The 57,242-nt window shown below is 66.0% G+C and carries 52 protein-coding genes and 1 pseudogene (2 of these 53 running past the window's edge); 22 read left to right on the top strand and 31 right to left on the bottom strand.

Going from position 1 to position 57,242, the window contains the following annotated elements:
• The 6 genes from ftsB to FHY18_RS10090 all read right to left on the bottom strand — a co-directional run.
• Positions 1-305 carry the 5' portion of a cell division protein FtsB gene (gene ftsB / locus FHY18_RS10115; RefSeq protein WP_259153859.1) on the bottom strand. The gene continues 61 nt to the left of window position 1, outside the view, so the window shows 305 of its 366 coding nt (coding positions 1-305); it begins with the start codon at positions 303-305; the stop codon falls past the left edge of the window.
• A gap of 3 nt (positions 306-308) precedes the next feature.
• Positions 309-1,601 carry a phosphopyruvate hydratase gene (gene eno / locus FHY18_RS10110; protein WP_016904017.1) on the bottom strand — a complete coding sequence of 431 codons (1,293 nt, stop codon included), beginning with the start codon at positions 1,599-1,601 and terminating at the stop codon, positions 309-311.
• A 123-nt stretch (positions 1,602-1,724) separates the two neighbouring features.
• The gene (locus FHY18_RS10105) at positions 1,725-2,087 is read right to left on the bottom strand and encodes a hypothetical protein (RefSeq protein ID WP_259153857.1); all 363 of its coding nucleotides are present in this window, start codon (positions 2,085-2,087) and stop codon (positions 1,725-1,727) included.
• Positions 2,084-2,914, bottom strand: coding sequence for a 3-deoxy-8-phosphooctulonate synthase (kdsA, locus tag FHY18_RS10100; RefSeq protein ID WP_055828670.1), 831 nt, complete (start codon positions 2,912-2,914; stop codon positions 2,084-2,086). The genes FHY18_RS10105 and kdsA overlap by 4 nt, the downstream gene beginning before the upstream one ends.
• Before the next feature lie 402 nt (positions 2,915-3,316).
• Positions 3,317-4,981 carry a CTP synthase gene (locus FHY18_RS10095; RefSeq protein WP_259153856.1) on the bottom strand — a complete coding sequence of 555 codons (1,665 nt, stop codon included), beginning with the start codon at positions 4,979-4,981 and terminating at the stop codon, positions 3,317-3,319.
• Positions 4,982-5,152: 171 nt separating this feature from the next.
• The gene (locus tag FHY18_RS10090) at positions 5,153-5,395 is read right to left on the bottom strand and encodes a hypothetical protein (RefSeq protein WP_259153855.1); all 243 of its coding nucleotides are present in this window, start codon (positions 5,393-5,395) and stop codon (positions 5,153-5,155) included.
• 162 nt (positions 5,396-5,557) lie between these two features.
• Here FHY18_RS10090 and parE point away from each other — a divergent pair, with 162 nt between their 5' ends.
• Positions 5,558-7,447 carry a DNA topoisomerase IV subunit B gene (gene parE / locus FHY18_RS10085; protein WP_259153854.1) on the top strand — a complete coding sequence of 630 codons (1,890 nt, stop codon included), beginning with the start codon at positions 5,558-5,560 and terminating at the stop codon, positions 7,445-7,447.
• Between the two features lie 233 nt (positions 7,448-7,680).
• Here parE and FHY18_RS10080 read toward each other — a convergent pair whose 3' ends face one another.
• Positions 7,681-8,475, bottom strand: a complete 795-nt coding sequence (locus FHY18_RS10080) for a CDP-diacylglycerol diphosphatase (RefSeq protein WP_259153853.1) — start codon at positions 8,473-8,475, stop codon at positions 7,681-7,683.
• A gap of 139 nt (positions 8,476-8,614) precedes the next feature.
• On the opposite strand from FHY18_RS10080, the gene FHY18_RS10075 reads away from it, so the two are divergent.
• On the top strand, positions 8,615-10,117 hold the full coding sequence (locus FHY18_RS10075; RefSeq protein ID WP_259153851.1) for a S10 family peptidase: 1,503 nt from the start codon (positions 8,615-8,617) through the stop codon (positions 10,115-10,117).
• Between the two features lie 60 nt (positions 10,118-10,177).
• Here FHY18_RS10075 and FHY18_RS10070 read toward each other — a convergent pair whose 3' ends face one another.
• From FHY18_RS10070 to FHY18_RS10060, 3 genes are all read right to left on the bottom strand, one after another.
• Positions 10,178-10,939 (bottom strand): YdcF family protein, encoded by a 762-nt coding sequence (locus FHY18_RS10070; RefSeq protein WP_259153850.1) that lies wholly within the window; start codon positions 10,937-10,939, stop codon positions 10,178-10,180.
• Positions 10,940-11,046: 107 nt separating this feature from the next.
• Positions 11,047-12,174: an inorganic phosphate transporter gene (locus FHY18_RS10065; RefSeq protein ID WP_104611372.1), complete on the bottom strand. Its 1,128-nt coding sequence runs from the start codon at positions 12,172-12,174 to the stop codon at positions 11,047-11,049.
• Between the two features lie 9 nt (positions 12,175-12,183).
• Positions 12,184-12,810 (bottom strand): DUF47 family protein, encoded by a 627-nt coding sequence (locus FHY18_RS10060; protein ID WP_005992439.1) that lies wholly within the window; start codon positions 12,808-12,810, stop codon positions 12,184-12,186.
• A 274-nt stretch (positions 12,811-13,084) separates the two neighbouring features.
• On the opposite strand from FHY18_RS10060, the gene FHY18_RS10055 reads away from it, so the two are divergent.
• Both FHY18_RS10055 and FHY18_RS10050 read left to right on the top strand, forming a co-directional pair.
• Entirely contained in the window at positions 13,085-14,425 is a 1,341-nt protein-coding gene (locus FHY18_RS10055) for a hemolysin family protein (protein ID WP_259153848.1), read from the top strand.
• Entirely contained in the window at positions 14,409-15,080 is a 672-nt protein-coding gene (locus FHY18_RS10050; RefSeq protein WP_259153846.1) for an exopolysaccharide biosynthesis protein, read from the top strand. The genes FHY18_RS10055 and FHY18_RS10050 overlap by 17 nt, the downstream gene beginning before the upstream one ends.
• 398 nt (positions 15,081-15,478) lie before the next feature.
• Here FHY18_RS10050 and FHY18_RS10045 read toward each other — a convergent pair whose 3' ends face one another.
• Both FHY18_RS10045 and FHY18_RS10040 read right to left on the bottom strand, forming a co-directional pair.
• The gene (locus tag FHY18_RS10045) at positions 15,479-15,979 is read right to left on the bottom strand and encodes a pyridoxamine 5'-phosphate oxidase family protein (RefSeq protein WP_259153843.1); all 501 of its coding nucleotides are present in this window, start codon (positions 15,977-15,979) and stop codon (positions 15,479-15,481) included.
• 60 nt (positions 15,980-16,039) lie between these two features.
• Entirely contained in the window at positions 16,040-17,041 is a 1,002-nt protein-coding gene (locus FHY18_RS10040; RefSeq protein ID WP_259153842.1) for an LLM class flavin-dependent oxidoreductase, read from the bottom strand.
• Positions 17,042-17,450: 409 nt separating this feature from the next.
• On the opposite strand from FHY18_RS10040, the gene FHY18_RS10035 reads away from it, so the two are divergent.
• Positions 17,451-18,854, top strand: coding sequence for an MFS transporter (locus FHY18_RS10035; RefSeq protein WP_259153839.1), 1,404 nt, complete (start codon positions 17,451-17,453; stop codon positions 18,852-18,854).
• 40 nt (positions 18,855-18,894) lie between these two features.
• On the opposite strand, the gene FHY18_RS10030 is transcribed toward FHY18_RS10035, so the two are convergent.
• Both FHY18_RS10030 and FHY18_RS10025 read right to left on the bottom strand, forming a co-directional pair.
• Positions 18,895-20,622, bottom strand: a complete 1,728-nt coding sequence (locus FHY18_RS10030) for an ABC transporter ATP-binding protein (protein ID WP_259153838.1) — start codon at positions 20,620-20,622, stop codon at positions 18,895-18,897.
• Between the two features lie 78 nt (positions 20,623-20,700).
• A complete protein-coding gene (locus tag FHY18_RS10025; protein WP_259153835.1) occupies positions 20,701-21,771 on the bottom strand; it encodes a serine kinase in 1,071 nt (356 codons plus the stop codon).
• Between the two features lie 156 nt (positions 21,772-21,927).
• On the opposite strand from FHY18_RS10025, the pseudogene FHY18_RS10020 reads away from it, so the two are divergent.
• Positions 21,928-23,482 (top strand): annotated as a pseudogene (locus FHY18_RS10020) (radical SAM protein).
• A gap of 145 nt (positions 23,483-23,627) precedes the next feature.
• Positions 23,628-24,842 carry a nucleotidyltransferase family protein gene (locus tag FHY18_RS10015; protein WP_259153834.1) on the top strand — a complete coding sequence of 405 codons (1,215 nt, stop codon included), beginning with the start codon at positions 23,628-23,630 and terminating at the stop codon, positions 24,840-24,842.
• 311 nt (positions 24,843-25,153) lie between these two features.
• On the opposite strand, the gene FHY18_RS10010 is transcribed toward FHY18_RS10015, so the two are convergent.
• From FHY18_RS10010 to FHY18_RS09945, 14 genes are all read right to left on the bottom strand, one after another.
• Positions 25,154-26,275, bottom strand: coding sequence for a glycosyltransferase family 4 protein (locus FHY18_RS10010; RefSeq protein WP_259153832.1), 1,122 nt, complete (start codon positions 26,273-26,275; stop codon positions 25,154-25,156).
• Entirely contained in the window at positions 26,272-27,402 is a 1,131-nt protein-coding gene (locus FHY18_RS10005) for a glycosyltransferase family 4 protein (RefSeq protein ID WP_259153830.1), read from the bottom strand. Before FHY18_RS10005 ends, FHY18_RS10010 begins: the two co-directional genes overlap by 4 nt.
• Positions 27,403-27,529: 127 nt before the next feature.
• Positions 27,530-28,228 carry a class I SAM-dependent methyltransferase gene (locus tag FHY18_RS10000; RefSeq protein ID WP_259153829.1) on the bottom strand — a complete coding sequence of 233 codons (699 nt, stop codon included), beginning with the start codon at positions 28,226-28,228 and terminating at the stop codon, positions 27,530-27,532.
• Positions 28,225-29,442 carry an amidohydrolase family protein gene (locus tag FHY18_RS09995; protein ID WP_259153828.1) on the bottom strand — a complete coding sequence of 406 codons (1,218 nt, stop codon included), beginning with the start codon at positions 29,440-29,442 and terminating at the stop codon, positions 28,225-28,227. Before FHY18_RS09995 ends, FHY18_RS10000 begins: the two co-directional genes overlap by 4 nt.
• A gap of 12 nt (positions 29,443-29,454) precedes the next feature.
• Positions 29,455-30,297, bottom strand: a complete 843-nt coding sequence (locus FHY18_RS09990) for a class I SAM-dependent methyltransferase (RefSeq protein ID WP_259153827.1) — start codon at positions 30,295-30,297, stop codon at positions 29,455-29,457.
• A gap of 420 nt (positions 30,298-30,717) precedes the next feature.
• Entirely contained in the window at positions 30,718-31,560 is an 843-nt protein-coding gene (locus FHY18_RS09985) for a Wzz/FepE/Etk N-terminal domain-containing protein (protein WP_259153826.1), read from the bottom strand.
• Positions 31,561-31,599: 39 nt separating this feature from the next.
• On the bottom strand, positions 31,600-32,733 hold the full coding sequence (locus FHY18_RS09980; protein ID WP_259153825.1) for a hypothetical protein: 1,134 nt from the start codon (positions 32,731-32,733) through the stop codon (positions 31,600-31,602).
• Positions 32,730-33,680 carry a glycosyltransferase gene (locus tag FHY18_RS09975; protein ID WP_259153824.1) on the bottom strand — a complete coding sequence of 317 codons (951 nt, stop codon included), beginning with the start codon at positions 33,678-33,680 and terminating at the stop codon, positions 32,730-32,732. The genes FHY18_RS09980 and FHY18_RS09975 overlap by 4 nt, the downstream gene beginning before the upstream one ends.
• Positions 33,677-34,930: an O-antigen translocase gene (locus FHY18_RS09970; RefSeq protein ID WP_259153822.1), complete on the bottom strand. Its 1,254-nt coding sequence runs from the start codon at positions 34,928-34,930 to the stop codon at positions 33,677-33,679. The genes FHY18_RS09975 and FHY18_RS09970 overlap by 4 nt, the downstream gene beginning before the upstream one ends.
• Positions 34,927-36,051: a DegT/DnrJ/EryC1/StrS family aminotransferase gene (locus FHY18_RS09965; RefSeq protein ID WP_259153817.1), complete on the bottom strand. Its 1,125-nt coding sequence runs from the start codon at positions 36,049-36,051 to the stop codon at positions 34,927-34,929. Before FHY18_RS09965 ends, FHY18_RS09970 begins: the two co-directional genes overlap by 4 nt.
• Complete coding sequence (locus tag FHY18_RS09960; protein WP_259153816.1) at positions 36,039-36,971, bottom strand: GNAT family N-acetyltransferase; 933 nt, start codon at positions 36,969-36,971, stop codon at positions 36,039-36,041. Before FHY18_RS09960 ends, FHY18_RS09965 begins: the two co-directional genes overlap by 13 nt.
• Positions 36,958-37,911 (bottom strand): hypothetical protein, encoded by a 954-nt coding sequence (locus FHY18_RS09955; RefSeq protein WP_259153814.1) that lies wholly within the window; start codon positions 37,909-37,911, stop codon positions 36,958-36,960. The genes FHY18_RS09960 and FHY18_RS09955 overlap by 14 nt, the downstream gene beginning before the upstream one ends.
• Positions 37,912-37,915: 4 nt before the next feature.
• The gene (locus tag FHY18_RS09950) at positions 37,916-38,587 is read right to left on the bottom strand and encodes an acetyltransferase (RefSeq protein ID WP_259153812.1); all 672 of its coding nucleotides are present in this window, start codon (positions 38,585-38,587) and stop codon (positions 37,916-37,918) included.
• On the bottom strand, positions 38,584-39,021 hold the full coding sequence (locus FHY18_RS09945) for an FdtA/QdtA family cupin domain-containing protein (RefSeq protein WP_259153807.1): 438 nt from the start codon (positions 39,019-39,021) through the stop codon (positions 38,584-38,586). The genes FHY18_RS09950 and FHY18_RS09945 overlap by 4 nt, the downstream gene beginning before the upstream one ends.
• 300 nt (positions 39,022-39,321) lie before the next feature.
• Here FHY18_RS09945 and FHY18_RS09940 point away from each other — a divergent pair, with 300 nt between their 5' ends.
• The 14 genes from FHY18_RS09940 to FHY18_RS09875 all read left to right on the top strand — a co-directional run bounded on the left by FHY18_RS09940 (position 39,322) and on the right by FHY18_RS09875 (position 50,783).
• Complete coding sequence (locus FHY18_RS09940; RefSeq protein WP_259153806.1) at positions 39,322-39,942, top strand: cytochrome b/b6 domain-containing protein; 621 nt, start codon at positions 39,322-39,324, stop codon at positions 39,940-39,942.
• Between the two features lie 71 nt (positions 39,943-40,013).
• Positions 40,014-41,360, top strand: a complete 1,347-nt coding sequence (locus FHY18_RS09935) for a cytochrome C (RefSeq protein ID WP_259153805.1) — start codon at positions 40,014-40,016, stop codon at positions 41,358-41,360.
• A 22-nt stretch (positions 41,361-41,382) separates the two neighbouring features.
• Positions 41,383-41,772 carry a c-type cytochrome gene (locus FHY18_RS09930; RefSeq protein WP_259153803.1) on the top strand — a complete coding sequence of 130 codons (390 nt, stop codon included), beginning with the start codon at positions 41,383-41,385 and terminating at the stop codon, positions 41,770-41,772.
• 551 nt (positions 41,773-42,323) lie between these two features.
• Positions 42,324-42,986 carry a hypothetical protein gene (locus FHY18_RS09925; RefSeq protein WP_259153801.1) on the top strand — a complete coding sequence of 221 codons (663 nt, stop codon included), beginning with the start codon at positions 42,324-42,326 and terminating at the stop codon, positions 42,984-42,986.
• A 51-nt stretch (positions 42,987-43,037) separates the two neighbouring features.
• Complete coding sequence (locus FHY18_RS09920; protein ID WP_259153798.1) at positions 43,038-43,631, top strand: sigma-70 family RNA polymerase sigma factor; 594 nt, start codon at positions 43,038-43,040, stop codon at positions 43,629-43,631.
• Entirely contained in the window at positions 43,628-44,278 is a 651-nt protein-coding gene (locus FHY18_RS09915; protein WP_259153796.1) for a zf-HC2 domain-containing protein, read from the top strand. Before FHY18_RS09920 ends, FHY18_RS09915 begins: the two co-directional genes overlap by 4 nt.
• The gene (locus FHY18_RS09910; RefSeq protein ID WP_259153795.1) at positions 44,275-45,570 is read left to right on the top strand and encodes a S8 family serine peptidase; all 1,296 of its coding nucleotides are present in this window, start codon (positions 44,275-44,277) and stop codon (positions 45,568-45,570) included. Before FHY18_RS09915 ends, FHY18_RS09910 begins: the two co-directional genes overlap by 4 nt.
• Before the next feature lie 10 nt (positions 45,571-45,580).
• The gene (gene ccmC, locus FHY18_RS09905) at positions 45,581-46,339 is read left to right on the top strand and encodes a heme ABC transporter permease CcmC (protein WP_259153794.1); all 759 of its coding nucleotides are present in this window, start codon (positions 45,581-45,583) and stop codon (positions 46,337-46,339) included.
• Positions 46,336-46,542: a heme exporter protein CcmD gene (gene ccmD, locus FHY18_RS09900; RefSeq protein WP_259153793.1), complete on the top strand. Its 207-nt coding sequence runs from the start codon at positions 46,336-46,338 to the stop codon at positions 46,540-46,542. The genes ccmC and ccmD overlap by 4 nt, the downstream gene beginning before the upstream one ends.
• On the top strand, positions 46,539-47,009 hold the full coding sequence (gene ccmE / locus FHY18_RS09895; protein WP_259153792.1) for a cytochrome c maturation protein CcmE: 471 nt from the start codon (positions 46,539-46,541) through the stop codon (positions 47,007-47,009). The genes ccmD and ccmE overlap by 4 nt, the downstream gene beginning before the upstream one ends.
• A gap of 63 nt (positions 47,010-47,072) precedes the next feature.
• Positions 47,073-49,061: a heme lyase CcmF/NrfE family subunit gene (locus FHY18_RS09890; RefSeq protein ID WP_259153790.1), complete on the top strand. Its 1,989-nt coding sequence runs from the start codon at positions 47,073-47,075 to the stop codon at positions 49,059-49,061.
• On the top strand, positions 49,058-49,600 hold the full coding sequence (locus FHY18_RS09885) for a DsbE family thiol:disulfide interchange protein (RefSeq protein ID WP_259153789.1): 543 nt from the start codon (positions 49,058-49,060) through the stop codon (positions 49,598-49,600). Before FHY18_RS09890 ends, FHY18_RS09885 begins: the two co-directional genes overlap by 4 nt.
• A complete protein-coding gene (locus tag FHY18_RS09880; protein ID WP_259154020.1) occupies positions 49,600-50,082 on the top strand; it encodes a cytochrome c-type biogenesis protein in 483 nt (160 codons plus the stop codon). Before FHY18_RS09885 ends, FHY18_RS09880 begins: the two co-directional genes overlap by 1 nt.
• Complete coding sequence (locus tag FHY18_RS09875; protein ID WP_259153787.1) at positions 50,076-50,783, top strand: C-type cytochrome biogenesis protein; 708 nt, start codon at positions 50,076-50,078, stop codon at positions 50,781-50,783. Before FHY18_RS09880 ends, FHY18_RS09875 begins: the two co-directional genes overlap by 7 nt.
• Positions 50,784-51,008: 225 nt before the next feature.
• On the opposite strand, the gene FHY18_RS09870 is transcribed toward FHY18_RS09875, so the two are convergent.
• The gene (locus FHY18_RS09870) at positions 51,009-53,081 is read right to left on the bottom strand and encodes a PAS domain-containing sensor histidine kinase (RefSeq protein WP_259153786.1); all 2,073 of its coding nucleotides are present in this window, start codon (positions 53,079-53,081) and stop codon (positions 51,009-51,011) included.
• On the bottom strand, positions 53,068-54,582 hold the full coding sequence (locus tag FHY18_RS09865) for an ATPase domain-containing protein (protein ID WP_259153785.1): 1,515 nt from the start codon (positions 54,580-54,582) through the stop codon (positions 53,068-53,070). The genes FHY18_RS09870 and FHY18_RS09865 overlap by 14 nt, the downstream gene beginning before the upstream one ends.
• Positions 54,583-54,872: 290 nt before the next feature.
• Between FHY18_RS09865 and FHY18_RS09860 the strand changes: the two genes are divergently transcribed.
• Positions 54,873-55,217: a response regulator gene (locus tag FHY18_RS09860; RefSeq protein WP_259154017.1), complete on the top strand. Its 345-nt coding sequence runs from the start codon at positions 54,873-54,875 to the stop codon at positions 55,215-55,217.
• Between the two features lie 160 nt (positions 55,218-55,377).
• On the opposite strand, the gene FHY18_RS09855 is transcribed toward FHY18_RS09860, so the two are convergent.
• A protein-coding gene (locus tag FHY18_RS09855; RefSeq protein ID WP_259153784.1) for a PAS domain-containing protein crosses the window boundary here: on the bottom strand, positions 55,378-57,242 show its 3' portion. It continues 994 nt past the right edge of the window; only the last 1,865 of its 2,859 coding nucleotides appear in the window; its start codon lies off the right edge, out of view; it ends in the stop codon at positions 55,378-55,380.

Here is a 57,242-nt window from a genome sequence, read left to right as displayed (position 1 = left end):
GGCGTTGCGGCAGGCAGTGGCGGTGCATCCTCGACCACGCGATAGAACGTCTCGCCCGGTTTGATCATGCCCAGCTCGCTGCGTGCGCGCTCTTCGATTGCCTCCTCGCCGTCCTTCAAATCCTTCACCTCTGCTGCCAACGCCTGGTTGCGTTGGCGCAGACCTTCGTTGTCCTGTGTCTGATGCGCGACCTGGGCTTCCAGCATCATCACTTCACCGGAATTCCCAGGCCCGAACCAGAAGCGGTACTGCAGCCAAGCCAGCAGCACCGCCAGCACCAGCAGTAGCCAGCGCCAGTTGCGCACGGCTTAGCGCTTGAGCGAAACGAACGCGTCGCGACCGGCGTAACGCGCGCCGGAGCCCAGCGCCTGCTCGATGCGCAGCAACTGGTTGTACTTGGCGACGCGGTCGCTGCGGCACAGCGAGCCGGTCTTGATCTGCGTGGCGGTGGTGGCCACGGCGATGTCGGCGATGGTGGTGTCTTCGGTTTCGCCCGAGCGGTGCGAGACGATCGAGGCGTAATTGGCCGCATGCGCCATCGCAATGGCTTCCAGCGTCTCGGTCAGCGTCCCGATCTGGTTGACCTTGATCAGGATCGCGTTGGCGGTGCCCGAGTCGATGCCCTGCTTGAAGATCTTCGGGTTGGTGACGAACAGGTCGTCGCCAACCAGCTGCACCTTCTTGCCGACGCGGTCGGTGAGCAGCTTCCAGCCGGCCCAGTCGTCCTCGGCCAGGCCGTCTTCGATGCTGATGATCGGGTACTGTGCGACCCAGTCGGCCAGGAAGTCGACGAACTGCTCGCTGGTCAGGCGCTTGTTCTCGCCGACCAGGTTGTACTTGCCGTTGTCGTAGAACTCGCTGGAGGCCACGTCCAGGCCCAGCAGCACGTCTTCGCCTGCGGTGTAGCCGGCCTTGCCGATCGCCTCAAGGATGGTGTCCAGCGCTTCGACATTGCTGCGGAAGTCCGGCGCAAAGCCGCCTTCGTCGCCCACCGCCGTGCTCAGGCCGTGGCCCTTGAGCACCGACTTGAGCGCGTGGAAGATTTCGGTGCCGGCACGCAGCGCTTCGGAGAACGAGCTGCAGCCGACCGGCAGCACCATGAACTCCTGGAAGTCGACGTTGTTGTCGGCATGCGCGCCGCCGTTGATGATGTTCATCATCGGCACCGGCAGTGCCACGTCGGACTCGGTGATGGTGGACAGGTACTGCCACAGCGGCTGCTTGCGCGAGGCGGCCACGGCATGCGCGGCGGCCAGAGAAACACCCAGCAGCGCATTCGCGCCCAGGCGGCCCTTGTTCTCGGTGCCGTCCAGGTCGATCAGGCGGCGGTCCAGACCCTGCTGGTCGGCCGCGTCGAAGCCCTTGAGCGTCTCGGCGATGGTGCCGTTGACGTTCTGCACCGCATGCAGCACGCCCTTGCCCAGGTAGCGGGTCTTGTCGCCATCGCGCAGTTCCACCGCTTCCTTGGTGCCGGTCGAGGCGCCCGAGGGCACGGCGGCGCGGCCGAACGAGCCGTCGTCCAGCGTGACTTCGGCCTCCAGCGTGGGATTGCCGCGGGAGTCGAGGATTTCGCGGGCGAGGATCTTGGCGATAGTGGTCATAGGTCGATCGGTTACCAGTAAGGGGGAAGTACACCGGAAACAAGCTGCCGGATTATCGCTGTACACCGCGCCATTGCCAAATCGCACGGGCCCGATGCGCGCCTGACCGGCAAGACCCTGCAGCTAGGCCCTCAGGCCCGGCAGCGAAGCGCAAAACAGCAGTAGCAGGAGCAACAGCAGCGCCAAGCCCGTGGCGGCAGCGCCTGGCTGGCGACGCAGCGAGAACGCGACCGGGCTGGCGACAAGACCGCCCAGCGTCAGCAACGCGCCTGTCAGCAACGTCACGAGCATCGGCGTGCGCGTAGCCTGCATCGCATGGTTGCCGTCGCCCGGCATGCCGATGCTGGCAGTCACCAGGAAGGCCATGACGGCCAGGCAGGCCCATGCAGCGAGCGATAGGCCCAGCGCCATCCAGCCCCAGGGCCAGTGCCGCCAGTGGCGGCGCTGGCGACGCGATGCCGCCAACGCCCACGGATCGGAACTCATGCGAAGCGCGCGAACCCGTGCTTCTTGGTCACTGCATCCAGCTCCATCAGCGTTTCCAGCAGCTCTTCCATGCGATCGAGCGGCCACGCATTGGGACCATCGGACAGCGCCTTGGACGGATCCGGATGGGTTTCGGCGAACAGGCCGGAAATACCCACGGCCACGGCCGCGCGCGCCAGCACCGGCACGAACTCGCGCTGGCCGCCGGAGCTGCTGCCCTGCCCGCCCGGCAACTGCACCGAATGAGTGGCATCGAACACCACCGGGCAGCCGGTATCGCGCATGACGCTGAGCGAACGCATGTCGCTGACCAGGTTGTTGTAGCCGAACGAGGCGCCACGTTCGCAGACCATGATCTGCTCGTTGCCGGTCGACTTGGCCTTGTCCACCACCGGCTTCATGTCCCACGGCGCCAGGAACTGGCCCTTCTTGATGTTCACCGGCTTGCCGGCGGCGCAGACGTTCTTGATGAAGTCGGTCTGCCGCACCAGGAAGGCCGGGGTCTGCAGCACGTCGACGACGGCGGCGACCTCGTTCATCGGGGTGTATTCGTGCACGTCGGTGAGCACCGGCACGCCGATCTGCTGCTTCACCGCAGCCAGCACCTTCAGGCCTTCTTCCAGGCCGGGGCCGCGGAAGCTGGTGCCCGAGGTGCGATTGGCCTTGTCGAAGCTCGACTTGAAGATGAAGTTGATCCCCAGCTTGCCGGTGATCTCCTTGAGCTTGCCGGCTACGTCGAGCTGCAGCTGCATCGACTCGATCACGCAGGGGCCTGCAATCAGGAACAACGGCTGGTCGAGGCCGACTTCAAAGTCACACAGTTTCATCAGGTCACCTATTGAGTAAAGCCCCTCTCCCGTCGGGAGAGGGGTTGGGGTGAGGGGAAGGTTTGAAAGCGCTTAATAAGGCCAGATGGTTTGCCCTGGCTGGCGCGTGGCGGCGCGTTCATCATGGCTTCAATCCTTCAGTGTGTTGCGGCGCCCCTCATCCGCCCCTACGGGGCACCTTCTCCCAGTGGGAAAAGGGAATTAACCACCCGTTTTTGATCTTAGCCCCTCTCCGATCGGGAGAGGGGCTGGGGTGAGGGGAAGGTTTGAAAGCGCTTATAAGACCAGATGGTTTGCCCTGGCTGGCGCGTGGCGACGCGTTCATCATGGCAATCTTTCAGTGTGTTGCGGCGCCCCCTCATCCGCCCCTTCAGGGCACCTTCTCCCGATGGGAGAAGGAACTCACGCACGCGCTTCCTTGAGCAACTTGCCGCCAGCCTTCTTCTCGCGCGCAGCGCGCACGAAGCCGATGAACAACGGGTGCCCGTCGCGCGGGGTGGACAGGAACTCCGGATGTGCCTGGCAGGCCAGGAACCACGGGTGCGCATCGCGAGGCAGCTCCACCACTTCCACCAGCGTGTCGTCCATCGACTTGCCGGAAATCACCAGCCCGGCGTCTTCCAGCTGTGTGCGGTAGCGGTTGTTGAACTCGTAGCGGTGACGATGACGCTCGGCCACCACGTCCTTGCCATAGACCTCGCGCGCCAGCGTGCCCGGCTTCAGGCGCTGCTCCTGCAAGCCCAGCCGCATGGTGCCGCCCAGGTCGGATTTTTCGTCGCGCTTTTCGACTTCCCCGGTGGCGGTGCGCCATTCGGTGATCAGCCCGATCACCGGGTGTGGCGACTGGCGATCGTTCTCGGTGCTGTTGGCTGCGTCCAGGTCGGCCACGTGGCGGGCATAGTCCACCACCGCCGCCTGCATGCCGTAGCAGATGCCGAAATACGGCACCTTGTGCTCGCGCGCGTATTTGGAGGTCAGCACCTTGCCTTCGAAACCGCGATCGCCGAAGCCGCCCGGCACCAGGATGCCGTCGATGTCCTGCAGCGCCGCCATGTCGCTGCCCTCCAGATCCTGCGCTTCCAGCCACTTCAGGTTGACCTTGGTGCGCTGGCGCAGGCCGCCATGGCGCAACGCCTCGGCCACCGACTTGTAGGCGTCCTGGTGATCGACGTACTTGCCGACCACCGCAATGGTGACTTCGTCCAGCGGATGCTTGACCGCATCCACCACCGCCGCCCATTCGGACAGATCGGCCGCGGCGACCTTGTCGCGCAGCTTGAACTGGTCGATGACCAGCTCGTCCAGTCCCTGGCGCAGCAATTCCAGCGGCATGCCGTAGAGCACGTCGATATCCGGGCAGCTGATCACTGCGCGCTCGGACACGTTGGTGAACAGGGCGATCTTGCGGCGCTCCGAATCCGGCACCGCCTGCTCGGACCGGCACAGCAGCACGTCCGGCTGGATCCCGATCGAGCGCAGTTCCTTGACCGAATGCTGGGTCGGCTTGGTCTTCAACTCACCGGCCGCCGCGATATACGGCACCAGGGTGAGGTGCATGAACATCGCCTTTTCCGCGCCACGCTCGGTGCGCACCTGGCGGATCGCCTCCAGGAACGGCAGCGATTCGATATCGCCGACGGTGCCGCCGATCTCGATCAACGCTACGTCGAAGCCGGCCGTGGCCTCGTCGATGCAGCGACGGATCTCGTCGGTGATGTGCGGGATCACCTGCACGGTGGCGCCCAGGTAGTCGCCGCGGCGCTCCTTGCGGATCACGTTTTCGTAGATGCGGCCGGTGGTGACCGAATTCTTGCGCGACAGCCGCGTGCGCACGTAGCGCTCGTAGTGGCCCAGGTCCAGGTCGGTTTCGGCACCGTCGTCGGTGACGTAGACCTCACCATGCTGGAACGGGCTCATCGTGCCCGGGTCCACATTGATGTACGGGTCCAGCTTCATCATCGTGACCTTCAGGCCACGCGCTTCCAGAATGGAGGCAAGCGAAGCGGCGGCAATGCCCTTGCCTAGCGAGGACACTACGCCGCCGGTAACAAAAATCAGGGGGGTCATGGGGCTTGAAGCCTCCCGGAAAGCCATAGTTTAGCGGGTGACGGGCGAATGCCCAAGGGCTGCGTGACGACCGGGCGGTCTCACACGGCAAATGCGCGCAACAACGCGTAAATACAGACGCCCCGGCCGAGGCCGGGGCGTCCGTGGACCACGTAACGCTGCGCAGATGCCTTAGCGTGCGGGTTTCTCTTCTTCCTCTTCCTCGCGCGGCGCGCTGTCGGCCTTGGGCTTTTGCGCGGCAGCGGTAGCGCGGCGCTCGGCCTTGCGCTCGGCGTCGGTCTTGGCCTTGGCGTCGTCGCTTTTCTGGGCGGTGGCGCCCTGCCCGGCCTGCTGAGGAGCGGCCTGGGCCAACGCAGGAAGCGCGGCCACTGCGGCGGCACCGAGGGTGAGCATCAGGATGTGCTTGAACTTCATGGTGTCCTCCGGTTTCGGTGACATCCTCAGGTGGGGACGTTTGGTTCCGAATCCAACGCCAGGGTATCCAGCCGCACCCCGCCCTGCACTGAACGCCTGTCGCGTGCAAAAAATCGGTTCTGCCCCCACACTTGCGCGTCGTTTCACGTGCCGACGAGATGCATGAACACCCGTTATAACGCCGCCGATATTGAAGTGCTGTCGGGCCTGGACCCGGTCAAACGCCGCCCTGGCATGTACACCGACACTGCGCGCCCGAACCATCTGGCGCAGGAAGTGATCGACAACTCGGTCGACGAGGCGCTGGCAGGCCACGCCAAGCAGGTCGAAGTCACCTTATACAAGGATGGCAGCTGCGAAGTGTCCGACGACGGTCGCGGCATGCCGGTGGACCTGCACCCGGAAGAAAAGATTCCCGGTGTGGAACTGATCCTGACCCGCCTGCATGCCGGCGGCAAGTTCAACAACCGCAACTACACCTTCTCCGGCGGCTTGCACGGCGTGGGCGTGAGCGTGGTCAACGCGCTGTCGACCAAGGTCGAGCTGTTCATCAAGCGCGAAGGCAGCGAGCACCGCATGGAGTTCCGCGACGGGATCGCCGCCTCCAAGCTGGAGGTCGTCGGCACTGTCGGCAAGAAGAACACCGGCACGCGGCTGCGCTTCTGGGCCGACCCCAAGTATTTCGACACGCCCAAGTTCAACGTGCGTGCGCTGCGCCATCTGCTGCGCGCCAAGGCGGTGCTGTGTCCCGGCCTGACGGTCAAGCTGCACGACGAAGCGACCGGTGAGCAGGACAGCTGGTACTTCGAGAATGGCTTGCGCGATTACCTGAAAGGCGAAATGGCCGAGCACGAGATGCTGCCGGCCGACCTGTTCGCAGGCAGCCTGAAGAAGGACACCGAGATCGTCGACTGGGCCGCGGCCTGGGTGCCCGAAGGCGAGCTGGTGCAGGAAAGCTACGTCAACCTGATCCCGACCGCCCAGCACGGCACCCACGTCAACGGCCTGCGCTCTGGCCTGACCGATGCGCTGCGCGAGTTCTGCGACTTCCGCAACCTGCTGCCGCGCGGCGTCAAGCTGGCGCCGGAAGACGTGTGGGACCGGGTCACCTTCGTGCTCAGCCTGAAGATGACCGACCCGCAGTTTTCCGGGCAGACCAAGGAGCGCCTGTCCTCGCGCCAGGCCGCCGGCTTCATCGAAGGCGCCGCGCACGATGCCTTCAGCCTGTATCTGAACCAGAACGTGGAGATCGGTGAGAAGATCGCGCAGATCGCCATCGACCGCGCCAGTGCGCGGCTGAAGACCGAAAAACAGATCGTCCGCAAGAAGGTCACCCAGGGCCCGGCCCTGCCCGGCAAGCTGGCCGACTGCATCAGCCAGGACCTGTCGCGCACCGAACTGTTCCTGGTCGAGGGCGACTCGGCCGGCGGCTCGGCCAAGCAGGCGCGCGACAAGGACTTCCAGGCGATCCTGCCGCTGCGCGGCAAGATCCTCAACACCTGGGAAGTGGCTTCGGGCAGCGTGCTGGCCTCCGAGGAAGTGCACAACCTGGCGATCGCGATCGGCTGCGACCCGGGCAAGGACGACATCACCGGGCTGCGCTACGGCAAGGTGGTGATCCTGGCCGACGCCGACTCCGACGGCCTGCATATCGCCACGCTGTTGACGGCGCTGTTCCTGCAGCATTTCCCCGCCCTGGTCGCCGCCGGCCATGTGTTCGTGGCGATGCCGCCGCTGTTCCGCGTGGACGTGGGCAAGCAGGTGTTCTACGCACTGGACGAAGAAGAAAAGACCACGCTGCTGGACAAGATTGCGCGCGAGAAGATGAAGGGCCAGATCAGCGTGACCCGCTTCAAGGGCCTGGGCGAGATGAACCCGCAGCAGCTGCGCGAATCGACCATCCACCCGGACACGCGCCGGCTGGTGCAGCTGACCATCGACGACGGCGAACAGACCCGCTCGCTGATGGACATGCTGCTGGCGAAAAAGCGCGCGGGCGACCGCAAGCAATGGCTGGAATCCAAGGGCGACCTGGCGTCGCTGGAAGTCTGAAGCCCGGCAAACATGCCCTCACTCAGCACAGAGAGGGCGTGCTGGGCGCGCTTGCCAATGAAGCGCGCCGCCAAGCGGCCTCGCCGCACGCCTGGTTACCAGGCAACGCAGGCAGGGCGATGACGGTACGGCGATGGATCACCGCCATCCACCGGCAGCGATCCATCTGCCTGGACCGCCACGCAGCACCTTGCCGGCATCCGTACCAGATGAGGTGCGGCCCTGTCGCTCCGTCAGCGCACCCCGGGCAACACCCGGGTCGCACCGGTCACCAGTGAGCAGGCGTGGTCCTGCACTTCCTCGCCGCTGGCACGGTTACCGCTGTGCGCATCCTGCCGCGTTGCCAGCAGGATGAATCCAGGTCGCCCGTCCTGCAGTTGCGCGCCGGCCACCACCAGCGAGTAATCGCGCAAGCTGGCATCGGCAGGCAGCGTGGCTGCGAGCAGGCGAACCGGATCCTGGTCCAGCGCCTCGCCTTGCAGCGTCCTGGCCAGATACGCATGGCCCAGCAGCGGCTCGGCCAAAGCGCGCCACTCCGGGCCGATCCCGGTGCGCTGACGCTGCAGTACTGCGTACACGTCCGGACGCAGGCAATCGATATGGATATGCAGCTGCTCCTGCGAGCGCCCGTGCGGCGAGTTCAACGCAAGGCTCACGTATTGCCTGGGCAGCGGACGCTGCAACGCCTGTGCCACGAAGCTGCGCGCCTCCCAGGCACTGGCGAAATAATTCGGCGCATCGGCGCGTAGCAACGCAGGGTCTTCGATTCCGCTGACCCGCACACTGGGCACCAACAGGTATTGGAAGCGGCCGTGACGGTCTTTCAACACCACCGCCTGACGCGCCGGATCCGACCACACCGCAACGCAATCGGGTGGCCGCGACGCCTCTGCCAAACAGCGGGTGGAGACGATGCGCCATAACGCATCCGGGTCGCTGGCATGGTGTACCGGCGCAGGTGGCGTCACCGCACAGCCGGCCACCGACAGCACCACGGCGCAGGCAGAGCGAACGACACAAGGCCTCATCTGCAGCTCGATCATCAGGGCGCGCCATGATAGCGAGCGGTGCGGCATCGGTCAGCGCGACAGCCATGCCTTTTTGCACATCCACCGCGCGGTGCTGCGGCCTAGCATCAGCGTTCTTCCGTTCGAATGCCGATTGCCCATGCCCTCCTTGCTCCATACCGGCCTGCTGGCCTGCCTGCTGCTCGGCGTCCCGGTCTTCGCCGCCGCGCAGGACGGCAAGACCGATTCCAAGCCCGACGCCAAGGCCGATGCCGTTGCGACCAAACCCGCGCCGTTGCCGGCCGATACCAGCGTGCGGCAAACCACGCGCCTGGCCGGACGCACGCTGAGTTACACCGCCAGCGTCGGCACGCTGCCGGTGCGCGATGCGCAGGGCAAGACCACTGGCGAAGTGGTGTTCACCGCCTACACCGTGGACGGCAAGGACCGCCCGGTCACCTTTGCCTTGAACGGCGGACCAGGTGCGGCGTCGGTCTATCTGAACATGGGCGCGATCGGGCCGAAGGTGGTCGGGTTCGGCGCCGAAGGCGACAGCGCGTCCGCGCCGGCGACCTTGCGCGACAATCCGGGCACCTGGCTGGACTTCACGGACCTGGTGTTCATCGACCCGGTCGGCACCGGCTTCAGCCGCGCGCTCATCGGCGAGGACGAAGCCAAGAAGCAGTTCTATAACCCGCAGGCCGACGTGGAATATCTCTCGCGCGTGATCTACGACTGGCTGCTGAAGAATCGCCGCCTGCAGACGCGCAAGTATCTGGTCGGCGAAAGCTATGGCGGCTTCCGCGGCCCGCGCATCACCCAGTATCTGCAGACCCGGCTCGGGGTTGCGATGAACGGCGTGGTGCTGGTCTCGCCGTTCCTCAACCCGACCCTGGACGACAACAGCGACGTCTCGCCGCTGGCGTGGATGCTGACCTTGCCGTCGATCGCCGCCGCGCACCTGGAGCGCCAGGGCCAGCTCAGCGACAGCGCGATGCGCCAGGTGATCGACTACACCCGCGGCGACTATGCGGTGGCGCTGATGAAAGGCCGCACCGACCCGCAGGCCACCGAGGCGATGCTGCAGCAGGTCACACGCATGACCGGGCTGGATCCGGCCTATGTACGCCGCTCCGGTGGACGCCTGGAAACCCAGGCCTACCTGCGCGAGGTGTTTCGCGACAAGGGCGAGCTGGGCAGCCGCTACGACGCCAACGTGACCGCCTTCGACCCCTTCCCCAACGATCCCACGCAGCGCGCCAGCGACCCGCTGCTGGACAGCATCATCGCGCCCACCACCACCGCGATGGTTGACTTCGTCACCCGGATCGTCGGCTGGAAGGTCGATGCCCGCTATCAGGCGATCAATTACGAGGTCAACTCGGCGTGGGACTGGGGCGACGAACTACGCAAGGGCGCGGTGACGCAGCTGCGCCAATCGGTGGCGATCGACCCCAAGCTGCGCGTGCTGATCGCGCACGGCTGGAACGATCTCTCCTGCCCGTTCATGGGCTCGGTGCTCACCGTGGATCAGATGCCGGCGATGGGCGACCCCACGCGCGTGCAGGTGCGCGAGTATCCCGGTGGCCACATGTTCTACAACCGCGCCGACAGCCAGGCCGCCTTCCGTCGCGACGTCAAGGCGATGTACGAAACGCGCTGAGCGCAGGCAACGCCGGGCGTACTCGCTACGCCTGGCGATGGACCAACCGCGTCGTGACGCTCAGACCGCGCCGGGCTCGGTCGCTTTGACGTTCCAGCCCAGCCCCTGGTAAAGCCGATACCGCGCGATGCCCAGGTATTCGTGCAGGGCGACATCGGCCAGGGTGAAGTTGTAGCTCTGCGGCAGGATCGACCAGGAGGCGGTCAGCCAGTCGGCGCGCACCGGAATGGCATCGATCCCGAAATGCCGGAAATACAGCGCGGCACGACGCAGATGCGTGGCCGAGGACACCAGCACGACGCGGTCGGGCCGGTGCGCGCGCAGCAAGGGTTGACTGAACTGCGCGTTCTGCCAGGTGTTCATGCTGGACGGCTCCATGATCAGATCCACCCGATCGATCCCCAGCCCGATCAACACGCGCTGATACACCACCGCCTCCGACAGGCCCAGGCCGCGCGCATCGCCGCCGCTGATCTCGATCTTGCACTCGCCGCCGCTGTGTCGGCATTGCCGGTACAGCCGCGCCGATTCGACGATGCGCCCATAGGCGAACAAGTTGGCTTCGGCCACCGCGTCGCGGCCTTCCGGGCGCACGGTGCCGGCGCCCAGCAGCACGATGACGTTGCGCCCGCCCCATCCGTTGAAATCGTTGACCCCGGTACGTTGCAGGTTCTGCAGCATCCACGATGGCAGCGGCCCGCAGCCGACCGCGAACACCAGCGCCAGGCTTGCGCCGGCCAGCGTGCGCGAGAACCGACGCAGGCCGCGACGGTCGATCAACCAGGCCAAGCCGAACAACACGCACACCAGGGCAAGCATCATCGCGGAAGGTTCTCACTCAGCACGCGCAGGCAGCCCGGTCACGGCAGATCCCTTGCGCAATAACGCCGCAGCGTGACAGCGGCGCGTGACCGCACCGCGACACCGGCTCAGGTCCAGCCGAACAGCTCGAACATCGTCAGGATCAGGTATGCCACACCGCCGGCAGCGGGGATGGTGAGAATCCATGCCCATACGATGCGCTCGATCACGCCCAACCGCAGCGAGCGCGGATTCTTGGCAAAACCCACGCCCATGATCGCGGTGGAAATGCTGTGGGTGGTGGAGACCGGCATGCCGAAATGCGCCGCGACGGTGAGCACGGTGGCCGAGCTGGTTTCGGCGGCAAAGCCGTGGATGGGATGCAGCTTGACCATCTTGTGGCCGAGCGTCTTGATGATCTTCCAGCCGCCCGAGGCGGTGCCGGCGGCCATCACCACCGCGCAGGTCAGCACGATCCACATCGGGATGCCGTCGCCGGCGGCCAGGCCAGTGCCCGGATGCAGGAACGCCAGCCAGCTGGGCAGGTTGTCCAGCGCACCGGCCGACTGCGCGCCGATCAACGTCATCGCGATGATGCCCATGGTCTTCTGCGCATCGTTGTGGCCATGGGCGTAGCCCATGTAGGCGGCCGAGGCGATCTGCGCCTTGCCGAAGAACGCATTGACCCAGCGCGGACGCGCCAGCCGCCCGATCGGGCCACCGAGCCGCGACATGCCGGCGATGATGGCCCACAGCAGCACCATCACCACGATACCGAGCAAAAAACCGGCGATCGGCGAGGTGATCATCGGCACGAACACCTTCCACAACAGGCCCTTGTTCTTGGCCCAGTTGCCGACGCTTTCCGACCAGATCAAGGCATCCCAGTTGTTGTGCGCGGCAGCCAGGCCGGCGCCGCACAGACCGCCGATCAGCGCATGCGACGACGACGACGGCAGGCCCTTCCACCAGGTGATCAGGTTCCAGATGATGCCGCCCAGCAACGCGCACAGGATCACCTGCGGGGTGACCTCGACCACGTTGGTGTTGAGCAGGCCCGAGGCGATGGTCAACGCCACCGCGGTACCGGTCAGGGCGCCGATCAGGTTCATGCCGGCGGCCAGCATCACCGCCCAACCCGGTGACAGCACCTTGGTGGCGACGACGGTGGCGATGGAATTGGCGGTGTCGTGAAAGCCGTTGATGAACTCGAACACCAATGCGGCCAGGATCACCACCAGAACAAGGGTAAGCACGCGGCGACCTCAGCTGTTCTTCAACACGATCTGGTACACCACCACCCCTGCCTCGCGGCAACGGTCGATGGCTTTTTCCAGGATCTCGAAGAACTCCTTGAGCAGAAACATCTGCAGCGTGTCCAGGCGACCGGAATAGATGTCGCGGTACAGCTCGAGCATCAGGCGGTCGGCCTCGTTTTCCAGCGTGCGCAGCTTGTCGTTGAGCGCAGTCATGCGATCGATGTTCATCTGCGGCAGGTCGGTCACCATCTCCACCACCACCGCAGCGGCCTGTTCCAGCATCGCCGCGCGTGGGGCGAAGTCGATGTGTTCCAGGTGTTTGGTGGCCAGCGAATAGCGGTCGGCGAATTTTTCGACCTGCTTGGGGATCTTGTACAGCGCCGAGCCCAGCGCTTCGATGTCTTCGCGCTCGATCGGGGTCATGAAGCTGTCCACCAGCGCCTGGCCGATCTTGTCGGAGGCGGCGCGTTCGCGCAGGCGGGCCAGCTTGAAGGCGTCCAGCGCCGGTTGCCGGTCGGACGTGCGCATCATGGCGTGCAACGCCTTGGTGCTGTCGTAGGCGGCCTGCGCCGCTTCGTTCAGAAGCGCATAGAACTGCTTGCCGGAGCCGAAGATGGTCTGCAACGAGAACATGGGTGGGGAACTTCCTGCCGTCGAGGGAGAGACGGGCGCCAAGGGCGAATTATGACCGTTCCATGACCTGTCTGGGTATATCGGCGCCGCGCGCGGCCTTCACGCCGGCATTTCCCGGCTCGAATCACCCTGCAATTTGCTAACATGCCCCCGCGCCTTCGGGCGCACCCTATGGAAGACGACCCTATATTTCCCCGTTGCCGCCCCGCCTTCTCGCGCGCCGGCCAACCCCGTGCTTGCCCGCCCTCCCCTTCACTGACCGGGGAAGACGCCCGTGGTTGAGTTTCTGATCGTCATCGCACTGATCGTGTTGAACGGCTTCTTCGCCATGTCGGAGATGTCGTTGATGACCTCGCGCAAGAGCCGCCTGAAGCAGATGGCCGGTTCCAGCAAGCGCGCCGCGCGGGCCTTGGCACTGGCCGAGAGCCCCGAGAACTTCCTGTCTACGGTCCAGATCGGCATCACCTCGATCGGCATCCTGACCGGCCTGTTCGGCGGCGAAGCCATCGGCGAGGCGATCGGCGAACGGCTGCAGCTGGCCTTCCCCGCGCTGTCGGCCACTTTTTCGCTGGTTGGCGATCCCAAACCGTATTCGGCGGTGATCGGCAGCACCCTGGCAGTGGCCCTGATCACCTTTCTGACGCTGATCTTCGGCGAGCTGGTGCCCAAGCGGCTGGCATTGCGCAATTCCGAGGACATCGCCGGCTTTGTCGCGGTGCCGATGACCTGGCTGGCCAAGATCGCCGCGCCGGGGGTGTGGGTGCTGGCGCGCTCCACCCGGCTGGTACTGCGTCTGCTCGGCATGGGCAAGGACGAATCGGCCTCGATCACCGAAGAAGAGATCCGCATGCTGGTGGCCGAAAGCCACGAGGCCGGCGTGATCGATGCGCACGAGCGCGACATGATGAACCGGGTGATGCGGCTGGGCGATCGCACTGCCGATAGCCTGATGACGCCGCGCAACCGTATCGCCTGGCTGGATGCCAATGCCGAGCCCGAACGCAATCTGCTGGTGATGCGCGAGCACGAGTTCTCGCGTTACCCGGTGTACCGCGGCAGCGACCAGGACATTGCCGGCGTGCTGGAAGTCAAATCGCTGGTCACGCGCCTGGGCGGGCACGGCGAGAACCTGTTCCAGGCACTGCGCGATACCTTGTTCGTCTCCGAATCCACGCATGCGATGAAGCTGCTGGAGATCTTCCGCGAAGAACAGCAGTCGATGGCGCTGGTGGTGGACGAATACGGCGAAATCCGCGGATTGGTGACCATCAGCGACCTGATGGGCGCGGTGGTCGGACGTCTGCAGGCGGTGGAAAACACCGACGAAGACGCGCTGGTGGTAACCCGCGCCGACGGCTCGCTGCTGATCGACGGTTCGCTGCCGGTGGAAGAATTGCGCGAAGTGCTGGGCGCCGAACTGCCGGAAGCCGACGAAGGCGATTACCACACGCTGGCCGGGCTGTGCATTTACTACTTCGGCCGCATTCCGCAGGCCGGTGAGTTCTTCGATTGGGCCGGTTGGCGCATCGAGATCGTGGACCTGGATGGCGCACGTGTGGACAAGCTGCTGTTGAGCCGCATCGGCGACGAGGGCAGCGATGACATCGTCGGATAACGGCGCCCCGCCATCCGACGCATCCGGCGGCGAGCAGATGCGGTACCGCAATGAAGGCATCCGCAGCTTGCTGGCCGCCTTCAGCGACGGCGACCCGGAGCACGTGCTGCGGGTGCGCGACATCCTCGCCGACCTGCAGCAGAGCGCGTTCGGGGTGTTCTTGTTCCTGGCGATCCTGCCTTCTTTCATCCCGATCCCGGGAGTGGCTGGCGGCATCAGCGGTCCGCTGACGGTGCTGATCGGGGTGCAGATGATGTGCTGCCTGCGCAAGCCGTGGGTGCCAGGTTTCATCGGCGAACGTGGGCCGCGGCGACGCACCAGCCAGCGCTTCGTGGCGAAACTGGCACCGACGCTGCAGCGACTGGATCGCCTGCTCAAGCCGCGTCTGCACGGCATGCTCGATCGGATACCGGCGCAGGTGTTCACCGGGCTGCTGCTGGTGCTGGTCGGTATCCTGCTGACGCTGCCGATCCCGTTTACCAACTACCTGTTCGGCCTGATCCTGTTGCTGTTCGCGCTGGCCTTGCTGGAGCGCGATGGCGCCCTGATGCTGGCTGGCTGGGCGGCGGCACTGGTATCGATCGCCGTGTTCGGCATCACGTCGGATCAATTGGTGGATCTGATTCGCGGGTGGTGGCCGGTGGCCTGGCGTTGAGTTCCACCGTCGAGTGCGCAGCGGTTGCGCTTGTCGGCACTGACTGATCACGCTTCACGCTGGAACGTGGGTACAGCTTTTTCGCTGGCGAAAGCCGGTTGGGACTGTCGGTCGAACGTCGAGGTCGCTGGCCGACGTACCCCCCCCCCAACCCGTCTAGCAGGAGAAGGGCTAAAGCGCTTGGCGCGCAGTTGGGCGATCCTGGGTGCGGTAGTACGTGATACGCGCCATGCGGACTGCGTTGCGTTGGGGGCGACACATCGCACCACATGCGGACCAGGGAATCTTGCGGCGATGCGTTTTCGCCGCAGTTGGAAGGACCGGTCGTGTGGAGCGCCCGATCCAAAGCCAAGCCCTGGTAATCAGATCGGGACTTGGCGCTTACGCCAGGGTCTTGCTTACTTCAGATCGACCACGCGGTTGTCCGAGAGGCTGGCAGTATCGTCGGTGACGGCAGCCATGACGAAGTACAGCGCCTTGCCGAGCAGGCCGCTGGGGCCGTCCCAATACTCTGCCGACTCGGCGCGCACGTGAATCAGGCGCAGGTTGGGGTCGTCCTTGCCGCCGGGGAAAAACACCTTCATTGCCGGCGACCACAGCTCATCGATCTTGGCGCGGTCGTGCACCACGCGGGCGGTGCCTGCGACCGACACATAGGTGTTCCTGGACGCCGAGGCGTAGGCCACGTTGACGCGCGGGTCGGCGGCGATCTCCGACACCTTGGGGCTGTCGGCTGCGGTGGCGAACCACAGGTCGCCATCGAATTCGACTTCCTGCGTGCCCAGCGGGCGGCTCACCAACTTGCCGTCTGCCGAGACGGTGGTGAACATCGCAATGTCCACGCCGCGAATCAATTCCGCCAACTGCTTGATGCTCTCGCTACGTTCCTGAAGTTGCATGCGTCTGTTCCCGATGGAGATGCACGCATCTGAGCGGATTGCCGCGCAAAGCGACGTGAATCACGCGATGGTCACGTCCAGCTCGCGCACCGCTTCGGCTGCGATCCCGAACGAGCGCAGGCGCGCGGCATGGTCGTAGATGTTGGCGGTGAACAACAGCTCGTCCGGCGCGTGGCGCTCGATGAAGGCGGCCACGCCCTGCGCAATCTGCTCGGCATCGCCGAGCACGGTGCACGCCAGGGCGCGCTCCACGCCGACACGCTCATGCGGCTGCCAGAAGCTGTCGATGTCGTCGATGGGCGGCGGAATCTTGCCGGGCTTGCCGCGGCGCAAATTGACGAAACTCTGCTGCTGGGTAGTGAACAAACGACGCGCCTGCGCTTCGGTCTCCGCTGCCACCACATTCAAGGCCAGCATCACGTGCGGCTTGGCCAGTTGCGCGGACGGGCGGAATTCGCGGCGGTAGATCGCCACCGCCTCGTCCATCGCGTCGGGCGCGAAGTGCGAGGCGAACGCAAACGACAACCCCATCGCGGCAGCCAAGCGCGCACTGAACAGGCTGGACCCGAGCAGCCACACCGGCACATCGAGTCCGGCACCGGGAACGGCCTGCACCAGCTGCCCTGGTACGGCAGGGGCGAAGTAACGCAGCAACTCGGCCACGTCCTGCGGAAACTGGTCCGCGCTGTCGAAATAGCGGCGCAATGCGCGCGCGGTCGGTTGGTCGGTACCAGGCGCGCGGCCCAGGCCCAAGTCGATGCGCTGCGGATACAACGAGGCAAGCGTGCCGAACTGTTCGGCCACCTGCAGCGGCGCATGATTGGGCAGCATGATGCCGCCGGAACCGACGCGGATGGTCCTGGTGCCGCCGGCGACGTGTCCGATCAACACTGCCGTGGCGGCGCTGGCAATGCCGGGCATGTTGTGGTGCTCGGCCAACCAATACCGGTGATAGCCCCAGCGCTCGGCGTGTTGCGCCAGATCGAGCATGTTGGCGAAGGCGTGGGTGGTGTCGCTGCCTTCGCAGACGGGCGCCAGGTCGAGCACGGAAATGGGCGTCATCGGACGGCTCCGGAACTAAGTGATGGGCAAGAGATGGGGCTGCCCGCAGCGCATTGCCAGCTGCCGGTCTGACGCTGAGAGGATTACAGCATTCCAGCAGCCGAACACCGGCCGTGGCCCGGACCTGCGCCACCGAGCGTGGCTGGCACACCCATCGCGAGCAGCCGTCGGGGGCTGGGACGGCGCAAGAGCCGGCGCGCGCGCGCGGTTGATGCCGCATCGGGCATCGGCCGCGCCTACCTGGCAGCGGTAGCGTCGTTCTGTTGACTGCTCCAGGCTCGGCTGGCCGCGCCGCTGCAGCAGATGCACCGACCAGGGCGCGAACACGTCGACGGTGCCACGAAGGGCCGGCGCTGGCGGATCGGGCCGCTGGCTATGATGCGGGCTAACCTGACAATGCGACACGACCATGGCGATGAGCGCCCCCGCTACCCCTGACGCCAGTGCCGCACAGATCGCCGCGCGCATCGATCGACTGCCGGCCAGCGCAACGCTGTGGCGGCTGGTCGGGCTGCTCGCGCTGGGCGGGTTCTTCGAGCTGTACGACCTGTTCCAGACCGCCTACATCAGCCCCGGGCTGATTGCCGACGGCATTTTTGCCCAGGGGGCCGATGGCGTCTTCGGCATGTCCGACCAGGCGGCCTTCGCTGCGGCCACGTTTGTCGGCCTGTTCGTCGGTGCCGCTCTGTTGAGCCCGTTCGCCGATCGCTTCGGCCGCCGCCTGGTATTCACCTTCGCGCTGGTCTGGTACACCGCGGCAACCGTGGCGATGGGCCTGCAAAGCACCGCGACCGGCGTCATCGTGCTGCGCTTTGTGGTGGGTATCGGGCTGGGCATCGAGCTGGTGACCATCGACACCTACCTGTCCGAGCTGGTGCCGCGGCACATGCGCAGCGCGGCGTTTGCGTTCGCCTTCTTCGTGCAGTTTCTGGCGGTCCCCACGGTGGCCCTGACCGCCTGGCTGCTGGTGCCGCAAGCGCCGCTGGGAATCAGCGGCTGGCGCTGGGTGGTGTTGCTGAGCGGCGTGTTTGCATTGGCGATCTGGTGGTTGCGCAGCCGCTTGCCGGAATCGGCGCGCTGGCTTGCCGCGCAGGGACGCCATGCCGAAGCCGATGCGGTGCTGGGGCAACTGGAGGCGCTCTGCGTGCGCGATATCGGCGGACCCTTGCCCGCGCCGCAACTGGCTGTCGCGGCGCCTGCCGCTCAGGCGAGGGTGTCGGCCTTGTGGCGGGCGCCCTATCGCAGGCGCATCGGCATGCTGGTGGTGTTCCACGTGTTTCAGGCCATCGGTTTCTTCGGCTTCGGCAACTGGTTGCCGGCGCTGATTGCCGCGCAGGGCACTGGGGTGACCAAGAGCCTGGGCTATTCGTTTGCGATCTCGCTGGCCTACCCGCTTGCGCCGCTGCTGTTGCTGCGCTTTGCGCAACGCTGGGAAAACAAGTGGCAGATCACCGCCTCGGCGCTGGGCGCGGTGTTGTTTGGCGTGCTGTTTTCGCTGCAGCACCAGGCCATCGGCATGGTGCTGTGCGGGGCGATGATCGCGTTCTGCAATGCCTGGATGAGTTTTGCCTACCACGGCTATCAGGCCGAGTTGTTCCCCACCGGCTTGCGTGCGCGGGCGGTGGGATTTTGCTACTCGTTCAGCCGTCTGGCCACGGCAGTGAGCAGCGTATTGATCGGCTGGCTGCTTGCGCAGGTCGGCAGCCATGGCGTGCTGATGTTCATCGTGATCAGCATGTCGATCGTCGCAGGTGTGATCGCCGTGTTCGGGCCGCGCACACGCGATCGTGCGCTGGAGGAGATTGCCGGCTAGCGCCCTTGCGCGGCGCTGACAGGCCGGCGATGCACGCGGCTCACGCGCCGAGGCGCGTCGTCAGGGCGGCGCGCCTGCCCTGCGGCTGCAGGAGCGGTGTCTGTCCAAGTGCGACGGTGCGATCGGCTACCGAGGCCAGGCTGGTGCGATGGGAGACCACCACCAGCACGGTATGCGGCAGACGCTGCCGCACCGTGCACAGCAGCTGATGTTCGGCCTGCGCATCGAGTGCGCTGGTCGCCTCGTCCAGCACCGCCAGGGTCGGCGCGCGCAGCAGCACCTGCGCCAACAGCAGACGTTGCAGCTCGCCACCGGACAGGCGGCTCTCCGGGCCGTTGATGGCCGTCAGCAGGCCACGGCCGTCGCGCTGCAGACGCGCGTGCAGCCCGACGTCGGCCAGTACCTGCCACATGCGGGGCTCGGTGGTCCCTGGCGACGCCCACTCCAGGCAGTCGCGCACCGTGCGCTGCCAGGGGCGCACGCCCTGGCCGATGTAGGCGCTGTGCCGGATCAGCTGCCGGTAAGCGGCGAAATCCAGCCGGCGCCCCCCCATGTGCGCATCGAACGCTGCAGGCGGCGTCTGACCGGAGAGCACGTCCATCAAGCTGCTCTTGCCGACACCGGAGGGCCCGACGATCAAGGTCATTTCTCCGGGCACCAGCAGCAGCGGGCCGATATCCAGCGCAGGCAGCGGCGCTGCCAGTTCGACGCGTTCGACATGCAGCGCAGCCGGCAGCGGCGGCGCGGCCTCGGCCGATGCCTGCATGCGCGTCGACCCGAGATCCACATGGCGCCGCCATAGCTGCAGCGCCGGCCAGGCAGAACGCAATTGCTGCACGCTCTGCCGCGTGGTGACCAGATACGGCAACAGCCGGCCGAGCAGCAGGCTGACCGTGATCAGCGCGGCGCGGTCGGCACCCTGCCACAGATTGGCCAGCACCAGAATGCCGGCGATTGCGGCCACGGCGATCAGCTCCAGGATCAGCCGGCTGCTGGCCACCAGCTGCTGCTGCTGTGCGTAGCCCCGCCCCAATCGCGTGGAAATGTGTTCGTAATGCCGCGTTTCGACCTCTTCGCGCTGAAACGACCGCACGTGGCGCAGGCGTCTGGGAAAATCTTCGCTCAACCAGAACAGCTGCGTCATGTCGGCCACATAGTCGCGGCTGATGCGTGCCTGCGCATCGCTACTGGACAGGCGCACACCCAGCCAGGCCAGCACCAACAACAGCGGGATGGCAAACAGCAGCGCAGGTGCGATCAGCACGGCAATGCACAGGCTGACCACTGCGGTAATCCCTGCCACCAGCAACTGCAGCACGGCGCTGAAGCCTTGCGTGGCGATCTCGATGTTGTAGGTGAGCACATTGGCGATTTCGGCCGAACTGGCACCTGCCAGCGCCGGCAACGGCGCATCGATCAATGCGGCATGCACGCGCCCGCGCAGACCCACGGCATAGCGGCTGGTCAGGCGAGCGGCCAGGCGTGCGACCCACCAGCGCAGGCCGGCGAACAACAGGCTCACCATCACGAACAGGCTTGCCTGTGTCGGCAGCCCGCCCGGCAATGCGAGTCGGTAGCCGGCCAACTGCACGCTGTGGCCGGGTTGCACCAGCGGCAGCAGGCACACCGCGACGATGCTGCCCACGCACGCGGCGGCCAGCGACAGCGCGACGTACAGCGCGACAGCCGGCAGGTCTGCGGGCACCAGCGTGTCGGCAAAGCTGTGCAGCGCCGCTCGAATCCGGCCGCCATGTGCGGGCTTATGCATCTGCTGCACCGCATGCCTGATGCGCTGCTGGATCCGCCACACGCGGCAGGCGCGGCGCGTGCGCAATGGCGCAGGCTGTCATCGCAACACCTGCAGCACGGCCTCCACCGAGGCGTGCGGGTGCGCGCCGCGGCGCAGGGTGAACATGCCCAGCTGCTGCACCTGCGCAACAAAACGCAGCCAGCCGGGCTGACCGGCTGCGTACGGCTGGTCGCGTGCCAGGCACTCGGCAATCTGCGTCACCGGCACCGGCGCCAAGACGGGTGCGGAGGTATCGGCAGGCTGGCTGGACAACATCAGCACTGCACTCAACTGCAACGGCGTGGGCGCAAGCGTGGCATGCCCGTGGCGAATGTCGACTTCGTACTTTTCCACGCCGCTGCGGCGCGCAATGGTGGGCGAGGCACTGATCCATGCGCGCGTCCGCGCATCGAGCAACCCGAGCGATTCCGGCCGCAGATGCAGAAAGTTGGCCACACCGGTGGTCAGCAGACTGTCCGCTGCCACGAATACACCGTCTTCGGCAATGAATTCCAGGCCGTGCAGCAGACTGTGCAGCGCCAGCGTGGATTTGCCCGCACCGCTGGCGCCCAGCAACAGCGCGCAGCGACCGTGGCGGCCAACGCAGGCGCCATGCAAGGGCACCAGACCGATGCCGCGCGCGGCAAGCAGGAACACCGCAAACTCGATGAGTTCGTAGCGCACGTGATACGCGTGCGCCAGCATGTCCTCGGACACCATCAGCATCGCGCGACGCTCGGGCACCGAGAGCATCAGGTAATTGCAGTCATCCATGACGCCGCAGACCAGCCCGCCAACCGCGTGCGTGCGTACCGGCGGCGGCACACCGACCACTGCGCCCGGCGTGCGTGGCACCAGATCCAGCGTGAGATGGAACTGCGGCGCTGCAGGCAGGCAATGCGCCGGCAGGCCCGCGTATGCGGCATCGACCAGCGCCAGCAACGCCTCGCTGTCGCTATGAAAGTGGAAAAGTGCACCCAGGATCTGCCGCTGCACGCTGAAGCGCCGCGAATGCTGCTCGCCGAACGGGTCTGCCGCGCCCGTGTCCGGCGCGGGCGTCCTCGGCGGAACCACGCCCGCGCGTTCGCTCACCGGCATGTGTTGCGCCCACGCAGCCGACTGCGGCATGCCTGTCATCCATTGCGTTGATCAACCCGTGTGTGCGCTGTGCATGGCGAAAGGTTGCATCGGCGCATGCGCTGAACTGCCGCAACACATCGACGCTGGAGCGCAACGCGATGGCGCAACCAAAGGCGCCTGCGTGCGCACCTACTGCCGAGCCGAATGCCGGTGTCTGCGCACGCTACCGCTGCGCGTCATCTGGCAACAGAACGAGAGCCTTGTGCAGATGCTAAAGATCCAGGTCAGTCATTCGTATTTCCTGCGTTACGACCCGAAACAATGGGAACGCGGCAAGCCGTATCCGCCGCTGGCTACCTTGCAGATTGCCGCGTTGCTGCGCGAGCGCGGGCACGCGCTGAGCCTGTTCGACGCCATGCTCGCCGACGACGTGGAGGACTATGCCGGCGCGCTGCATGAGGCACAGCCGGACCTGGTGGTGTTCTACGAGGACAACTTCAACTTTCTCACCAAGATGTGCCTGAGCCGGATGCGCGACGCAGCCTGCCGCATGATCGGGCAGGCACGCGCCGCCGGGTGCCGTGTGCTGGTGGCGGGCTCGGACGCCTCCGACAACCCCGATGTGTTTCTGGCCGCCGGCGCACATGCGGTCTTGATCGGCGAAGGCATCGCGCCGCTGATCGAGCTGATCGAGCGGTTGGAAAGCGCACCGCAACTCGATGACCAGGCCTGGCTGGCCGGCGTTGCGCGCATTGCCACCAGCGACCCTGTCGCGGCACGCGCGCACCCGGGCGCGCAGCCACCGGATGCACGCCTGAGCGGGCTGCCTGCCTGGGATCTGGTCGACATGCCGCGCTATCGGCAGTTCTGGCAGCAACGGCATGGCTATTTCAGCTTGAACATGGCGGCTTCGCGCGGCTGCCCGTTCCGTTGCAACTGGTGCGCCAAGCCGATCTGGGGCAACCATTACAAACGCCGCGGCGCCGAAGACGTGGCTGCGGAGATGATTCATCTCAAACGTCATTTCCAACCCGACCACCTGTGGATGGCCGACGACATCTTCGGCTTCCATATCGATTGGGTCGAGACGTTCGCGCAACGCTTGAGCGAAGACGACGGCGCCATCCCGTTCACCATCCAGACCCGCGCCGATCTGGCCAGCGATCGCATGGCCGCCGCGCTGGCGCGTGCCGGTTGTGCGGAAGCCTGGATCGGTGCGGAAAGCGGCAGCCAGCGCATCCTCGACAAGATGACCAAGGGCACACAGGTGGTCGAGGTGATCGCTGCACGCCAACGGCTGGGCGCACACGGCATCCGCGTGGGTTTCTTCATCCAGCTGGGATATCTGGGCGAAGAACTCGACGACATTCTGGCCACGCGCGCATTGGTGACGCAGGCCAACCCGGACATCATCGGCGTCAGCGTGTCCTATCCCCTGCCCGGCACCAAGTTCTACGAAGAAGTGAAGAATCAGCTGGGCGGCAAGACGCATTGGCAGGACAGCGACGACCTGGCGATGATGTTCCATGGTGCCTACGACTCGGAGTTCTACCGCAGCGTACGCAATCTGCTGCATACACAGGTCGACCTGCAGCAGGCACGCCCGACGATGACGGCCGATGCTTTTTCGCAAGCGGACCAGCAGCTGGAAGCGCGCTGGGCCGCATTGATCGCCTCGGAACACCTCCACCGCACCGAGCCGCTCGCCACCCTGGCGGCGCGCCAGCCACGGCAACTGGAGACGGTACTGGTGGGCTGATCGAAGGCGGCAGCACGCGGATGCGTGCTCGCCAAGCGGTGGCCTGCGCGGGAGTCGGCCTGCGTCGCGCTCATGCCAGCCGAGTGATCAGCATCCAGCATCGACATTCCATTGACCCACCCTTTCGACCTTCCGGATCACCCGCATGCAGCCTTCGCTTCGTACCATCAGACATGGCCTGCACACCGCCACCGAGCAGTTGGCGCACGAGCTGGCACAGCCTGGCGACACTTCGCCGCAATGGGACCGATTGCAGTGGCAGCTGGCCGCGGCGGCGGCGGCGGCGCATGGCGTCTCGCCCTTGCTGCAGCGCCGCTCGTTGTGGCAGAACGCCGAATGGACTGCCTTTCTGAGCGAGCAGCGCAGCCATGTCGAAGACCGGCACCGGCGGATTGCGCTGCTGTTGACGCAGATCGATGCGGCCGCACGCAGCGCGGGCATCGCGCTGGTGGGACTCAAGGGCAGCGCCTTGCATCGGCTTGGCGTGTATCTGCCCGGCGATCGTCCAATGGCCGACATCGATCTGCTGGTGCAGCCGGATGACGCGCCTGCGACGGCGGCGCTGTTGTGCGGGCTCGGCTATGTGGCCTCGTTCGCACAATGGAAGCACCAGGCGTTCAAACCGCTGCAAGGCGATGCCGTTGCCGGCTTGGGCGAGCATCGCGACGCGCCGATCAACATCGAGCTGCATACGCGCATCCAGGAGCGTCTGCCTGTGCGCAGCGTGGAGATCACCACGCGGATCTGGCCGGAGCGCCCGCAGCCTGGTCTCAATCCCTACCCCACCATCGGCGCGTTGATGTGCCACCTGCTGCTGCATGCGGCCGGCGGCATCTGCCATCGCAGCATCCGCCTGATGCATCTGCACGATCTGGCCTTGCTGGCCACGCGCATGGGGCCGCGCGACTGGGAGGAGCTGTGGGAAGACCCGGCCGTCTCGCCGTGGTGGGCCTTGCCGCCGCTGTTGCTGCTGCAGCGCTACTACCGCGCCGTGGTGCCAGCGACGGTGATGGCGCGCCTGCATGCGCAGTGTCCGCGACTGCTGCGCATGCGGGCCGCCCGGCAGTCGCTGACCACCGCCTCGTGCTCGAACCTGTGGTTGTCTGCGCTACCGGGGATCGAGTGGTCGGGTTCGCTGCGCGAGGCGCGGCAGTACCTGCAGCAACGCGTGGTGCCGTCGGCGGAGGGCCGCAAGGAGCGGGCCGACATGCTGCAGACCCAGTTGTGGCTGCAGGACCAACCGTGGGTGCGCCAGACCCAGGCGCGCCGCCTGATGACCCGGCTGACCCGCCCCGTCCCACGCACCGACATGCTGTATGTGGTGCGTGCCGCGCTCGATGGGTATCTGCAGCCTGCGTAGGACTGCGTGGGTGTCCTGCAGAATGATGGGCCGGCGTGTGCCACCTGCGTCGGCGCGGACCGCGAGTCGGCATCGCGGCCTTGGCGGTCACGGTGACTGAAGAGAGCAGCAGTCAGCGGGCGCTGCGTGCGTGCCATGCCAGATGGGCGCTGGACCTGCGTCGTGCGTGCCGGCCGCGCATGATGTGATCCGAACCGGGTTACGCAAGCACAGCCATTACCACGTGGCGGGCAGTCTTCAGGTGTCCATGCACGGCATGCGCAACACCGGCTGCGCCCGCCTGGCCGCGACGCGGCAGCGTCTCGGTCGTTCTAATGCGTCGGACCAAACGGCCGGCGCTCGCACAACTGACGGTAGATCTGTTCGAACAGGCGCGTGGTCATGGCCGCGTCTTCGCGCACCGCGCGGCACTGCGCCGCCCACGCCAGACGCAGGCGCAGCTCGTCATCGCCGAGCACCTGCCGGACCGCCTCGGCCAGGCCCGCCCAATCGCCCGGCGGCACCGCCAGCGCAGCGACCGGCGCCCATTCGACCAGGTGCCCGACGGCGGTGCCGACGGTAGGAACACCGGCCACGGCCGCTTCCAGCAACACCATCGGCCCGGCTTCGTGCAGGGACGACATCAGCAACACGTCGGCGGCCAGCATGATCGGGCGCAACTGGCGCTGGGTCTTGAAGCCGAGAAAGCGCACCTGCTCCTGCAGATCCAGCTGCTGTACCAGGCGCTGCATGGCACCGTCCAGCGTATCGACACCGACCATGTCCAGCGTAAAGGCGACGCCGGCGCGCTTGAGCGCGGCCATCGCGCGCAGCAAGGTCGATTGGTCCTTGACCGGATTCAGGCTAGCCACGTGCAGCAGACGTGCAACTGCGCCTTGACGGGCGCGCGGTGGAACCGGCTGCCAGGCACGCAGATCCACTCCCAGCGGCACGCGCTGCGCGCCGATGCCGAGCGCCTGCAGCGACGCGACGATAGGCGCGCTGGCAGCGGTGACACGATCGGCCAGGCGCAGGATCACCGCTTCGCGCAGGCGCCCACGCCACTTGCGGCGGCCGCCGTAGCCGATGGCATGCAGCGCCACCAGTTCACCGCCGGCGATATGCACCACGCTGGGACGTCGCAGCAGCTTCGCTGCGCTGACTGCGATCAGGCTGCAGTAACCGGAAAAGATCGCCTGGATCACCGCAAACGGGGCGCGCCGGTGTTCTTCGACAATGGCGCCGATGGCACGCAGACGCGTACGTCGCGCGCCGATGTTGTGCACCTTGGCGCCGCGCAGCATCCAGGTATCGGGCAAGGGTTCCTGATGCAGCACGAACACGTGCACCTCGTGGCTGCGTGCCAGCCATTCGATCAAGGTCAGGAACACCGGAATCACCCGAACGTCGCCGCTGCGATCCACGCCCCCCGGCACCACCAGCGCCAATTTCATCGGGCGTGCGCTCGCATCGGTGTCAGCAGGCTGGCATATGCCTGCGCCCAGCGCCGCCCCACTGCCGCGAACGACAACCGCGCATCGAAATGCGCGCGTACCTGCGCGCGGCCGGGACGCTGCCGCGCCACGCGCAACAACAGTTCCGCCAATGCGCCGGCATCGCCCACCGGCCACAGTTCGCCAACCGCGCCACCGTCGCTGAGTGCGCGAAAGGCCGGAATATCGGTCAACAACGGCAGGGCGCCGCAGGCATAGGCTTCCAGCGCGGCATACCCGCAGCTCTCGGCGTGGCTGGCGGACACGAAGACATCGCTCGCCTGCAACAGCGTCTGCACGCGTGCATGCTCGACCTTGCCCAACAAGTGCACGCAGCGCGCCAGATTGGCATCGTCGCGCAGCCGCTGCTGCACTTCTTCCAGCAGGGGCGCCTGGTCGAACACGCACCACAGCCGCAGGCCCGGCAACAGGCGCGCCGCGATGGAAACCGCATCGAGCACGCACAGCGGATCCTTGGCCGCGCTCAGATGGCCAATCCACAGCACGCAGGGGTCGCCACGCAGTTGGCTCTGCTCGCGTGCCAGCAGGCGATCGCCGGGCACGAATCGGCTGCTGGATTCGGGAATCGCAAACAGCTGCGTACGGCGTCGAAACAGGCGCGCACGCACAAACGGTTGCGCCAGCTCCAGCGAGGTAAACGCGATGCCGGCAGCGGCGCCATAGCGCGCCCGCCACACCGCCCTGCTCCACCAGCGCGGCGGGCGATTGGCATGATCCTGCAGCAGGATGGGCACGTGCGGCAGCAGCCGCGCAAGCCTGCGCGCATCGCCGGCGAATTCCAGGCCGTGCACGTGGACGACATCGGCGCCGATGTCACGCAATAGCGAGGACAACTTCGCCGCGCGCGTGGCGCTGCCACGTGGACCAAGCGCGACGAAGCGATAGTCCACGCCCTGCCGCGCGATCTGCACGTTCAACGCAGAGGCCTGGATCACCGAAACGCGCACCTGCGCACTGGCCACCGCCTCGGCAATGTCGGCAAGCGAGGGCCATCGCGCAAACACCTGCGCGGCGCTCAAACCGACCGGCGTTGGTACCAGATTGAGCTGTACAACATGCAGTGTCACGGTGCGCTTGCCGATGGGCTGACGTTATGTGTAGGGCCGGCGCAGCCACGCGCCGCGCGGTGCGACGCCCGGTCATGCCGGCTGCCCGCACCGCCCGGGTTGCGCGGGCAAAGTGTCGGCGTGATTCTCACGCGAGGCGCCGCAGCCGCAGCACCAGCGCCACCGGCACCTGCAGCGCCGTCTGGTCGAAACGCGCGCCGGCAGGGATGTCGGCCGGGTCCAGCATCGGCTCGGCCACCGCTTCGATCGCAAACCCCAATGCCGTGCATACCGAATGCCAGTGGCTGTACAGATGCTGGGTGTGGCGCACCGCATAGTGCAGGCCATCGGCCTTGAAGTCGCGGCGCCAGCCCAGCGCATGGCCGATCGGATGCACGTCGCTGCACAGCACCAGGCCATCGACACGGGTGACCCGATGCAGTTCTTCCAGCGCCGGCCATAGCAGCTGGAGATGCCCGACCACCAGGCCGCACACGCTGAGGTCGGCAACCGCATCGTCAAGCGGCAACCGGTCCAGGCTGCCCTGCTGCAATTGCACGCGTGCCGGTGGCCACTGTTGCGACAGTTCCGCCCTGGCGCGCTCAAGCATCTGCGGCGACAGATCGACACCGGTGACATGTCGCGCGCCACGGCGCAACGCATGCAGCATGTAGCGGCCGCTGCCGCAGCCGGCATCCAGCACATGCAGGTTCTGCAGGGTGGAGGGCATCAGATCGAGCATTGCGCGCTCTTCTGCCTGCATCACCGGGTTATGCGCATGTGGCGGATACGCCTGCGCCCAGAGCGCATACGCCGCATCAGGCTCGAGCACCGGGACTGCGCTCACGACGCGACACCGATCGATGCCAGCGCGTTCGACGATTGCCGGACGCCTTGCACCTGTTGCAAGCCGGGTTCGAGCGCGAGCACGGCCGGGTCCGCCAGACTGGCGTCCAGCAACTTGGGGCGTCCATCCAGCACCACCGGGATGGTCTGGATGCCGGCGGCATCGAACCAGGGTGCAAAATCCGGATCGGCGATGCGTGGCTTGCCATCACGGATCACGGCACGCAACTCGCTGCGGTCGCAGCCGATCACGCTGCTGGCGGGCTCGCCGCCGCGGTCGCGCACGATCACTAGGTCCGCCACTGCGCCCGGTGCGATCCGTCCGCGCGTTGCCATGCGCAAGATGCGTGCGGATTGGTCGGTGGCCAGACCCAGTAGCAAATCCGGCGCCAGCCCGCTGTCGGCGGCGATGCGCAATTCTTCGAGCAGATCGCGCGCGCCACTGACGCGCGAATCGCTGCCCAGCGCCAGCCGCCCGGCCATGCACAGCTGCCATGGCTCGAGCGTGCGCCCGAGCAGCGCCAGATTGCTCGACGGGCACCACACCACCGCCGCACCGCGCGCAATCACCCGCTCGACATCCTGCTCGCCCATGCCCACGCCATGGATCAAGACCGTGTTGGACGCCAGGCACCCGAGCCGATCCAGAGCGTCGAGTTCGGCACGCGCCACCGCGTCGGTGCCTTCGGCCAGGTGGATCATCCATGGGTGCGCCGCCGGCGTTGCCGCAAAGCTGCCCTGTACCGGCGGGCCGTAGCCGGTCCAGCCCAGCGCATAACTCCAGCCGAATTCGCGCAGGACGCTGACCGGAAAGTCGGCCTCGTCCAACGTGGCGTGCCAGGGGTCGTGCTGCGCCACGCAGGTCACCCCGGCGAGCAGGTTCTTCAAACCACCATGGCGCAGGCGCACCGCCTTGGGCACGCGCAATGCCGCGGCCACGGATGGATGCTGAAAGTGCGATTGAAACGCCTCGATCCATGCATAACTGTTGGCGAACGGCGCGCCCTGCGGCAGCGGCGGCACGCAGTTGACCTGCAAGTGCTCGTGCGCGTTGATCAGCCCAGGCGCCAGTACATGGCCCTGCAAGTCAAGGCGCAAGGTGCCGGTACCGAGCGTGCCGCCGAAGCGACCGGCGCGCATGTTCACCGCTGCGCGCGACGGCCCCGCCAGCGTGATCGATCGCGCGCCTTGCAGGCAGACATCGGCCATGGACATCGGCATCTCCACTCAGCGCTTGCGCATCACGATCAGGAAGTGATCGCCCATGTCGCGCAACAGTGGCCACCCACCGAAGCGGTCGTCCAGCCCACCCAAGCGCTCGGAGACACGCGGATGCCGCTGGCAAAAGTCGACCAGGTACGGTGGCGGCAGGAACAGGCTCAGGGCACGGTAGCTGTCCAGCACGAAGTGCTGTTCGAATGCGCGGTAGAACTCGCGTGGCAGGTGGTACCAGGTCCAGATGGTGTGGCCGTTCATGCCCACCGCGGTTGCGCCCTTGGCCGCACGCACCGCCGCGCGCTTGAAACGCCCGCGCAGCGCGTAATGGCCGATTTCCCATGGGCAGATGCGTCCGATCACCGAAAACACCAGGCAGCCATCGGCGCGCAGAAGGCGCGCGCATTCGGCGGCCACTGCCGGCAGATCCGGCGCGCAATTGAGCGGGCCGAAGTTGGAGTACATACCGTCGAAGGTACCCTCCAGCTGATCGAGCTGCTGGATGCCGACGTGTGCGGCTGTCAGGCGCTGTTCCAGCCCCTGCGCGGCGGCGCGGTGGCGCGTGCGTTCGATCATGGCCGGCGACCAATCGGTGGCCAGCACACTGTAGCCGCGACGGGCAAACTCACCCGCATCCAGGCCGGTCCCGCAGCCCAGATCCACCAGCCGCGCGCCGACCGGCAACTCTGCGGCCACCGTATCCCACAATGTGGTGCGCATGCGCTGGATCAACGCATTGTTGCCGCGTGGGCCATCGTAATCGGGGGCGACGCTGTCGAACGCGCGTTGCGTCTCCAGCAACTGCTCGGGCGCGACCGTCCCGCCGCGCGCGGCATGCTCACTGAGCACTGACATGCATTGCCTCCCCCACCCGTCCTGCTGATCTCACGGCACTCTCCAGACGCGGCACCGGCAACGCGGTATCGCTTGATAGACCGGTGAGTGCCGGGCCGCGCCGGTTTGGTTGCAGTCAGGCCGTTCGCGCGGGGATTGCCCGACATGATCGGCTACAGACTCGGCAGTGAAAAACCCTGGCCGGCAGGACTCCGTCTTGATCACTGCGTGCCGCGCTTGCGCGTCCGAACTGCCCGCTCGCCCGACACGCCGCAGTCCATGACGACGATCGCGCGTCCTGCATCGGCTAACGGACCATGGCGGGCAGTCGCCAGGTCGGTATGGACGGGGCTGCCAGGACCGGGGGGCACGCGTGGGCCATGCCGCAGCGTGCAGCGGCAGCGCCCGCAAGGCGGTGCGCGCAGTCGCTTGTATCAGCGCTTACGCAATGGCGCCGGCGCCTTCAACCCGACGGCGACGCCAGGCATTGCGCACCACCGCCACCAGCACGCCCAACCCCGCTCCACCAAGCAGACCGACCGCCCAGATCATCACCGCATTCGGAAACACCCGCTGCTCGGGCACGTACAACGGCCACGCCAACGAGGTTTGATAGGTGTAACGCGCGGTCAGCCGTGCAATCAGATCGTCACGTTCGCTCTTGATCGCACGGAGGCTGGTGGTGTTTTCGGTCAGCAACACCCCGGCCAGCACCTGCTCCGGGCTTGCCGCAGACCCGGATTGCAGTTGTTTTTGCAGTTGCGCGCGAGTGAGCGTGGCAACGCGCAGATCCTCGTCAAGCCCCTGCAGGCGCGTCCGTGCAAGTGCGAGCGCGGCGGCATTGGTGTCGCCATGCAGGCCCTGCAATGCGGCGACGGTGGCCAGCGCCAAGGTGCGCGCCTGCTGCACGGATTCGGCGCGAATGGTCACACCGATGAGATTGGCGTACGGGTCCGGATCCGGCTTCAGGCTGCTGCGATACAACTGCGCGGCACGGCTGCTGAGCGGCACGCCGGCCTGGTGCAGGACCGCGTCCTGAAACAGCCGCGTCTTCATGCGATCGATCACCCGCTGGAACGGCTCGACCTTGGGGTCGCGTCCGGCAGGCGTGGGGCCGATTTCTCCCACCTGGATCCATGCAGCGGCTTCCCATTGCGGCTTGGCCACGCGCAGGAAGACAAACGTCAGGCCCAGCACCACCACCAATGCGGCCAGCGCCCAGCGCCACTCGCGCCGCAGGATGCGCCAAAGGTCGATCAGGTAGATTTCGTCGTGTTGATTCATGGTACGCAGGCTCTGGAACGTGACAGTGGGTTGCCGCACTTATGCGACGGACGGATGCGCTGGATGTCGGCTAGGCAACAACACGGTGCAGGCGTGCAGCGCCAGGCACAGCGCAATGAAGCCGAGGTTGGTCCAGGTGAACGCCTGCGGCGCGAATGGCGACATCAGGCAGGCGTAGGCGATGCGCAGGAAGATCAGCACATGGAAAATCGAGAGCGAGCCCTTGAGCCGGCGCACGCTCCACACCAGGCTTGCATACAGCGTCAACAACGCCAGCCACGCACCCGGTGCGCCCCAGGCCATCAGAAACGGAAAGAACTCGGTGCCCACATTGATGTTGGGCGCATCCAACGGAATGCTGGTACCGGCGGTGGCGATCGAACCACTGAACGGCACCAGCTGGTTGACCAGAAAACTGGCGTTTTCGTACCCCTTGGCCAGGATGGCGCCAAAGTTGTAAGGCCCGGCACTGATGTACAGCAGCAGCCATTGCACGCCTTGCGGCATGGCACGGTAGAACGCGCTGAACGGCAATGTCACGCTCGCCAGCGAGCCGGAACGCACCGCACCGAGTAGCGAAAACACGCCAGCGCCTGCCAGTACCAGCACGCCGATGGTCTTCCACGGCAGCGCGCGCGTCGGGTCGCGGCGCAGCAGCATCACCAGCACGAACGAAAACAGCCCGGCAAAGATGCGATTGCGGTCGATCACCACAATCGGGAATACGAATCCGAATGCCACCATTGCTGCACGCAGGCCGCGATGGCGTACACACAGCAACGCAATCGGCGGCAGGATCCAGCACATGTTGGAGATATGCCGCACGTGCGAGCGCAACGGGCTCAAGGTGGCGTACGAGGATGGATCGCTGAACAACGGAATCGGAAACAGCACCACGTCGGCAATGCAGAACACCGTGACCACCGCTGCCAGCGTCATGACCACGAACGCATCGCGCGTGCCGGCGTAACGATAACGGCGAAAATCCTCTACCGCAGGCAGCCGGGTGCGCAGCGCAGCGTCGAGCGCGACGGTCACCGTCGCGGCAATCGCCAGCAACACGATGCCATCCAGGTAGCCGTCCGGCAGCGTATAGGTCAGCAACGTCAATGCGCAGCTGAGCAGCATCGGCAAGGCCAGGTAGGTCGCAGGCCGCCGCAGCAACGCGCTCATGCCGGCTCCGTCGCACTGCGCGCGGGCTTGGGCCGCCATGCGGCCGGCAGCGACAACCACGCATAGGCCAGCAAGTGAGCGATCACCGCATGTGGCCTACGCTGCAGGAAAGCCACCTTGGCCGCGATATAGCGCGATTGCGCATACAACAACGTGCGATCGGGTTCGTCGAACAAGACCGCGCAGCGCAGGGCCACCCGTCGCGACTCGCTCAGATTGGCGATACGTGCCGGCACGTCCGCCGTCTTGCTGAGGTTATTGCCGTGCAAGCGATACGCGCAGACCTGCATATCGATGAATCCCAGCGCGTTGCGCGCAGCCAGGCGCAGGAAAAAGTCCCAATCCTCGATACGCAGTGACTCGTCCCAGCCACTGCGTGCATCGAAGGCGCCGCGACGCAACAAGGCAACGGCACCGCTGACAGCCCATTGCCGGATCACCGCGCGGCGGATGCCTTGTTCGGAGCGATACAGATCGACATCCACCCCATGCAGGTCACGCATCGCACTGTCGTGCAGTAGCCGGCCATGTTGGTCCACCACGCAGGCATCGCCGATCACCGCAAGCGTCTGCGGATGCGCGCGCAAATAGCGCACCTGCGCATCCAGCCCGCCGGGCAATAGATAGTCGTCGCTGGCACCCAGACGCAGAAACTCGCCATTGGCACGCAACGCCAGTTCGTTGAGCGTGGCCGCAACCCCGCGATTGGCCCGCTGGACGAACTGCACCGGCAGCCGATGCCCGTGGGCGGCGATCCACTGCGCAATCCGTTCACCGGTGGCATCGCTGGAGCCGTCGTCGATGATGACGATCTCCTTGCATGGGTACGGGTCCTCCAACACGCTGTCCAGGCAGCGCTGGACGAAGCGCTCATGGTTGAACGCGGGGATCAGCACCGACACCAATGGCCAGCGTGCACGTCCGGCCGGTTGGGTACGCTCGTTCATGCCGGCTGCACCAGGTAGCGCCGCACCACCACGAGATTGAACAGCAGATACAGCACGTAGTTGGCGACGAAGGCGTACATCGCACCGATCAGCCCGAATCGCGCGGCAAGCAGGTACACCAACCCCAGATAGCTGGCGGCAAACACGCACTCGGACACCACGAACAGGCGCGTCATGGCCTTGGCCAACATCACATACGACAAAACGAAGGCCGCGATCTTGACCACATCGCCCACCAGCTGCGGGCCGTACAGCGCCCTGGCCGCAGCAAACTGCGGGTCGAACAGCAGCCAGGTCACCCAATCGCGGCAGACATACACGCCCAATGCCATCACGATCACCGCCGGCATTACATAACGATATGCAGCGCGCAGTTCGCGGCCCAGGTCGGCACGCGTATCCAGCGAGGCCAGCTTGGGCAGGTAATACACGTTGATGGCGGTGGTGAAGAACAGCAGGTAGGCATCCGACACCCGGCTCACCGCCTGCCAGTAGCCCACCTGTTCCCAGCCGAACTGGGCGACAAGATGGTCGCGCACCAGAATGATCACCAGCTGCGGCACCAGGGTGGAGGTGAGCGTCATCACCGAAAAGGCCGCCAGCCGGCGCGTCATCGCCGCATCGAAGCGCGGGCGCAACATCTCGCGGCGAAAGTACGGGCTGCGTCGCAGGGCCGGCACCCCCGCCAACAGCCATAGCACCTGCCCAAGCACCAGTGCGAACAAGGCCCCTTGCAGCTGCGCCATGCCCGACAGCCATGCCACCAGCGCAACGCTCATCGCCGCGCCGCTTACCTGCACGATGGCCAGGCGGCGCACATCCATGAAACCGTTGATCACCGCAAGAATGTAGTTGACCGCCGCGATGCCCAACTGCGCCACTGCCAGCACGCAGATCAACGGGCGGTAGCCGACATCTCCCAGCAGCCGCTCGGCAAGCAAGCCGCTGAACACCAACGCCAGCATCGCCAGCACGCAGGACGCACAACACGCATACCACAGCGCCGCACCGAGCAGACGCGCCTGCGCCTGCGGGTCGTTGCGATAGTCGGCGACGTACTTGACGATACCGGCGCTGATGCCGCCGCCCGCCAGCACCGCCAGCACCGCCATCAGATTGAGGAACTGGCCCAGCCGCCCCACCCCCTGCGGCCCGGCATACACGGCCACCAGCTTGACCACCACCAGCGCAGCGAGCAATTTCGCCAGCGTCGCGACGCCGGTGTAGGCGCTGCTGCGCACCAGATTCATGTGCCGGCGCCGAACGATTGGCAGGCAGCGATCACGCGCTCCACCGATGCCGCATCCAGTGCCGGGCCCATCGGAAGACTCAACACCTCGGCATGCAGGCGCTCGCTGATCGGCAGGCAGGTATCGCCGAGTGTCGCGTAGGCCGGCTGCCGATGCGGCGGCACCGGGTAATGAATCTGGGTGTGGATGCCATGGCGCAACAGATGCGCCTGCAGCGCATCACGCTGCGGGCTGCGTACCACGAACAGATGCCACACATGTTGCTCGTCGCAGACCACCGTCGGCAAGACGATCAAGGGGTTGTCGATACCTTGCAGATAACGTCGTGCCACCGCGCGCCGCAATGCGATCTCCTGGTCCAGGTAGCCCAGTTTGACGCGCAACAAGGCCGCCTGCAGCTCGTCCAGTCGCGAGTTCACGCCCTGGTAGAGATGGTGGTACTTCACCTCCGAGCCATAGTTGCGCAACGCGCGGATGCGCTCGGCCAGCCGCGCATCGGAGGTGACGACTGCGCCGCCATCGCCCAGGGCACCCAGGTTCTTGGTCGGAAAAAAGCTGAACGCGGCAGCATCGCCGAAGGCCCCCGCGCGCCGGGCCTGCGCCGTTGCACCGTGCGCCTGTGCGGCATCCTCGAGCAGCAGCAAGCCATAGCGGTGCGCCAGCGTCTGCAACGCCGCCATGTCGGCCAGCTGGCCGTACAGATGCACCGCCATGATGGCGCGGGTGCGCGGCCCGATCGCTTTTTCCACGCTGGCCGGGTCCATGTTGAAGGTGGCCGGGTCCGGCTCCACCGGCACCAGCACCAGATGGTTCTGGCTGATCGCCAGAAATGTCGCGATGAAGGTATTGGCCGGCACGATGATCTCATCGCCCTCGCGCAATACGCCTAGTTCGCGGTAACCGCGCAGGATCAGCGACAACGCGTCCAGTCCGTTGCCGACGCCGACCGCATGCGCCGCGCCGCAGTAACTGGCGAATTCTTCTTCGAATGCGGCCAGCTCCTGGCCGAGTACATACCAGCCTGCATCGATCACCCGCGCGGCCGCGGTTTTGAGTTCATCGGCATAGCGCGCGTTGACCGCGCGCAAATCCAGGAACGGCACATCCATTACAAGGTCCATCGATAGAAGTCCTGCACAACCGCACGTGCGCCGAAGCGCTCCTTTTGTTCGACCAAGCCTTCATTGAGCACTTGCCCGCCATGCTCGGTGGAAATGCCGAAACTGAAGTAGTCGCGCGCCGCATACACCTGGGTGATCAGTTCGGCCAGCAGCAGGCTCAGCGCATCCAGCCGGCGCCCGCGCTCGGACACCGCCAGATACTGGGTGTGCACGCTGCGGCCGAAGTCGTACACCAGCGCAGCGGCCACCAGCTGTCCCTCGACGCGTGCCTCGTGCAGCACGATGTGATGCGGAAACCGCCCCTGCAGCAATTGCAGCTCGTCCAGCCGATGCGTGGGCGCCACGCCATGCCGCTGCAGCACCTCGCTCAGCAGCGCATGAAACGCATCCAGCGTGGTGCCGGTCTGGATGTGCACGCCGGCCTTGCGCGCCTTGGCGATCGAACGCCGCCGCTCGGCGCTGAAGGTAAACGGCTGGCGCAAGGCGATCACCGACGACAGATCGCGTCGATACAGCTGCGCGCCCACCCGATGCAGCGCATACAGCTCTTCCTCCGCCGGGTAGGCATGAAACACATGCGGCACCGGCTTGTAGACGAGCTCGCGCATGCCGCCTGCGCGGTAATGCGCCGCGATCTGTTCGAGCACCTGCAAGGTGGCACTGGCCCGCATCGCCATCGACGACAGCAGGCCGGCATAGGTGAGCCCGGCATGGCTGCTGACGCAATCGCCCTGCACGCTGGCGGGAAATACCGCGAGCACCTCGCCGCCACGTTCCACCAGCAACGAGGCATCCACGAAGCGGTCGGCGTGATAATCCATGTAGCCGCGCCGATGCAACAGGTTGCCATTGCGCGAACACGCCACCAATGCGTCCCAGGCGAGCGCATCGCCGGCAACGTAGGGCCTAACCGAATACATGACAGCCCTGCAGCTCTACCGGCAACGCGGCATCGGCCAGCCCGAAGCCGGCCTGGCCCATCGCGTTGCCGTTGTAGAACATCAATACCCGCTCGCCCTGCTGGATCAATGCGGGGTAGCACAACGTCTGTGCATCCCATCCCTCGATGGACAACTGCAGGCCTAGCGCATCATCGTTGCGTTCCCAGTGCACGCCATCGCGGCTGAACGCGATGCCGGGAAAATAGCCGCCACCGATATCGCCGCGGGTGAAGTACATCAGATAGCGCTCGTCCAGCCGGTACACGCGCGGGCGTCCGATGCGGTACTCGTCATCGTGCGGACGCAGGCACACGCTGTCGGCAAGCGGAATGCAGCGCAGGTCGTCGGTTTCCACATAGCGGATGTGGTAACGCGGATACGGGTGACCACCGATGTCTTCCCAGTCGTCGCCCACCGCGTACCACAGACGCCAGCGCCCATCTTCGTAGCGTGCCGAATGCACCGCCGCGATCGTGCTGCGGCCAGGGGCGCGGTCCAGCAGCGGCGTTTCCTGACGACGCTCAAACGTCTCGCCGCCATCGCGCGAGATCGCCAGGCCGGTGAACGCCAGAAACTTCGCCTTGGCCACCCGCTGGAAGCCAACGTAGAACATGTACAAGCCGTCCGGGCCGGCGACCACATCGCCCAGGATCATGCCGTTGTCGTCGAAGCAGCCATCGCGCCCGATGTCCAGCACCGGCAGCTTGCTCACACCGACGATCTGCGTCGGCGCATCGGCGCGCACATCCACATAGCCGATCCGGCTCACGCCCTGACTGTCGCGAAAGCCGGCATACACGCGCAACACCTGCGCGGACAATCGGTACGGCGTAGGCGTCAGCGCTGCGTGCTGCATCCATCCGCCCACGCCATCGCGCGCGACATCGAATACCAGCCCACGCTTGGTCCAGGTAAACACGGCCTCAGAGCTCCACGTCGGCGCTGGACCTGCCGGCCACGGCGCGCGCGGGCGAACCGACATACACGCGCCCGGCCTCGGTATGCCGCGTCACCAGGGCACCGGCACCGATGATGTTGTCCGCGGCAATACGCACCTTGTCGCTCAAGGTGGCGTTGACGCCGACGAAGCTGCCGCTGCCGATCTCGCAATAGCCGGAGATGACCGCGTGCGAGGCGATGAACACATGGTCCTGCACCACGGTGCGATGGCCGATGTGGTTGCCACTCCACAAGATGCAGTTGTCGCCGATACGGGTAAACGGCTGGATGACGTTGCCTTCGAAGATGAAACTGTTGGCGCCGATCTGTGCATTGCGCCAGACGAACGCGCGCGAGCTGACATAGGTGGCGCAGCGGTAGCCGCGGCGCACCACGTCTTGGTAAAAGCGCATGCGCAAGCGGTTCAACTGCGTTGCCGGAATCGCGACGAACACCGCGTACTGCGCGGGCGGATAGCGCTGCTCGAGTTCCTCGTAGGCCACCACCGGCAACTCGGCCAGGGTGGGCCGCAACAGGAAATCGCGCTCCACGCTGAAGGCGACCACGTCGTAGTCGCTGTCGTGCTGGAAGTATTCGCAGGCGATCTGCGCAAACTCGCCCGCACCGACGATCACCAGAGGTTTGCGCACGCTCATGCTTCCAGCCTGCACGCATCCAGGCGATGTTCCCCACGCACTTCGCCCAGGAACTGGTCGTAATCGAGGATGTAGTCGCCTGGGTCGTAGAACTGGTCGGCCAGCACCATCAGCACGCAGTCGGGACTGAAATGGTGCAGGTCGCGCCAGACCATGCGGCCCAGCAGCAGGCCTTGCGAGGGGTCGTCCAAGGTCACCTCGGTCGGACCATCGCCCTTGCCTTCGTCCAGCAGGATCGTCACCGAGCCATGCAGGGCCACCGCAAGCTGATTGAGCCGGCGGTGCGCGTGCTGGCCACGGTGCACGCCGCTGCGGGTACCGAACAGGTAATACACGCGGCGTATCTCGAATGGCACGTTGCGCTCCTGCTCCAACGAAATGAGCAGACCGCGATCGTCGCCGTGGGTATGCAACTGGATGGGTTCGAAGGCCATGGTTCCGGGGCGTAACCGCTGACTGCACGTAGTGCGACATGCCTGAGTGCGCCGGGATGCGCGAAAGGTTGCGCCAGGTCACGGCACTGCGAAGTGGCGTGCGCACAAGCGCAATCGCATGCCGAGCGCGCTCGGCCACGATAAAAATTCGTTGTGGCGATGCAACCTTTCATCGGCAGCACCGCACATATCGGTGCACGTTCACCTGGCCGCAGTTCCGGCCGGCGTGGGGAGCCAGGCCTGGCAGCGCAGCACGCGCTGCCGGAACCAACGACCACCACCGGTGAGGACACCACCCAGATGCATCCATCCCCCCAGGCGCCGGACACGGCAGCCACCGGCAGCGCCACAACCCTGCCTCCCTCCACGCCCGCAGCGCCAGCCGCACGGGTCACGCCCTTGCCCAAACCGATGCGCGTGCTGCACTGGCTCACCGTGCTGTGCCTGGTGATGGCGGCCAGCCTGATTCTGCTGCGCGCCGAGCTCGATGGGCGCGCATTGCGTCAGTGGCTGCTCGAAGGCCATCGCCATTTCGGCCTGATGGTGTTGCTGCTGTTCGTGTTGCGCGTCGGCCTGCGGCTGCGGCTGCGCAAGCTGCCACCCGGCCCGCCCGCACCGTTGATGACTCGACTCGCTGCAGGCGGCACCCATCTGGCGATGTACGGGCTGATGCTTGCGTTGCCGTTGATCGGTTGGTCGCTGAGCAACGCGTTCGGCAAGACGGTCTACCTGTTCGGTCTGGCGCTGCCGAACCTCATCGAGGCCGATCCGGATCTGGGCGACACCCTCGGCGTGTGGCACTTGAATGCCGCCTGGGCGCTGCTGGCCTTGGTGCTGCTGCATATCGGCGCCGCGCTGTGGCATCACCTGGTGCTGCGCGATGGCCTGCTGTACCGCGTGCTGCCGGGCAAGCGCGCATGAGTCCTCGCACCTCCCTCGCCCTCGTCCGCTCTTTCCCAGTTGAACCCCGCACCGTCGAACAAGGACTTTCCATGCCTATTTCCCAGCCTGCTTCGCGCCGCGCCAACCCATCGCGCACCGCCTCCCTGACGTCCTTGTTATGCGTGTCCGGCCCGTTGCTGCTGCTGGCCAGCACGCAGGCGCAGGCGATTCCCTCGTTCGCCCGCCAGACCGGTTCTTCGTGCGCGGACTGCCATATCGGCTCCTACGGTCCCTCGCTCACGCCTTACGGCATGCGCTTCAAGCTGGGCGGCTTCACCGATACCAATGGCGAGGGCACCAAGATTCCGGTGTCCGGCCAGCTCACCTGGGCGCGCAATAACCCCAGCCGCGGCGACAGTACCGCGCGCCTGACCCAGGCCGACCTGTATCTGGCCGGCCGGGTCAACGACAACATCGGCGGCTATTCCAAGATCCGCTCCAACAACAGCGGCAACGCCACCTTCGACACACGCCTGGACGATGTGGATCTGCGCTTTGTCAGCAAGCCGTTCCAGATGGCCGGCAAGGACACCATGATCGGTGTCAGCGTCAACAACAATCCGGGCATCTCCGACCCGATCCATGTGTTGCCCAATGCCTCCACCCTGACGCCGGCCTCCAACGGCGGCGCGTCCACCATGCTCAGCTCCTCGTCGCTGTCCAACCGCGTCATCGGTGCCAGCGTGTACGGGCTGTACGACCGCAACTGGTACGGCGAAGTGGGCAGCTACAGCGCGTTGTCGCCGTCTGCGCAGGATCGCCTCGGCTGGCCGATCAACGGCGACCCGGGCAAGCTCAGCGACACCAGCTATGCGCGGCTTGCCTATATGAAGGACATGAAGCGGCAGTTCTTCTCGGTGGGCCTGACCGCGCTCAACACGCGCCGCCAGCGTCCGCGCAACGGGCCCAGCGACGACCTCACCGACTTCGGCTACGACCTGACCTATCAGTTCCTGGGCACCCGCGAACACGTCATGTCGCTGGCCTACGTCAACATCTACGAGCGCCGCAAGTACGGCAGCCCGCTGATTCCGTCCGACCCGACCATGCCTGCGCTGGAACGCGGCAACGTGCGCGATCAGACCATCAGCATGAACTACGCGTTCAAGCAGACCTATGGCGTGCTGGCCGCGCACATGATCAACACCGGTTCGTTCGATGCAGCGCGTTATTCGCCGGTCGGCATCCCCGACACCACCAGCAATCTGATCCTGGTGTACTGGAGCCCGTTCGGGCGCGAAGGCACCTACACCACCAATGCCAACCTGCGCGTGTCGGCTGGCTGGTTCCGCTTCGACAAGTTCAACGGCAGCACCTCCAACGTGTTCCGCGGCCCGCCGATCACCAATCCGCGCGATCTGGACAGCTTCACCATGTCGGTCAATCTGACGTTCTGATCCCCCACGCGTAAGGACCCCCATGAAGTCAATCCACACCACACTGTTATGCACGCAGCTGGCCGGCCTGTTGCTGGCCGGCGCACTGCTGCCCGGCGCTGCGCGCGCCGCCGATGGCAAGAGCGTGTTCATCAGCGAATGCGCCGAGTGCCACAGCGCAACACAAGGCAAGAACAAGAAAGGCCCCTCCCTGTTCGGCATCGTCAACCGTCCCGCCGGGACCGTGGCCGACTTCAGCGGCTACTCCGCCGAGCTCAAGACCGGCAAGCGCACCTGGGACACCGCCAGTCTCAAGGACTTCCTCAAGAAGGATTCCAAGGCCACGTTGCCGAATACCAAGATGAAGTACGAAGGGCTCGAAGACGAAAAGGAGCTGGACGCGCTGATCGCTTACCTCAACACCCTGCGTTGAGGACCGACCGGCCCGCGCTGACCGCAACGGCCGGGCTGGCACGCTGGATGCGCGCGGCCCCGGTGCGGGCCCGGCGGCAATGCCGGACGCGGGCATCGCCTGCGCCGGCCTGAACGAAACCCGCGCCATTGTGAGGATCGCTTCAAGCCCGGTACATCCCGCCGGCCGCAGTGTCCGCGGCTTGCATCCGGGCCACCGCTGCACCTGCACGGGTGCACGGCCCCGCGTTGCCTGACACGAACCCTTCGCGTATACGGACGGAACCGCCACACATCGGCGGTCTCGCCCAGCGTGATGGGTCACTATCGCGCACCGCCACGGTCCACACCCCGCCCTTGTTGAACGCTTCGTCCGCCCAGCAGCAGCCCCCTTCCCGAGCGCAACGCCATGGCGTCTGCGACGGGCAGCCGTGGCCTGCGAGCGGCTCGGCAGCACAGCCGCACCCGCCGCTCTTGCCGGGGTCGCCCTGCCTGTCCCGCCGCTGCCGACACTGTCGGCGGGTCCTGCAGCAGCACCTGGGAACACGTCGCGCGTTGCTGCTGGCGCTGGTCATGGGCACCAGCGGGACCGTATCGGCAGACAACGTCGGCGGCGCCGTGGCGGTGGCGTCCACCTTGATCGACCGCGGCATCTCCATCGCGCCCAACCGCGTCACCTTGCAGGCGGCCGGCTACTGGCTGCCCGCGCCCGGTTGGTCGGTGTCGGCCTCCGCGGCGCTGCAATCGCCCTCCTTCAGCAAGCCGGTGGCGCTCACGTTGCAGGGCGCGCGGGGCTGGATGCTGGGCGACCGCTGGCAGATGCAGGCCAGCCTGCTGTATTACGCCTATCCGGCCGACCGCCAGTCGCGCACCTTCGACCGCCAGGAAGCCAGCCTGGCCTGGTCCTATCGCGACACGCTCACCTTCTCGCTCTCCAGGTTCAATTTCCCCCGCGCGCAACGCTCGCCCTGGAACACGGCGGTCGACGTCACCGCCAACCTGCCGCTGACCGGGGATTTCAGCCTGTCGGCCGGCGCCGGCATCTCGGACTTTCCGGCGATGACCTACGGCGCTGCGAGTTCCGGCCGCTATCGGTATGGGCAACTGGGCCTGAAGTGGAGCCGCGCGGCATGGAGCGTGAAGCTGGACCGGGTACTGACCAGCAGCAATACCCCGCGTGCGCAGGGCGGCCCCGGCGCATTGCAGTGGGTCGGCATGGTTTCCCGCAGTTTCTGATCCAGACGCAACCTTTTCTCCGCCTGCGGGCACCTAGAGGTGTCTAACGCCATGTCTGCTTTGATGAATGACTCCGATACCCTTGGCGATGCCAACGACCGCATGCTGTTACGCCGCATGGCAGCGGGCGATCGCGACGCCCTGGCGAGCATGTACCACAGCTACCACGGCCGCCTGTGCCGGTTCTTGTCGCGGCTGACGCGGCGCCCGGACATCATCGAAGAAGCCATCAACGACTGCTTCTGGATCGCCTGGCAAAAAGCGGGCGACTTCCGCGGCGACTCGCAGGTGTCGACCTGGATCATGGGTATCGCCTATCGCTGCGGGCTCAAATGCCTGCGCCAGCACGACGGCGAAGCGATCGACGACACCGCCGTGGTGGAAGACCATGCCCCCAGCGCCGACGACAACGACGACCGCGAACTGCGCGACTGGCTGGACAAGGGCATGGAACGGCTGTCGCCGGATCAGCGCCTGGTCATCGAACTGGTCTACGGCGTCGGCCACAAGCTGGAAGAAGTCGCCGAAATCATGCAGTGCCCGGTGGGCACGATCAAAGCCCGGCTGTTTCATGCGCGGGTCAAATTACGCAATGTGCTGCCCGGCCTAGCCGGCAACACCCCTTACACGGAGACCCTGCAATGAAGACGTTTTTCATCGCGCCTGGCAAGGAATGCTCGCACGCCTGGGAACTGATGCCGGCGGTGCTGCTGGACAGCGCCACCGAAGAAGAGAACGCCTGGCTGATCGCGCACGTGGCCAAATGCGCCTCGTGCAGCGCCGAGTTCGCCCAGCAAAATCGCCTGCGCCAGGCGCTGGCGCTGCCGTGTGCGGTCACGCTGGACGCCAACGCCGGCCTGCAACGCCTGCTCGGCCGCCTGGATGCGCCCGAGGTCCGCGCCGCACCGGCGCCGGCCGCACGTCGCTCCGGTAGCTGGACCGTCCGTGCGCTGGCCGCTGCCGCGTTGGTCCAGGCCATCGGCCTGGGTGTCATGGGCGTCAAGCTGGCCTCGCCGGCGCCGTCGCACGACTACCGCACGCTCAGCAGCGCCACCGCGCTGCCGGTGCCGCAAGGCGCCATCCGCGTGGTGCCAGACGCCAGCATGACCGTGGCCGATTGGGACCGCCTGCTGCATGCGCAGCAGCTGCAGGTGATCGGCGGGCCCAACGACATGGGCGCCTACACCGTGGTGCCTGCCGCGCCGCAGCCGCCGGCCCAGCCGCAGCGGACCGTGCAGCAACTGCGCGCCAATCCGGGCATCCGGCTGGCCGAGGTCATCTCCGCCCCATGAGCCGTTTCCTCGTCATCGGCCTGCTGCTCGCACTGACCGGACCGGGCCTGCACGGCAACGCGCAGGCGCAGGACGCCGGCACCGTTGCTGCGCCCGCCGATGCGCATACACCCGACAGCAGCCGCGACATCCTGCTGGCGGTGGCCAACCCGCTCAGCGCACCGCCGGCACGTGCCGGCTCCAGCCTGATCGGCTATGCGTCCAGCTATTACGGCGCCGGCCAGAAGGCGGCGGTGCGCATGGAAGCCATCAAGCAGCGCTACAAGCTGCGCGAAGTGTCCGGCTGGCCGATCACCTCGCTGGGCCTGTATTGCGCCGTGCTGCAGCCACCACCGGGCGTGTCGCGCGATGAGCTGGTCACCGCCCTGGCCAAAGACGAGGGCGTGGAGCTGGTGCAGCCGGTGCAGGACTTCTCGGTGTTTTCGGCCGATGCGGCGGAAAAGACCACGCCGTTGTCCGGCTACAACGACCCGTACGTGGACATGCAGCGCGGTTTCATCGACACCGATGCCGCCAGTGCCCAGGCCGTCACCCAGGGCCGCGGTGTAGTGGTGGCGGTGGTCGATACCGGCGTGGACACCACCCACCCCGATCTGAAGGCGCGCATCCGCGAGGTGCACGACCTGGTCGACGACAAGCCGGGCATGACCAGCAGCGACTCGCACGGCACCGAGGTGGCCGGGATCATCGCCGCCGGCAGCAACAACCATCAAGGCATCGTCGGCATGGCGCCCAAGGCCATGCTGAGCGTCTACAAGGCGTGCTGGTACGCGCCCACGGTCGGCGCCACCGCACGCTGCAACACCTTCACCCTGGCCAAGGCGCTGGCGGCGATCAACAACAGCTCCGCGCGGGTGGTCAACCTGAGCCTGGGCGGGCCGGCCGACCCGCTGCTGAGCAAGATGCTCACCCATCTGGTGCAGCAGGGCCGCATCGTGGTGGCGGCCATGCCGCCGAATGGGCGACTGGACGGCTTTCCCAACGATGTGCCGGGCGTGCTGGTGGTGCGCAGCAGTAGCGCCAGCGCGGCCATGCCGGGCGTGCTCAGCGCGCCGGGCAAGGACATCCTGACCACCCAGCCGAACGGGCGTTACGACTTCACCTCCGGCTCGTCGATGGCCACCGCGCATGTCAGCGGCATGGCCGCGCTGCTGCTGTCGCTGTCGCCGTCGATGGACGCCGCGGCGTTGCGCGAGCTCCTGCAGCGCACCAGCAAGGTCTCCGACGGCCAGTTGCAGGTCAACGCCGGCGCCGCAGTCGATGCGCTGTCGCCCTCCAAACACTCCAACTGACGACACCGGCATGGCCAAGTGGATCCCGTTGTGGCTGCACAAGCTCAGCTCGCCGCCGATGTTTTACCGCTTTGCCGGTGCCGTGCGCCCGTGGGCGCTGGCGCTGGCGCTGCTGCTCGGCGCAGTCGCCGCTTACGGCGGGCTGGTGCTGGCGCCGCCGGATTATCAGCAGCACGATGCCTACCGCATCATCTTCATCCACGTGCCCAGCGCCTGGATGAGCCTTTTCATCTATGCAGCGATGGGCGTGTCGGCGTTCATCGCGCTGGTGTGGCGGATCAAGCTCGCCGAAGTGGTGACCATGGCCTCGGCACCGATCGGTGCGGCGTTCACCTTCATCACCTTGTGCACCGGTTCGTTGTGGGGCAAACCGATGTGGGGCACCTGGTGGACCTGGGACGCGCGGCTGACCTCGGAGTTGCTGCTGCTGTTTCTGTACCTGGGCGTGCTGGGCCTGTACCACGCGGTGGAAGACCGCCGTCAGGCGATGCGTGCGGCCGGCCTGCTTGCGCTGGTCGGCCTGGTGAATCTGCCCATCGTGCATTACTCGGTGGTGTGGTGGAACACGCTGCATCAGGGCTCCACCGTGCGGCTGCTCGGCCCGTCCAAGATGGGCGCGGACATGCTGTGGCCGTTGCTGACCATGATGCTCGCCACCAAGTGCTACTACCTCGCCAGCCTGTTCGGCCGCGTGCGCGTGGACCTGCTGGCGCTGGAAAGCGGCAAGGACTGGGCACGCCGCATCGTGTTGACCGAGCGCACCGCATGAGCACGTTGTTGGCGATGGGCGGCTACGGCCAATACGTGTGGACGTCGTATGCGTTGTTCGTGCTGGTGCTGCTGGCCGACCTGGCAGCGCCGTGGTTGCGACGCCGGCGCCTGCCGCGCGAACTGCGTGGCCAGTTGCAGCGGCAAACCCCGCGGCGTCTGCGCGATCACCCCGCGCCACCGCTGGAGCGCGACGCACCATGAATGCCACGCGCAAACAACGCCTGTGGCTGGTGCTCGGCGTGATCGCCGCCGCCGCGCTCGCGGTGACGCTGATCGTACTGGCACTGCAGCGGAACATGAGCTACCTGTTCACGCCCAGCCAGGTCCGCGCCGGCGAAGCGGCCAGCTATCAGCAATTCCGTCTCGGCGGCATGGTCAAGGCCGGCTCGATCCAGCGCGCCAGCGACTCGCTGAAAGTCAGCTTCACCGTCATCGACAAACACGCCGCCACCCAGGTCGAGTACACCGGCATCCTGCCGGACCTGTTCCGCGACAACCAATCGGTGATCGCCAACGGGCGCATGCAGGGCGGCCGTTTCGTCGCCAACGAAGTGCTGGCCAAGCACGACGAAACCTACATGCCCAAAGAACTCAGGGACGCGATGGCCGAAGGCCATGTCGGCAAGCCGATCCCTGCCACCGCCGCGCCGCTGGCCGCGCCGCGTTGAGGCGGCATCGGCTGCGCGTCGCTCACTCGATGACCTCTTCCTGCTGCACGTTGCGACCTACCCATGACGCCTGAACTCGGCCAGATCGCATTGATCCTGGCGCTGCTGCTTTCGCTTGCCCAGGGCGTGTTGCCGCTGATCGGCGCTTGGCGCGGCAATACCGCCTTGATGGGAATTGCGCGGCCGGCATCGGTGGGCCAGGCAGTGTTCGTGTGGATGGCATTCGGCCTGCTCGCCTGGTCGCTGCTGTCGCTGGATTTTTCGGTGGGCTATGTCGCCGCCAACGCCAACATCGCCCTGCCCTGGTACTACCGCTTTGCCGCGGTATGGGGCGCGCATGAAGGCTCGTTGCTGCTGTGGATCGCCATCCTTGCGACATGGACGGTGTTGCTGGCCGCCTTCAGCCGGCATCTGCCGCAGCACTTCGCCGCACGCGTGCTGGCGGTGTTGGGCCTGGTATCGGTGGGCTTTCTGGCCTTCATCCTGCTGACCTCCAATCCGTTCGGGCGGCTGTCGCCGATCCCGCTCGATGGCAACGAGCTCAATCCGGTGCTGCAGGATCCGGGCATGACCTTCCATCCGCCGGTGCTGTACACCGGTTATGTCGGTTTCTCGGTGGCCTTCGCATTCGCGGTGGCGGCGCTGCTCGGCGGCGAGCTCGAACAGGCCTGGGTGCGCTGGGCGCGGCCGTGGACCAATGTGGCCTGGGCTTGCCTCACCGCCGGCATCGTCGCCGGCAGCTGGTGGGCGTACGCGGAACTGGGCTGGGGCGGCTGGTGGTTCTGGGACCCGGTGGAAAATGCCAGCTTCATGCCGTGGCTGGTCGGCACGGCGTTGATCCACACCCAGGCAGTCACCGAAAAACGCGGCAGCCTGCGTGCCTGGACCATCCTGCTGTCGATCCTGGCGTTCTCGCTGTCGTTGCTGGGCACCTTCCTGGTGCGCTCGGGCGTGCTGACCTCGGTGCATGCCTTCGCTGCCGACCCGCGCCGCGGCCTGTACATCCTCATTTTCCTGGTGGCAGTGGTGGGCGGCTCGTTGCTGCTGTACGCCCTGCGCGCACCGAAGATCGCCAGCGGCAAACCGTTTGCCGCCGCCTCGCGCGAGACCGCCATCCTGATCGGCAATCTATTGCTCACCGTCGCCGCGGCGATGGTGTTGTTGGGCACCTTGTTCCCGTTGATCGCCGATGCCTTCGGCCTGGGCAAGGTGTCGGTGGGGCCGCCCTACTTCGGCCTGTTGTTCCCGTTGCTGATGTTGCCGGTGGTGCTGTTGCTGCCGTTTGGCCCATACCTGCGCTGGGGCAAGGCCGAGGCGGCGCCGCTGAAGGCACTGGGCACGCGCGCCGGCATCGCCGCGATCGCCTGCGCCCTGGTCGGCAGCCTGTTTGCCGATGGCCAGGTCAAGGCGATTGCCGGGATCGGTGTCGCCGCGTGGGTGGCGGCCGGCACCGCGCTGTACATGCACAAGCGCTGGCGCGAGATGCCGCGCGGCCGGCGCTTTCCGGCGGAAATGGCCGGCATGCTGCTCGCGCATGCGGGCGTGGCGGTGTTCGTGGCCGGCGTGCAGGTGTCCGACAGCCTGTCGGTCGAACGCGACGTGCGGCTGTCGCCCGGTCAAAGCGCGGACATCGCCGGCTACGCGTTCCGCTTCGACGGCGTGCAGCTGGTCGACGGGCCGAATTGGAAGGCCGAACAAGGCAGCGTGCAGGTCAGTCGCGATGGCAGGGTGATTGCGCAACTGCATCCGCAAAAACGCCTGTACAGCAGCGAGCGCATCCAGACCGAATCGGCGATCGATCCCGGCATCACCCGCGATCTGTATGTCGCGCTGGGCGAGCCACTGGACGATCAGCACATCGAACACGACTGGACCTTGCGGCTGTACTACAAGCCCTTCATCCGCTGGATCTGGGCCGGCGGCCTGTTGATGATGCTGGGCGGCTTCGTCAGCGCCTGCGCGCGGCGCTTTCGCGCGCCGGTGTCTGCAGGCAATGCCGCTGCATCGCCGGCCTACGATGCGCGCCTCATCGCGCAGGAGTCGCACCCGTGAGGCGCATGCTGCCGTTGCTGGGGTTTCTGTTGGTCGCTGCGCTGTTCGGTTTCGGCATCTACTGGACCATGCAGCACAATCCGCGCGATGTGCCCTCGCCGTTGATCGGCAAACCGGCACCGGCGTTCTCGCTGCCGCGGCTGGACGCACCCGACCAGCACCTCAGCGGCGCGCAATTGCTGGGCAAGCCCTATGTGCTCAACGTGTTCGGCAGTTGGTGCGCCGAATGCGTGCACGAGCATCCGGTGCTGATGGCGCAGGCCAGCCGGCTCGGGGTGCCCTTGATCGGCTACAACTACAAGGACGTGCCGGCCGATGCGACCGCCTGGCTGGCACGATTGGGCAATCCGTACGCCGTGGTGATCGCCGACGAAGCCGGCCAGACCGCCCTCGATTTCGGCGTCTATGGCGCGCCGGAAAGCTTCCTGATCGATGCGCAAGGCGTGATCCGCTACAAGCACATCGGCGTGCTCACTCCCGATGTCATCAACGAGGAGTTGCTGCCCGCCATCGCCGCACTGCCCAAGGGGGCACCGTGATGCGGGCTTATGGCGTGTTTCAGGCGCATCGGCGTCGGCAGGCACGCAAGCTGCGCCTGCTGCTGGTGCTGCTGCTCGGTCTAGTGCTCGCGCCCTGCGTCCAGGCGCAGGCGGTGGACCCACTGCCGTTCAAGGACCGCAGCGAAGAGGCGCGCTTTCAGCGACTGACCGCACAGCTGCGTTGCCTGGTGTGCCAGAACGAGAATCTGGCCGATTCCAATGCCAGCCTGGCCCGCGACCTGCGGCATCAGGTGTTCTCGCAACTGCAGGCCGGCAAGAGCGATGCGCAGATCAAGCAGTACATGGTCGAGCGCTATTCGGATTTCGTGCTGTACGACCCGCCGGTCAAGCGCGGCACCTGGTTGTTGTGGTTCGGACCGCTGCTGATGTTGGGCGCCGGCGCTGCGGTGGTGGCACACACTGTGCGCAAACGCGCGCACGCGGGCACCGCAGCAGCGCCGCAGGCAGAGGAAGAGTGGTGATGACGGGCTTTTATTTCCTGAGCGCTGGGCTGGTGGTCGTTGCGCTGCTGTTGTTGCTGCGGCCGCTGCTACGTACCCCCACCCGCAATGGCAACGCGCGTTACACGCTGCCGATTCTGCTGGTACTGGGCCTGCCTGTCGCCACTGCCGGCCTGTATCGACTGGTTGGCGCGCCCGATGCGATCGCGCATCCGGTGTACGCGACGGCATCGCCGCCCGTGCCCGCCACACCGACCGCTGCAGCCGATGACGCACCACCACAACCGACAGCTGCCGAACAGGCGCAACTGGCGGCGCTCGCCTCGTGGATGCAACAGGCCAAAACGTATGAGCAGGCCGACCGCTCCGCCGAGGCGCGCGATGCCTACGCGCAGGCGCTGAAGATCGCGCCCGACACCAGTGCCGCAATCGTCGGCTGGATCGCTGCGGATATGGCAACGCACAGCGATTTCGCCATCGATGCCGCCTCGCGGACGCGTCTGCAGCAGCTGATCGCGCGCGAACCGGACAACCAGCGCGGGCTATGGCTGCTGGGCATCAGCGACTTCCAGCAGCACGACTATGCCGCAGCCACCACCCATTGGCGCCATCTGCATGGACTGCTGGAAACCGGCTCGCCGATGCAGAACGCGGTGGCAGACAAGATTGCCGTGGCCGAATCGATGGCCAGCGCGCGGCAATCCGGGCGTGCTGCACGCTGAAAACACCGGCGCACAGACCTGCAGGCGCACCCGGGACGGCGATCTGAGCCCGCAGAGTCCATCGCCAGCGGTCATGGTGCGCAGCGGCGGCACGCCGACGCAGCCGACCAGGCCAAAGCGCGGTGCGCGAGCTTGCCTGCGCAGCCCGCACCTGGATGAAGGCAGTCGACGCGGCTACCCAGAAACGTTGAGCCAGCACTGCGGCAGATGCCGCACCTGCCTCGCTCAGGACGACGGCCCCAACACCTCGTGCAATTTTCCACTGAACTCGCCCAGCGTAAACGGCTTGGCGATCATGCTCATGCCTTCGGCAAGAAATTCGCCGCGGTCGCGTGCGGTTTCCGCATAACCGGTCATGAAGATCACCGGCAGGTCGCGGCGCGACTGGCGCGCGATCTCGGCCAGTTGTCGCCCATTGAGCCCGGGCAGGCCGACGTCGGTGACCAGCAGGTCGATCCGTCGCTGCGATGCCAGGATCGGCAGCGCGGCGTCGGCATCGGCGACCACCTCCGCCTCATAACCCAACTCGCCAAGCAGCTCGGTCACCAGCAGGCGCACCTGTTCGTCGTCTTCCACCACCAGCACCTGCTGCCCCTGCCCGGCTACCACTGCTCCGATCTGGGGCCCGGTCGCCACGCTCTGCGCTTCCGCACCGGCCGGCAGATACAGGCTGACCGTGGTGCCTGCGCCCACCTGCGACTCCACCCAGACCTGTCCGTTGGACTGCTGCATGAAGCCATAGATCATCGACATGCCCAGGCCGGTGCCCTGCCCGATCGGCTTGGTGGTGTAAAACGGCTCGAACACGCGCTCCAGCACATCCGCCGGCATGCCGGTGCCGGTGTCGGCCACCGACACCACGACGTAATCGCCCGGCGCCAGGGTAATGCCGCGGCCAAGTTCGAGCCGGTGTTCGTCGACATGCAGATGCCGGGTAGCAATGCGCAACTGGCCGCCATCCGGCATGGCATCGCGGGCGTTGATGGCCAGGTTGATCAATGCGCTTTCCAGCTGGTTCTCGTCGACATACGCCTGCGGCAGCGCATCGCAAAGGTCCGCTTCCAGGCGCACCGACTCGCCCAGCGTGCGCGCCAGCAATTCCTGCAACGACAGCACCAGATCGTTCAACTGCAGATGCCGCGCCTGCAACGACTGCCGGCGCGAGAACGCCAGCAGGCGCTGGGTCAGTGCGGCCGCGCGCAAGGCCGACGCCGAGGCCACATCCAGAAACCGCCCAAGTCCCTCGGTGCGCCCCTGGTCGATACGCAGGCGCGCCAGATCCAGGGCAGACAGGATGCCGGTCAGCATGTTGTTGAAGTCGTGCGCAATGCCGCCGGTCAACTGGCCCACGGCTTCCATCTTCTGCGCCTGACGCAGCGCGGCCTCACTGGACTCGCGCGCCAGCATCTGCTGCTGCAGCTCGGCGGTGCGCTCGGCCACCTTGGCCTCCAGCACGTTGGCCTGCTCCTGGATCGATTCCATTGCCAATGCACGTGCGGTGATGTCGGTGGCAAATACATGAAACCCATCCACCTTGCCATCGGCATCCAGGCGCGGCATGTAGCGGATCTCTGCATCGCGGCGGCGTCCATCGGCATGCGGCCAGCTCGCTTCCACGGTCAACGCCTGGCCGGCCAGCGCTGCTTCGATCCAGGCGCGCCGCTCGGCCACGACCGCAGGCCCCATCACATCCACCAGCGGCCTTCCGATCACGTCCTGCGGCGGAATCCCGATCCAGTCTTCGTAAGAGCGATTGGCGAAGCGATACACCAGATGCTTGTCGATGAAGGCGATCAACACCGGCAACGCGTCGGTGACCCGGCGCAGCTCGGCTTCGCTCAACGCCAATGCGGCGCGGCCTTCGGCCAGCTCGGCCATCTGGTCGCGGATCACGAACTGTTTCTGTCGCGACCGCAACGCGTTGAAAATCGCGCTCAACAACGACGACGAACTCAGCGGCCGCTCCAGCTCGATGACATTGGTCATCTCGGCAGGCAAGCTCACCCGTCGACCGTGCTGGCTGCCGCGCGGCGCGCGCAACAGCACGAAGGGAATATCCGACCACGCCGCCTGACCCTGCAGGATCTGCTGCAACTGCTGCAGATCGCCGCGGACGGCTTCTTCGGTCAGCACCACCACGCCGGAACTGTCGAGCAGGTCGCCGGCCAGGGCCGCCAAGGCGCCATAGACCCGGCGCGTCAGCCCACGCTCACCAACGATGGCCGCAATACTCTCCGCATCGCGACCGAACGGCGCAATGATGTGGACGACCGAGCCATCCGCTTCACGGCTGGTCAAGCGCACGATCCAGCAACGGCGTGCCGTCTCCGACAAACTGCGGGGTGCCGGTCAGCACACCATGGAACTTCTCCAGCGGCTCGCTCAAATGCAGGCCGCTGCTATTGATGCGCATCTCGCGAATCGAATCCTCATGCGCGCCACTGCGGTTCTTGATCACCGACAGCGCCTTGCGGATCCGCCCTTGGGCTTCGAAGAAGCGGAACAAGATGACCGTATCGGCCATGTAGGAGATATTGAGATTGCCGGTCGACATCGTTCCCACCAGACCATGCTGCGGATTGATCAGGAACGTGGTCACGCCGCTCTGGTTCAGGTAGGACAGCAACTCGTGCATCTGCAGCATCAACTGCTTTTCCTGCGGCATCGACGACAGATAGCCGTTGAGGCTGTCGATCACCAGGATGCGGCAGTTGCGCATCTCCACGCTTTCGCGCACCGCCCAGGCGAACTCGCCGGGCGTCAGCTCGGACGGGTCCATCTGGTGCAGCTCCAGCATGCCCGAGGCCAGATGCTTGCGCAGATCCATGCCCAGGTTTTCGGCACGCGTCAACAACGTGCCGGTGCGCTCGTCGAACTGCAGCACGCAGCAATGCTCGCCTCGCTCGCAGGCCGCGCTGACATATTGCAGGGCGACATTGGTCTTGCCAGAGCCGGCAGGCCCGGTCAGCAAGGTGCTGGTGCCGCGCAAGGGGCCGCCGTGCAGCAGCGCATCGATACGTTCCACTCCGCTGGGCACCGCCTGGCCGACAAACGGGACGTGATGATCGGCCGCGATCAGGCGTGGATAGATCCGCATGCCACCGGTGACGATGGTGATGTCGTGATAGCCGGCAATGAAATTGACCCCGCGCAATTTCTGCACCTGCATGCGCCGGCGTGCTGCGCCGAAATCCAGCGTCATGCGTTCCAGCGAGATCACGCCGTGGCACAGGCTGTGCAGGTGCGCATCGCGCTGACCGTTCTCGTCGGTGAGGTCGTCGACCAGAAAGACGGTGATGTTGCGCGGTGCAAAGAACTGCTTCAGCGCCAGCACCTGCCGCCGGTAACGCAACGAATCCTGCGCCAACAGACGCAGTTCGGACAACGAGTCGAACACCACGCGGGTCGGCTTGACTCGATCGACCTCGGCCTGGATCAGCTTGATCGTGCCATCCAGTTCCATTTCCCACGGATGCAGGATGGACTGCTGGCGCCCGTCGCCGAGAAACGCTTCAGCCGAGGCCAGCTCGAAGATGTGCAAGGCTTTCAGCGACCATTCGTGCGAAGCGGCGACCTCGTTGAGCTCGTCGATGGTCTCGGACAAGGTGACATACAGGCAGCTTTCGCCCTTGGCTGCGCCATCGAGCAGGAACTGCAACGCCAGCGTGGTCTTGCCGGAGCCCGGCTGGCCTTCGAGCAGGTAGAGCCGGTTGGCCGGCAATCCTCCGCGGAGGATGGTGTCAAGCCCCGTCGTCCCGGTGGTGATGCGGTTTGCGATCATCGGCTTCACGTTTTTCATACCGTTAAGTTAACACGCGCCCGCGATCGCCCGCTGCCAACGACTGAACTGATCAGCTTGCCTGGCCTGACCCACCGTGCCCGCGGGCTGCCTTTCGTCGCGACAGCCGTCGCTATTTTCGCGGCGCGCCGTCTCGCAGGATCGGCACTATGCTGCGCGTCTTGCCGCCAGGTGTGACAACTCCGACACATTCGTCACGGGCGCACGCATAGCCTCGACAGTGAAGTAGGTCGCGTTGTTGCGATCGCTTGAGGATCGCGGTGAACGACGCACCATGTAACGCACGCATTCTGTTGGTAGAAGACGACGACGCCATTCGCGCGATGACTGCGGATATCCTCTGCGATGAGGGTTACCAGGTCGTGGTATCTGCCGACGCCGAACAGGCCATGGAGCAGCTCACCATGGCCTGCCCGTTCGACCTGCTGCTGTCCGATATCTGCCTGCCAGGCATGAACGGGCGCGACCTGGCAGACAATGCACGGCGCTTGTATCCCGCGCTGCCGATCATTTTCATGACCGGCTATGCAGGCGTCAGCGCCAAGCGCACGGATTTTCTCGATACCGGCATGCGCTTGCTGACCAAGCCGTTTTCATTGCGCGACTTGCTGGGCATCGTGGAGACGGCGCTGTAACCGGGCGCAGCCGCGGCGATCCCAAGCGCTGCAAGGCCAGCCCATAGCACGCGCTGGCCGGGCGATGGCAAGCACCGCACCTGGCGCTTGATACGGGCGTCAGCAGCCCGGCTGCCCGCCCGATGCCAGCGGCGGCGGTGCTGCCGACACTGCCGCCGCATCATGACAACTGCCGCGCCAGCAACTGCAACACGCGCAGCTTCAGCTCGGCCGCCAGGAACGGTTTGGTCAACACTTCCATGCCGTCGTCCAGCTGCCCAGCGCCTACTGCCGCGGTTGCCGCATAGCCGGTCACGAACAACACCGGCAGCGTTGGCCGGTATTGCCGGCCGGCATCGGCCACCTGGCGCCCGTTCAAGCCGCCGGTCAGGCCGACATCGGTGACCAACACATCGATCGGCTCCAACGAGCGCAAGCGCTCCACCGCGGCACTGCCTTCGGCCGCTTCGATGACGTGATAACCGGCCTCGGTGAGCACCTCGGAAATCAGGGTACGGATCGCGATTTCATCCTCCACCAGCAACACGGTGCAACTGCGTACGTCGGCGCACTGCAGCTGTTCCGGTGCTGCCACCGCATGGTCCTGCGCATGCGCGCCAGTGAACCGCGGCAGATACAGCGCCATGGTGGTGCCCACGCCCACTTCCGAATCGATACGCACATGGCCGCCGGACTGCCGAGTAAACCCGTAGATCATCGACAATCCCAGACCGGTGCCCTGCCCGATCGGTTTGGTGGTGAAAAACGGCTCGAACACCTTGGACATGACCTCGTCGGTCATGCCGGTGCCGGTGTCCTGCACGCTCAGGCAGACGTAATCGCCAGGCGGCAGATCCAGCGGCAGCGCGGCAGCCGAATCCAGCGAGCGATTGTGCAGGCTGATGGTGAGTTCGCCGCCGTCGGGCATGGCATCGCGCGCATTGATGCACAGATTGAGCAGCGCGTTCTCCAGCTGCGGCGCGTCCACCAGCACCTTCCACGGCTGCGGCGCCGGCGTCACCTGCAAGGTGATCGATGGCCCCAGTGTCCGCGAGATAATCTCGCGCATGCCGTGCACCAGGGCGTCCACTTCCAGGGCACTGGGGGCCAGCGTCTGCCGGCGCGAAAATGCCAGCAGGCGTTGCGTCAACGCAGTAGCGCGCGCGGCGCTTGTCTGCGCCATTTCCACATAGCGTTCCAGCCGGTCGTACTTGCCCTGCTCCACGCGTGCCTGCAGCAGCTCCAGCCCCACTGTGATGGAGGTCAGCAGATTGTTGAAGTCGTGCGCCAGGCCACCGGTGAGCTGCCCGACCGCTTCCATCTTTTGACTCTGGCGCAGTTTTTCTTCGGCCAGCAGCAACGCCGCACTCCGCTCGCGCACGCGTTCTTCCAGGGTCTCGGTCAGCAAGCGCAGTTGCTCTTCGGCCGCGCGTCTGTCGCTGACGTCCGAGGCGGTGCCGAACCACTCCTCGATCCCGCCCTGCGCATCCAGCAACGGCACTGCACGCAACAGCGTCCAGCGCACCCGCTGCTGTCTGTCGAGCACGCGCAGCTCCAGCTCCAGGGCAGCCTTGTCGCCGATCGCAGTATCGATGGCTTCCAGCAACGGTGCACGATCGTCCGGATGAATCCATTCCTGCTGCCAGTGCGCATTTGCCGGACGACCATCGTCCAGCAAGCCGTCGCCCGCATGCAGGCGCAACGCACTCCAGCTCGCAGTGGCGGAAAAGATCGCTTGCGACGACGCGCGTACCAAGGCGTCCAGCCGGCGCTCGCTTTTGATCAAGGCCTCGCTGGCCAGGCGCTCGGCGGTGCGGTCGCGCAGCACTTTGACAAAGCCGATCGCCGCGCCGGTTTCTTCGCGCAGCACCATCAGCGACCCATTGGCCCAGAACCGCTCGCCGGATTTGCGCATATGCCAGCGCTCGTCCATGCCGCTGCCGCTTTCCAGCGCTGCAGCGGCTTCGATGAGAATCTGGTGATTGGCCACATCTTCCGGAGTAAACGTGCGCTCCAGCGATTGCCCGAGCATCTCGGCCTCGGTCC

It is taken from the genome of Xanthomonas sp. 3793 (assembly GCF_024806835.1).
Lineage (GTDB): Bacteria > Pseudomonadota > Gammaproteobacteria > Xanthomonadales > Xanthomonadaceae > Xanthomonas > Xanthomonas arboricola_F.
This window is presented reverse-complemented; position numbering and strand designations above follow the sequence as displayed.

What these genes read in the sequence shown, in the direction of transcription:
- eno (WP_016904017.1), bottom strand. Translation starts at nt 1,601, where the DNA reads ATGACCACTATCGCCAAGATCCTCGCCCGCGAAATCCTCGACTCCCGC.
- FHY18_RS10105 (WP_259153857.1), bottom strand. Translation starts at nt 2,087, where the DNA reads ATGAGTTCCGATCCGTGGGCGTTGGCGGCATCGCGTCGCCAGCGCCGC.
- kdsA (WP_055828670.1), bottom strand. Translation starts at nt 2,914, where the DNA reads ATGAAACTGTGTGACTTTGAAGTCGGCCTCGACCAGCCGTTGTTCCTG.
- FHY18_RS10095 (WP_259153856.1), bottom strand. Translation starts at nt 4,981, where the DNA reads ATGACCCCCCTGATTTTTGTTACCGGCGGCGTAGTGTCCTCGCTAGGC.
- FHY18_RS10090 (WP_259153855.1), bottom strand. Translation starts at nt 5,395, where the DNA reads ATGAAGTTCAAGCACATCCTGATGCTCACCCTCGGTGCCGCCGCAGTG.
- parE (WP_259153854.1), top strand. Translation starts at nt 5,558, where the DNA reads ATGAACACCCGTTATAACGCCGCCGATATTGAAGTGCTGTCGGGCCTG.
- FHY18_RS10080 (WP_259153853.1), bottom strand. Translation starts at nt 8,475, where the DNA reads ATGAGGCCTTGTGTCGTTCGCTCTGCCTGCGCCGTGGTGCTGTCGGTG.
- FHY18_RS10075 (WP_259153851.1), top strand. Translation starts at nt 8,615, where the DNA reads ATGCCCTCCTTGCTCCATACCGGCCTGCTGGCCTGCCTGCTGCTCGGC.
- FHY18_RS10070 (WP_259153850.1), bottom strand. Translation starts at nt 10,939, where the DNA reads ATGATGCTTGCCCTGGTGTGCGTGTTGTTCGGCTTGGCCTGGTTGATC.
- FHY18_RS10060 (WP_005992439.1), bottom strand. Translation starts at nt 12,810, where the DNA reads ATGTTCTCGTTGCAGACCATCTTCGGCTCCGGCAAGCAGTTCTATGCG.
- FHY18_RS10050 (WP_259153846.1), top strand. Translation starts at nt 14,409, where the DNA reads ATGACATCGTCGGATAACGGCGCCCCGCCATCCGACGCATCCGGCGGC.
- FHY18_RS10045 (WP_259153843.1), bottom strand. Translation starts at nt 15,979, where the DNA reads ATGCAACTTCAGGAACGTAGCGAGAGCATCAAGCAGTTGGCGGAATTG.
- FHY18_RS10040 (WP_259153842.1), bottom strand. Translation starts at nt 17,041, where the DNA reads ATGACGCCCATTTCCGTGCTCGACCTGGCGCCCGTCTGCGAAGGCAGC.
- FHY18_RS10035 (WP_259153839.1), top strand. Translation starts at nt 17,451, where the DNA reads ATGGCGATGAGCGCCCCCGCTACCCCTGACGCCAGTGCCGCACAGATC.
- FHY18_RS10030 (WP_259153838.1), bottom strand. Translation starts at nt 20,622, where the DNA reads ATGCATAAGCCCGCACATGGCGGCCGGATTCGAGCGGCGCTGCACAGC.
- FHY18_RS10025 (WP_259153835.1), bottom strand. Translation starts at nt 21,771, where the DNA reads ATGCCGCAGTCGGCTGCGTGGGCGCAACACATGCCGGTGAGCGAACGC.
- FHY18_RS10015 (WP_259153834.1), top strand. Translation starts at nt 23,628, where the DNA reads ATGCAGCCTTCGCTTCGTACCATCAGACATGGCCTGCACACCGCCACC.
- FHY18_RS10010 (WP_259153832.1), bottom strand. Translation starts at nt 26,275, where the DNA reads ATGAAATTGGCGCTGGTGGTGCCGGGGGGCGTGGATCGCAGCGGCGAC.
- FHY18_RS09995 (WP_259153828.1), bottom strand. Translation starts at nt 29,442, where the DNA reads ATGTCCATGGCCGATGTCTGCCTGCAAGGCGCGCGATCGATCACGCTG.
- FHY18_RS09990 (WP_259153827.1), bottom strand. Translation starts at nt 30,297, where the DNA reads ATGTCAGTGCTCAGTGAGCATGCCGCGCGCGGCGGGACGGTCGCGCCC.
- FHY18_RS09985 (WP_259153826.1), bottom strand. Translation starts at nt 31,560, where the DNA reads ATGAATCAACACGACGAAATCTACCTGATCGACCTTTGGCGCATCCTG.
- FHY18_RS09980 (WP_259153825.1), bottom strand. Translation starts at nt 32,733, where the DNA reads ATGAGCGCGTTGCTGCGGCGGCCTGCGACCTACCTGGCCTTGCCGATG.
- FHY18_RS09975 (WP_259153824.1), bottom strand. Translation starts at nt 33,680, where the DNA reads ATGAACGAGCGTACCCAACCGGCCGGACGTGCACGCTGGCCATTGGTG.
- FHY18_RS09970 (WP_259153822.1), bottom strand. Translation starts at nt 34,930, where the DNA reads ATGAATCTGGTGCGCAGCAGCGCCTACACCGGCGTCGCGACGCTGGCG.
- FHY18_RS09965 (WP_259153817.1), bottom strand. Translation starts at nt 36,051, where the DNA reads ATGGACCTTGTAATGGATGTGCCGTTCCTGGATTTGCGCGCGGTCAAC.
- FHY18_RS09960 (WP_259153816.1), bottom strand. Translation starts at nt 36,971, where the DNA reads ATGTATTCGGTTAGGCCCTACGTTGCCGGCGATGCGCTCGCCTGGGAC.
- FHY18_RS09950 (WP_259153812.1), bottom strand. Translation starts at nt 38,587, where the DNA reads ATGAGCGTGCGCAAACCTCTGGTGATCGTCGGTGCGGGCGAGTTTGCG.
- FHY18_RS09945 (WP_259153807.1), bottom strand. Translation starts at nt 39,021, where the DNA reads ATGGCCTTCGAACCCATCCAGTTGCATACCCACGGCGACGATCGCGGT.
- FHY18_RS09940 (WP_259153806.1), top strand. Translation starts at nt 39,322, where the DNA reads ATGCATCCATCCCCCCAGGCGCCGGACACGGCAGCCACCGGCAGCGCC.
- FHY18_RS09935 (WP_259153805.1), top strand. Translation starts at nt 40,014, where the DNA reads ATGCCTATTTCCCAGCCTGCTTCGCGCCGCGCCAACCCATCGCGCACC.
- FHY18_RS09930 (WP_259153803.1), top strand. Translation starts at nt 41,383, where the DNA reads ATGAAGTCAATCCACACCACACTGTTATGCACGCAGCTGGCCGGCCTG.
- FHY18_RS09925 (WP_259153801.1), top strand. Translation starts at nt 42,324, where the DNA reads ATGGGCACCAGCGGGACCGTATCGGCAGACAACGTCGGCGGCGCCGTG.
- FHY18_RS09920 (WP_259153798.1), top strand. Translation starts at nt 43,038, where the DNA reads ATGTCTGCTTTGATGAATGACTCCGATACCCTTGGCGATGCCAACGAC.
- FHY18_RS09915 (WP_259153796.1), top strand. Translation starts at nt 43,628, where the DNA reads ATGAAGACGTTTTTCATCGCGCCTGGCAAGGAATGCTCGCACGCCTGG.
- FHY18_RS09910 (WP_259153795.1), top strand. Translation starts at nt 44,275, where the DNA reads ATGAGCCGTTTCCTCGTCATCGGCCTGCTGCTCGCACTGACCGGACCG.
- ccmC (WP_259153794.1), top strand. Translation starts at nt 45,581, where the DNA reads ATGGCCAAGTGGATCCCGTTGTGGCTGCACAAGCTCAGCTCGCCGCCG.
- ccmD (WP_259153793.1), top strand. Translation starts at nt 46,336, where the DNA reads ATGAGCACGTTGTTGGCGATGGGCGGCTACGGCCAATACGTGTGGACG.
- ccmE (WP_259153792.1), top strand. Translation starts at nt 46,539, where the DNA reads ATGAATGCCACGCGCAAACAACGCCTGTGGCTGGTGCTCGGCGTGATC.
- FHY18_RS09890 (WP_259153790.1), top strand. Translation starts at nt 47,073, where the DNA reads ATGACGCCTGAACTCGGCCAGATCGCATTGATCCTGGCGCTGCTGCTT.
- FHY18_RS09880 (WP_259154020.1), top strand. Translation starts at nt 49,600, where the DNA reads ATGCGGGCTTATGGCGTGTTTCAGGCGCATCGGCGTCGGCAGGCACGC.
- FHY18_RS09865 (WP_259153785.1), bottom strand. Translation starts at nt 54,582, where the DNA reads ATGAAAAACGTGAAGCCGATGATCGCAAACCGCATCACCACCGGGACG.